We start from the raw sequence: 57,671 nt of genomic DNA, 5'->3' as shown, positions 1-57,671 counted from the left end.
ATTTCATTCGCCGGGTTGATCCCGTTGATGACGCCACCGATTGCGTGTCCGAGACTCTTCTTGTGCTGTGGCGTCAACGCGAGCGGCTACCCGCCAATGTGGACGAACAGCGGGCTTGGAGTTTCGGTGTCGCTAAGCGCGTGCTGGCCAATTATCGACGTGGCAAGTTCCGCAGGGTGGCCCTGTCCGAGAAACTGCGTGCCTGCCTGGTTCACCAACCAGCACCTGGGCACCAACTCGGTGCCGAAGTGCACTCGGCCCTCGCCGCTTTGCGCCCGAAGGACCGCGAACTGGTCATGTTGATCGTGTGGGACGGGTTCGGTGTGGCCGGTGCCGGTGCCTTGTTGGGTTTGTCGGCAACAGCTGCCAGGACCCGCTACTCACGGGCCAGGAAACACTTGAGGGCTACCATCAGCAGCTGAGTTCTTCGGATTGTCGGGGCCTCGCAGTACAGTAGAGGCATTAGAACATATGTTCGAATGCACGGCGTGTCACGCACCCAAACGCAGGCGCGCGTGCTAGTGCCGAACCCGGGAGTGGAATGTCCAAGCCAGCGCTCATGCATCGAATGCAGGAGATCGCCCACGTGGATATCAACTGCTTTTACGCGTCGGCTGAGCGTGCCTTCAATCCCGCATTGGAGGGCAAGCCGCTGATCGTCCTGTCCAACAACGACGGCTGCGCTGTAACACGGTCGCCGGAGGCCAAGAAGCTGGGGATCGGGCTGGGGGAGCCCTGGTTCAAGCTTGCTCCGCGCGCCAAGGAATGGGGCCTCATTGCGCTCTCAAGCAACTATGAACTCTACGGAGACATCAGTTCGCGGGTCATGGAACTTCTGGCGCGATACTCCGCGTGGCAGGAGGTGTACTCCATTGATGAGGCATTCCTGGGAGTAAAAGGGCAGTCGGAGGAGCTGCTGAAGTTGGGGCGCACCATCAAAGATGCCTGTCAACGGCACGTGGGGGTTCCCGTGTGCGTAGGAATAGCGCGCACCAAGACCCTCGCAAAGCTGGCCAACAAATGGGCCAAGCACAACCCGGCCTTCAATGGGGTGTGCCGTTGGGACTCCGTCCCCGAGGCCGATCGCGAAGCGCTCATGGCCCGGCTCTCCGTGATCGAGATTTGGGGTGTCGCCACGAGGCTCACAAAGCGCCTGAATGCGATGGGCATCTTCTCAATCCTTGACCTGGTGCGCGCTGACCCCGTGGCGTTGCGGGACAAATTCTCCATCGTGATGATGCGGACCGTCCTGGAGCTGCAAGGTACGCCCTGCATCCCCATGGAGGAAGAACGGATCGGACGGGACCAACTGATCTTCTCCCGGTCCTTCTCTACGCCGATCACCACGGCCGCCCAGTTGCGGCAGGTGCTGAGCGTCTACGGGCAAATGGCGAGTGCGAGGCTGGCCAAGCACGATCTCCAAGCCAAACTGCTGACCGCCTTTGCCGCAACATCGGTCTACAACCCCAATGACAAGTCATTCCCCACCGTCAACGTCAAGCTACCTATGCCCACATCCGATCCGGTGTTGCTGACCAAGGCTGCCCATGCCCTGGTCCCCAGGATCCAGGAAGGAGTGAGATACGCAAAGGCCGGGATCATGGTCACTGACCTGCGCCCCAGCGGCAACCAAAAACCCTTGGAAATCTTCGAGAACCGGCATGAGGAACGCGGCATCGGCCCCCTGCTGGAGCAAGTCAGCAAGCGGTACGGCAGAGGCTCCATCGGACTGGGCCATGCGGGAATAAAAGGCGGCCCGGACTGGTCCATGAAGCGCAACATGCTCAGTCCCCGCTACACCACCAACTGGGACGAGCTTCCCCTGGTCAAAGCGGCCTAGCGTGTCAGAAAACCTAGGCCCGAAGCCGGTAACCCCGCTTAACAACCGTTTCCACGAGCTTGCCGTCCGGGAGGGAGGACCGCAGCCGGCTCACCGTCATGTCCAAGGCATGTACAGAACCCCGCAAGTCCAGCAGGTCGGACAAAGCCTCCCGGGACAGGACGGCTCCGCCTGCACCCAGCAGCGCTCGCAGCAGCAAGAGGGGAGCAGGTGCAAGGTCCACCACCTCGCCGTTGATCCGCAAGCAACGCCCGCGGAGCTCAATGGTGGCGCTCTTGGTTTCCAAACGTCGCACGTGGTTCAGAGAGAGATGCTCGGTCACCAGCCTGATGAGGGCACCCATGCGGTAGCGATCAGGGATCAAGGGGCTCAGCCCGGCGTCCACCAGTGGTTGAGCAGTGACCGGCCCCACGGCAGCCACCGTCACCGGTCCCTTAAGGGCTTCGATCAGCTGGCGGTAAAGTCCCATCTCGTGAGCGGTGCTCCACATCGCATCCACTGCCGGGGCACTGGTAAACGTCAGGACGTCCAGGTTGCCGCCCACCACTGCTTCGATCAGGCGCGGCAGCTTGTCTTCGCCGTCGGGCTTCACCCAGCGGTACGGAGTCACCGTCAGGACCCTGGCCCCGGACATCCGGAGCCTCTCCAACTGGCGGACGTCCGTGTAACCGTGCAACTGCACGGCCACGGTCTTGCCGCGAACGCCCTCCACCAGGAGCATGTCCACCAAGGTGGCTGTGGTTTCGTCACTGCTGATTCCGACGTCGGCAAGACCGGCCGCCCGCACGGCACCGCGGGCTTTGGGCCCACGGACGAACATGCGGCAGGCGGACAGCGTTTCCAGGAGTTGCTCGCCGATGCCGAAGGAATCCGCGGCCTCACACCAGCGGCGCATCCCGTAAGCCGTAGTGGCGATGCAGATGTCCGGTTTGGCCGCGATGATGGTGCGGGTGTCCTCGATGAGGACCATGTCCTCCTGGACAGGAGCGATCTTCAGGGCGGGGGCGTGCAACACGCTCGCACCGCGGCGCTCCAGTGCCTCAATGAGGTCCCGGGAGCGGCGGTGCGAGGTGACCCCAATGCGGAATCCGTCCAGCGGCGCTTCAACGGCTTCGGATACTTCCGGCGCGGCGGTAGCGTCCTGGAGTTCAATGGCACGTGCAACAGTCATGTGTTCTTACCTTCAGGCTTCAAGGAGCGAAGCCGCGAGTCGGCTCAGTTCGGCGGATGCTTCGGCATGGTTTCGGTTGGCTTCAGCAACCCGAACCACCTCGCCTATGACCAGGACTGCGGGATTACTGCAGCCGGTGGCTGCCGTTTCGATGGTACCGAGGTCAGCGATGGTGGTGCGCTGTCCCGGGCGGTATCCGCGTTCCACCACGGCCATGGGCATCTCCGAAGTCATTCCCGCGCGGCGCAGGCCGGCTGCCAGTTGGGGGAGGGTTCCGATGCCCATGAGGACCACGATCGTGCCACCAAGGCCGGCAAGGTGAGTGTGTTCCTTCTCCGTCAGGGGGGCATGGCCGGACACTACGGTGAACATGTGGCTCACCTCGCGGTGAGTCACCGGAATGCCGGCTGCGGCCGGAACGGAGATGGCGCTGGTGACACCCGAAATGACCCTCACGGGGATGCCGGCAGCAACACATGCAGCCACTTCTTCCCCGCCGCGGCCGAACACGTAGGGATCCCCGCCCTTGAGCCGGACCACATTCTTGCCCAGCAGTGCAGCTTCGACCATCAGCTTCTCGATGTCCCTCTGCGTTACTTTGTGGAGCCCGGGCTGCTTTCCCACGTCTACCAGATCCGCAGAGGTCAGCTCTGCCAGTTCCTGGTAAGGAGCGAGCCGGTCATAGAACACCACGTCAGCGTCCCGCAAGGCATCTACGGCACCCACGGTGAGCAGGTCCAAGGCGCCCGGACCGCCACCCACCAGGGTCACATGGCCATCGGCTCCGGCTGCAGGTTCAAACGCTACGGGGATCCCGGCGTCGCGGCATCGTTCCAGCAGCGGCAACCAACCGGAGTCGCCGTCATCCACTACCGCCACCAAAAAGGGGCGCTCAGGCAGTTGTCCGTCGCCCGGTGCCCCTTCCGGGGCGCTGAGCCTGTAGACGTTGGCGCCGGCCCGCTGGTAGCGGCGGATTGCCTGGCGGGCAGACTTTTCGGATCCTGCGACCAGGACGTCGCGGCCGGTGAGATCAATGGTGAGCTGCATGGTGAACCCCTAGTTTTCTGCGCCGACGGTTTCGCTGCGGACCGGGATGGTGGAGGCGATGAGCACGCCACCCTTTTCCTCGTTGGTGGCCGGCCGGATCTGGCCGCGCTCCGGAACGAAGGAAATGGACTCGTCCTTCTGGTTGGGGGCGTTGACGAAGGAGCGGAAACGGCGGAGGCGCTCCGGGTCCTTCAGGGTCTCGGCCCACTCGTCCTCGTAGGTGTCAATGTGCTTGGCCATGGCTGCTTCAAGCTCTTCGGCAATGCCCAGGGAGTCGTTGACCACCACGTCCTCCACGTGCTTGATGCCGCCGTCGAGCTCTTCCTGCCAGCGCGCGGTGCGCTGGAGGCGGTCAGCAGTGCGGATGTAGTACATGAGGTAACGGTCGATGTACTTCAGCAGGGTTTCATCGTCCAGGTCCTTGGCCAGCAGCTGGGCATGCGCGGGCGTGGCGCCGCCGTTACCGCCAACGTAAAGGTTCCAACCGTCAGCCGTGGCAATCACGCCAACATCCTTACCGCGCGCTTCTGCACACTCGCGGGCGCAACCGGAGACGCCCATCTTCAGCTTGTGCGGGCTGCGGAGGCCGCGGTACCGCAGCTCCAAGGCGATGGCCATGGCCACGGAGTCCTGGACGCCGAACCGGCACCAGGTGGATCCAACACAGGACTTCACCGTGCGCAGGCTCTTGCCGTAGGCCTGGCCGGATTCAAAGCCGGCATCCACCAGTTCTTTCCAGATCTCAGGCAGTTGCTCCAGGCGCGCACCGAACATATCGATGCGCTGGCCACCGGTGATCTTGGTGTACAGGTTGTACTTCTCAGCAACAGCCGCGATGACACCCAGGCCCTTGGGCGTGATCTCACCGCCCGCGATGCGGGGAACCACAGAGTAAGTGCCGTCCTTCTGCATGTTCGCCAAAGCGCGGTCGTTGGTGTCCTGCAGCGAACCGCGGCCGGCGTCCAGGACGTACGCGGAGTGCTGGCTTGCCAGGATGGAGGCGATGGTCGGCTTGCAGATATCGCAACCCGCGCCGGTACCGTACTTGGCCATGATGTCTTCAAAGGACGTGAGTTCCAGGACGCGGATGGCGTCGAAGAGTTCCTGCCGGGAAAGGCTGATGTGCTCACAGAGTGCCTTGGAGACTTCAATGCCGGACTTCTGCAATTCGCCTTCCAGAAGCTTCTTGAGCATGGGGACGCAGGACCCACATTGAGTGCCCGCGCGGGTGCAGCCCTTCAGCTCGCCAAGTTCCTGCACAGGGGAATTGCCCTCGCAGGCACCGCAACCGTTGATGGTGTCGCGGATGGTGCCGGCAGCTACGTTATTGCAGGAACACAGGATCGCATCGTCCGGAAGCTCGGTCTCAGGAGCCTCCCCGCCACCGGCAGCGCTCAAATAGGCGCCAGGTTCGGCAGGGAGTTCGCGGCCCAGGAGCGGGCGGAGACTCATGTACGGGGAAGCGTCGCCCACGAAGATGCCGCCCAAAAGGGTCTTGGCATCATCGGTGGTGACAATCTTCTGGTAGACGCCACGAGCGGGGTCGGCGTAGACAATCTCCAAGGAGTGCTCGGTCCGGGCAAACGCGTCACCGAAGCTGGCCACGTCAACGCCGGACAACTTCAGCTTGGTAGCCGTGTCAAAACCCGGGAATGTTGCTTCGCCACCGTGCAGGCGATCAGCCACGATCTCGGCCATGGTGTTGGCCGGAGCCACCAGGCCCAGGCACATGCCTTCGAAGTTGGCCACTTCGCCGATGGCCCAAATGCCATCCACTTCCGTGGCACAGAAATCATTGATGACCACGCCGCCGCGCTGGCCCAGCCTAAACAGCTGCTCTTCACCTTCTGCAGCACGGAAAAGGTCGTCCCTGGGCCTGACGCCGATAGCCACAATCACGAGGTCCGCCTCGATGGTGCGGCCATCAGCCATCAGCACACCGGTGACGTTGCCGTCGTCGTCAGTGATGACTTCGGAGGGGAAAACCCCACCGTGGACTTCGAATCCCTTGGCCTCAATCAGACGGCCAAGTGCCTGGCCTGCACCCTCGTCCAGCTGGGTGTTCATCAGCCACGGAGCACCGTTGATAACAATCGGCGTGGCACCCAACTGCTCGGTGCCGGCAGCGGACTCAAGTCCAAGCAAACCCCCGCCAATGGTGACCGCGTTGACCTTACGGCCCAACTTTTCCCGCAGCTCGGCAATGGCCTTATTGATGGCCCAGACGTCCTCGAGCGTGCGGTAAACGTGGGTGTGCTCGGAACCCGGGATGGGGAGGCGGGCAGCGTCCGAACCGGAAGCCACCACCAAGTGGTCGTATTCGTACTTGTTGCCGGCAGCGGTGAGGACACTCTTGGCAGCGGGGTCGATCTTGACGGCGCGCTCGCCGGTCATCAACGTCAGGGCCTCGTGGTCCCACATGGAGGCATCGCCCAACGTGAGATCCACTCCGGTCTCGGTGAGGGCCTTGCTCAGCGCTACGCGATCATAGGGGAGGTGTGCCTCTTCGGTCAGCACCGTAACCTGCCAACCTTCAAGTCCGCGATTGACCATGGCATCGGCGAAACGGTGGGCAGCGGGGCCGCCGCCGACGACGACGACGCGGCGCGGGTTCTCTGTACTTGAAGTGTGTCCGGTCACTGGTGGGCCTTTCGCAGATGTTGCAGACGGATCTGTCGCAACTTGTGGTTCCAGCCTAGGGACGGGCAGTTTCGCTTCAGTTTCCCCTTTGTTTCGTGATCTTAACTTCTGCATCACGAACGCATTTCAGGTGGCGTGAGGTCTCTTTTACGCGTTCGTCACAAACACGGACAACCGATGAAACACCCCGGTCCTAGCTTGGAGTAGTGGCCGCAAGCGTGGCCCGGTCCGGGGGAGTGACGGTGAAAATGCCAGCACCCGGACACTGCGAGAGGGGCTGAAATGACCGTTATTCTGGACCGTGCCGACCACCTGACCACCACCGCCACGTGGCACCGTGTTTGCCCGGTGGACGAACTCGAACTGGCTTGGGGTGAGGCCGCATTGATCGCCGGACGTCAGGTTGCGCTGTTCCGCACTGCGCCCACCGAAGTCTTCGCTGTGGCACAGCAGGATCCGGCGACGCTCGCCAACGTCATGGCCCGCGGAATCATTGGATCACGCGGAAGCCGGCCAACCATCGCCTCGCCGCTGCACAAAGAGGTCTACGACCTCCAAACCGGTGAGTGCTTCACCAATCCCGAGCTGAAGCTCGACGCGTTTGCCACCCGTTTGGTGGATGGCTTCATTGAGGTTGAACTCTAAGAGCTTTACAAGCCCAATGCTTCGCGGACGTCCCTGAGAACATCATCCAGGGACGTTCGCGCTGCTTGGCGTGCAGCGGCCAGTTCCGCCGCGGACTCCACGGGCTGAATGACCTCCAGATAGCACTTGAGCTTGGGTTCCGTGCCGCTGGGACGAATGATGACGCGGCTCTGGTCCCGTGTAAGGTACAGCAAACCGTCCGTGGGAGGCAGGGCGTCGCTTCCTTCGGCAAGGTCAGTGAAGACCTCGACGGCGGAGCCTCCGAACACTTCGGGCGGGTTGACCCGCAACCGGTTCATCATGGCGTCGAGCAGTCCCAGATCGGCTACGCGGATACTGAGCTGGTCGCTCGCATGCAGCCCGTGTACCAGATACAGGTCATCGAGGGTGTCAAAGATGGTCTTGCCGTCTGCTTTGGCTGTTGCAGCAAGTTCCGCGATCAGCACTGCTGCTGAAATTCCGTCCTTGTCGCGCACCAAGTCCGGCGCCACGCAGTATCCCAAGGCTTCCTCATACCCGTAGCTGAGGTTGGGTACTCGTGAAATCCATTTGAAGCCGGTGAGGGTTTCCTCATGGGCGTACCCTGCTGCCGCCGCGATGCGGGAGAGCAACCGGGAGGACACGATCGAGTTGGCGAAGACGCCCGTTTGCGGCTCATCGCCAGAAGCAGCAGCCATGCGCGCTACTACGTGGGCGCCCAGGAGGGCTCCTACTTCGTCGCCGCGGAGCATCCGCCAAGCTCCCGTGGCGGGATGCAGCGCAGCAACGGCGGCCCGATCGGCGTCGGGGTCGTTGGCCAAAACGATGTCCGCATCTGAGTCGGCAGCAGCCGCTAGAGCCAGGTCCAGGGCGCCGGGCTCCTCCGGATTGGGGAACGCGACGGTGGGGAAGTCCGGATCCGGTTCTGCTTGTTCGGCAACCAGCGTGACATCGCTGAAGCCGGCAGCGTTCAGGACAGAGACGGCCGTTTCGCCGCCAACACCGTGCATGGGTGTCAGGACGATCTTGAGGTCCCGGGCAGGGAAATGTGCCCGATCCACCAGCCCTGCCATAGCACTTTCATACTCGCCGGCAATGGATGCGGGCAGCACGGTCCAGCCGTTCTCTGCCAGTTCAATCGAATCCAGGGCGCCAACGGCCTCGATCTTCGCTGCGATCCCGGCGTCGTAGGGTGCCACAATCTGCGAACCGCGTCCGTTTTCGGACACAGCGTGCCGTCCGAGGTAAACCTTGTAACCGTTGTCTTGCGGCGGGTTGTGGCTGGCTGTGACCATTACGCCGCCGTCGCAATCCAGTGAGCGGACCGCGTAGGCGAGCAACGGCGTCGGAAGCGCTGCCGGCATCAGGAAGGTTTCGATGCCTGCTGCTGTGAAGATCGCTGCGGTTTCCTGCGCGAAGATGTCCGAGTTATGGCGGGCATCGAAGCCGACGACGGCGCGAGGCCGGGTTCCGGGCGCAACTGAGGCTACCGTCTCGGCGAGGAAAGCGGCGAGGCCTGCCGCTGCCCGGCGGACAACAACGCGGTTCATCCGGTTGGGGCCGGGGCCGAGCGCTGCCCTGAGGCCGGCTGTGCCGAATTGCAGGGTGCCGTTGAAGCTGTCGCCCAGTTCCTGTGTTGCTCCCGCGTCACCGCTCTCAGCGAGCCGGGCGAGCTCCACCAGAGCCACCGCCGTCGCCGGATCCGGGTCTTGGGAAGCCCATTTGCGGGCGTCGGTGATGAGCTGGTCAAATGCGGCATCGCTGGATGTCATAGGGACCAAACTATCCTCATTGCGCACGGCAAGGGCAACGCGGGGTCAGATATGGCCCCTAAACAGGGTCGTAATGGGCCATATCTGACCTCGCGTTGCTTTAGAGGGAGCGGGATTGCACGGAAATGATGGTGTCGCCCTCCACGCTGAACGCGGAGGTTCCAGTGTTGCCCCAGTCAGGGAAGAACGTGTCCGAAACCACCGCCTCTCCAGCTCCGGCGAACACCTCAACCGAGGATGAGTCCAGCAGGATGGTGAGGTGTACTTTGCTGCCTGGGGAAGGCAACGCCACCTCGTGGTATGGGCTGAACTTCTCCGAGAAGTTGCTGGTCCCCGCCTTGGAACGGTCCACCCTGAGGGTGCCCGTTTCCTTGAAATAGGAGATGCGGAGGCCGGACCCGGAGCCTGATGATTGGCGAATGAGAATGCCTGCTTCGCGCGCGGAGGTCAGGTCCATGTCCAGCTCGATCAGCTGGGTGCGCCCTTGGAAGTCCTGGCCCAGGTCCGTCGCTGAGGAGCCGATGGTGAGGTTTTTGCTCTTCACATCACCGGAGCGTTCCAGCGTTTCCCGGGCCACGCTGGCTACTGCCGACCGTAATTCAAGCCGTTTTTTGCCTTTAACCAAGGTGAGTTCGCGGGGGATTGCCATGGAGCCGCGCCACGGAGTGGTGGGCACATCCTGGGCATAGTCCCAATTGCCCATCCACCCCAGAAGGACGGGTTTGTCCCCGGGCGCGCCGGAGATGGAGTTGGCCGCATAGTAGTCGGCGCCGTGGTCCAGCCACTGGGACTCGTTGAGGGGTGAGTCCGGAGTTGCAGCGTTTTCGGCCGTAAAGTGCGTGCCGTCGAATTCGCCCACAAAGTACTGCATGCCCGAGCCACCGGCGATCCCGCCGGGGTTGATGCTCAGCAGCATGACCCACTTCCTGGCGGTGGAGTCCGCCACGTCCATGTGGATGAGCTCCGGCACTTCCCAGAGCCCTCCCTGGGTGCCCACCCCGGAGAAATCACTGAGGAAGTCCCAGCGGAGCAGATCCGTGGACTTGAACATCTTGACTACCCGGGCGTCAGCCACCACGGTGGTCATCACCCAGTAGCGGCCGGGCTCGTACCAGGTGATTTTGGGGTCGCGGAAGTTGTTGTTGGCGGGCGCGAGGTTCAGTACGGGGTTGCCGTGATACTTCTGCCAGGTGGTCCCGTGGTCCAGGCTGAACGCCACCGACTGGGCTTGAACACCTTTGGGGAGGGCGCCATTCTTGCCGTAGGCGCTGGTATAGAGGGCCACCATGGGTGGGTTCTCCGCAGAGCCGAGACCGGAAGCGTTGTTCTTGTCCATCACCATGCAGCCGGAGAATATTTCTTCCTCGGGGCTCGCTTCCATGGCCACCGGCTGTTGTTCCCAGTGGATCAGGTCCTGGCTGGTGGAGTGGCCCCAGGACATGTTGCCCCAGGAGTTTCCGCGGGGGTTGTACTGGTAGAAGGTGTGGTAGGTGCCGTCGTGATAGATGAGCCCGTTGGGATCATTGAGCCAGTTCTTCTCAGCTGTCAGGTGGGCCACGGGCCGCCACGGATCGGACGGGGACGGCCGGTGGCCGCCTGGGGTGGGGACCGGCGTCGGGCTTTTCTTCTGTGCGCAGGACGCAGCAGAAAAGGCGACCACGACGGCGGCACTTGCGGCCAGCATCCGGCGGCGCGAAAGGTGGGGGTTAGGCAAAGTCATGGGGAAGATCCTGGGGGTTGGGGGTTGGCAAGGGTGCCGATCCTCGTGGGACCGGTCACCCCTGCCTTGGCCTGACGGCCGGGTGTTGCTGCCTACTTGTAGAGGCCTTCGCCGCCAACGCGGACGTTGGTGGGAAGGTAACCGAACGGGCCAAGGCCGTTTTGGCCGAAGCTGCGGTCCACCTGTGTCACGCCGCCTTGGAAGTTCATCTTCACCGTGGGTGACAGTGATCCGCCGCGGACGCCGTCCACGTTGTCAATGAAGGACTGGACGAGGCCGCCCGGCTGGACGTAGTGCGAGTAGGCCTGGAACTGGCGGCCGTTCTGACGCGGGTCCGGACCCTCCGGAGCGTTGGCCGGCATGTTCAGGTCCGTGGGGGATCCCAGGGCCAGGCCGCTGTTGTTGACCGGTTGGTAGTCGGAGCGGACGCCGTCGCCGACGAAACCGTACACACCATCCGGGCCGCGCATTCCATCTGCGTACGTGAACTGGTGGCTGATGGTGAACAGGTAGTACTTGTTCTTGCCGTTCTCGTTTTGGATGAAGATCTGCGGACGCTCGGTCTGGTCGTTCACGCAGTTGGCGGAGAGGACCGGAGGCAGGAAGCTCCACTTGGTGAGGTCCTTGTTGTCCGCGACAGCGAGGCCTACGTTGGCGGTCTGGTACCAGGCGCCCGTGCTGTTGACCTGGGCTACGGTCTCTGCGTTGGGGTCGCCCGGGGCGTAGCCGAGGTCTTCCTGCTTGCATTTGTAGGAGCCGCGGGTGCCGCCGGTGTTGCCTTCGAAGACCATGAAGGTTTTGCCAGGGTGGGCGGGATCAGCAAAGGTGTAGGGATCACGGAATGCAAAGCCGGGATTCTGGGCCTTGTTCTGGTACAGCTTTCCGTCCGGTTCCAGCAGTTTGGTGTGTTGGAAGCCGTCGAAGGTCACGCCGTCCTTGGTGGCATGGATGTTTCCCAGTGCCTTGGCGATTGCGGCGTCCGGAGCGATCCCGCCGCCTCCCGCATTCCGCTCGGCCACATCGTAGAACGTGGTGGCCGTGTAGAAGACGTTGATCTTGTTGCCCTGCATGAGGCGCGTGGAACCGGACCATTCCGTGTTGCCGATGGACGTGTTGTCCAGGAACAGGTGTCCGCCGTAGTTCCATTTGTCCTTGGCGGGATCGGCGTTGGTTTTGCGGAAGAAGTAGCCGATCCTGGCGTTCCAGTGGCGCTGGTCGAAACCGTAGCCGGCGTGCCGGTCAGCCACCAGGGAGAAGACTACGTCCCAGCCCTTGTAGCTGATCTGGTTGGCGTTCTCGTCCGTCAGGGACCAGGTGTCCCATACCCAGACGTCCTCGTTCATGGCAGGGAAGTCCTTGGGGATTTCCGGCATGGTGACGTCGGGGCTCATGGAGTTCTGGCCAGGGGCAACGTTGGGGTTGCTCTGGGCCATGATCTGTTTGGCGTCGGCCCGCGTCCATTTGGACGTGAAGTCTGCCGCGGGATCATAGGCCTGCTGCGTGTGGGTGGTTGGCAGCGGGAAGCCGGGCGTGGGTGCCGGCATGGTGCTCGACGGCGGGTCGGCCGGCAGGTTGGCCTGCGCGGCGGGCGTCACCAGCAGGATGCTGCCGGCCACGCCGGCCGCTGCTGCCACGGCCACTGCCTGTCGCAGCCGGCGGCGCGGCCGTTGAGGGGTTAAGTGCGTGTTCATGCTTGCTCTTCTCGCGGAGTTGTACTTCGTGGAGTGGGGCGCATGCCCTGACCCCCTGATGGGGGGTTCTCTACTACTCAGGCGTCCGTCGATCCGCCGAGGCGCCATCGATGGACGCCATTGTTTCCATGTGCGGGGAAGCTTTTCAGCCATCCGCCGCGGTGGTTACGGTACGTCGACTTACCGGAACACTCTCCACGCTAGACACGTGTTAGGTGGTAGATCAAAGGGCGTTGCGGGGACCTTTTCCGGTTACTGCCGAGTACATGCGCAAGCGCTTACATTGCCAACGTGCGCGCGTGACATTTTTGGGCAGAGAGGGGCAAATGTTTCGCCATAAAGCATATTTATTCTGAGAATTCGCTGTGTATCTGGATCGGCCGCCAAATTGTTAGCGCGCACCTTTTTAGCGATGAAACTCCTGGGCATCCCTGCGGGTTAAAGCGCAGCGGGGCCACCAATGATTCAGTGACCCCGCGGTGCTCATGAGAGCGATGCCTAGAGTTTTGCGATGATTTCCGCCAGAAGTTTGGAGATCCGGTTGCCTGCTGCGTGTCCGGCTTCGAGCACTTCGGCGTGGCTCAACGGAACCGGGCTGATACCCGCTGCCAGATTGGTAACCAGGGAGATGCCGAAAACTTCCATGCCTGCATGGCGGCCGGCGATTGCTTCGAGCGCCGTGGACATGCCCACCAGATCGGCCCCTATCCGCTTGGCGTACTGGACCTCTGCCGGCGTCTCATAGTGGGGGCCCGTGAACTGTGCGTACACGCCTTCTTGGAGGGACGGATCTACTTCCCGCGCGAGATCTCGGATTCGTGAGGAGTAGAGGTCCGTGAGGTCAACGAATGTTGCGCCTTCAAGCGGTGAGGTGGCCGTGAGGTTGATGTGGTCACTGATCAGTACCGGGGTCCCCGGGGTCCAATCCTCGTTGAGGCCACCGCAACCATTGGTGAGCACCAGCGTGGTGCAACCGGCCGCTGCTGCCGTCCGAACGCCGTGCACTACGGACCGCACGCCGCGGCCTTCGTAATAGTGGGTCCTGGCGCCGAGCACCAAGGCTCGCTTGCCCTCCTTGGTGAGGACGGAGCGGATGGTGCCAACATGGCCCACCACCGCTGGTTTATGGAAACCGGGAACCTCGGAAGCGTTCAGGGTCGCGGTGGTTTCGCCGATCAGGTCGGCGGCTTCCGCCCATCCGGATCCGAGCACCAGGGCTACGTCATGGGACTCGACGCCGGTCTCCGCGGCGATGAAGTCCGCAGCGGCCTTCGCGGCCTCGAAAGGGTCAGTGTTCATCAGCTCAGTGTTACTCACTGGTACAAGCTACCTTGCGGCCGCAGGACTTTGGTAGGGACAGAGCGCGGGTGAGGTTCGGCTGGGTGGCGACCAGCGTGGCAATGAGCGAGAATTGAGGATTGTGACCACCCAAGTTGACTTCAGTGCCCCCCGTATCGCGATCCTGGGAGGTGGTCCCGGCGGATATGAAGCTGCCATGGTGGCCGCCTCGCTCGGCGCGCACGTCACCATCATCGAGCGGGCAGGCCTCGGCGGCTCCGCGGTGCTGACCGACGTCGTGCCTTCCAAAACCCTTATTGCCACCGCCGACCTCATGACACGCGTCGGTGAGGCGGACGAACTTGGAGTGAAGTTCGACGGCGACGGCACCGCTTCCAAGCCCCGCGCCGACCTCAAGCACATCAATGATCGCGTCCTCACTCTGGCCCATGGCCAGTCTGATGACATCCGTGCCGGACTCGAGCGCCTGGGCGTGGAGATCGTCATCGGTTCCGGGAAGCTGCTGGACAACAACACCATCGAAGTCCTCACCATTGATGGCACCCGCACCATCGACGCCGACGCCATCCTTCTGGCTGTTGGCGCACACCCGCGTGAACTCCCCACGGCAAAGCCGGACGGCGAACGCATCCTCAACTGGGCCCAGATCTACAACCTGGACGAGCTTCCCGAGGAACTCATTGTTGTGGGTTCGGGCGTTACCGGTGCCGAGTTCGCCTCCGCCTACAACGGCCTCGGCTCCAAGGTCACCTTGATCTCCAGCCGCGACCAGGTCCTTCCGGGCGAAGACACCGACGCCGCCAAGCTGCTGGAAGGCGTCTTTGAACGCCGCGGCGTCAACGTTTTGTCCAAGTCCCGCGCCAACGCAGTAGAGCGAACGGACGACGGCGTGAAGGTCACCTTGGGTGACGGCTCGATCGTGACAGGTACTCACTGCCTGGTGTGTGTCGGCTCCATCCCCAACACCGCAGGCATCGGCCTTGAAGAAGCCGGCGTGACCCTCACGGAGTCCGGGCACATCAAGGTGGACGGCGTTTCCCGCACCACTGCCCCCAACATCTACGCTGCAGGGGACTGCACGGGTGTCTTCGCCTTGGCATCCGTTGCTGCCATGCAGGGACGCATCGCGATCGCGCACTTCATGGGTGATGGCGTCAAGCCGCTCAAGCTCAACCAAGTGGCCTCCAACATCTTCACGTCCCCGGAAATTGCCTCCGTGGGCGTCTCCGAGGCAGACCTCGCGTCAGGCAAGTATCAGGGTGACGTTGTGATGTTGTCCCTGCTGAGCAACGCCCGCGCCAAGATGCGCAACACCAAAGACGGCTTCGTGAAGATCATCGCCCGCAAGGGATCCGGCACCGTGATTGGTGGCGTGGTGGTTGGACCCAACGCCTCTGAACTCATCTTCCCGATCTCTGTGGCAGTGACACAGAAGCTCCACGTTGATGACGTAGCCAGTGCCTTCACGGTGTACCCGTCGCTGACCGGTTCCATCTCGGAGGCCGCGCGGCGCCTGCACGTGCACATGTAGCTCAACCTTTAGCGAGTACGGACGCCCGTTTCGGGGGTTCCCTGCCAATCATGCCGTGCGCACGGCACTCCCGGCAGGGAACCATCGAGGCGGGCTCTGTGCGTGCCTAGGTTTGGAGTGCCGCGAGGGCTTCGGCCAACGGCATGTGCAGGGCAGGTCCGTGGCCCGGCAGGATCACGGTGGCTTGGGCGGTGGCCTTTTCAGCGGCTTGGAGGGTGGCTTGGGCGGTGGCTTGCTCCGCACCCAGCGATAGTGCCGAATCGAGGGCCCCGGCGGCGTCTGTGTGGTACATCTTGTGCAGCATTTGCGGGCCGGATCTCCGGCTGATCGGATGGCCGCTCACAAAGGTGTCACCTACGGCAATGGCCCCGGCCGTCGGCATCAGCAAGGCCACGTTACCGGGGGTATGTCCCGGCAGGAGGATGGCTTCCGGCTTTCCCGGCAGGTTCCGGAGTGCTCCAACTGTCCAAGCCCCGGCACTCGTGGCCGGTTCCGCCTGCAGGGCCTTGGCCTTGATGACATGCAGCATCCAACGGAAAACGCGGGGACGCCAAGCACGAACCAGGACCTGGCCCAACGTGACCTGATGTTTCTCCTTGCCCTGGACATGGGCCAGTTCCTCTGGGGAACACAGGATGGGCGTGCCGAAGGTCCGTGAAAAGTAGGCTGCAGATCCTGTATGGTCCACGTGCCCATGCGTGATGAGCATGGCCTTCGCGTCAGCAGGCTCCAAGCCCAGCCCACGGATGGACTCGAGGACCAGCCCGCGGTCTGCAGGGTAACCGCCGTCGATCAGCATGAATCCCGAATCATCCCGCACGATCAGCCAGTTGGACGCCGGTCCTTCCACAAGAAAGACGCCTGGCGCCTGCTCGGTTACGTTCACCCGAGCAGTCTAAGCGCCCGATTCGATGGTTCCCTGCTGATCATGCCGTGCGCACGGCACTCCGAGCAGGGAACCCCCGAATCGGAGCAGGGAACCCCCGAACCACGGGCTACGCGGCAGCAGCTTGGAAGTGCTTCTCAATGATTCCCTTGATGTCCTCGTGGCATCCTCCGCAGCCTGTTCCGGCGCGGGTGGCCTTGGAAACCTCACCCACAGTGCCGCAGCCCTCCACCACGGAGTCCTCAATGCCGGCCGCACTGACTCCGGCGCAACGGCAAATAGTCCGTTGGGGATCGTTGCTGGTGGCCCCGGCATCGAGTTGGTCCGGCCCGTCGAGGCGGAGCAACAAGGAGCGGTCCGCGGGCAGTTCCGAGGCACGTTCGAACAAGACCACCAGCTCGGCGGCAGTGCGGGGCATGCCTACCGCAACCAAACCCTCCAACACTCCGCCGCGGGTGGTCATTTTGACGTACCGGCCATGCTCGGGATCGGCCCACTGGGAGATCTGCCGGCGCGCCCGCCCGGGCACAGCTCCGGCTTCCAGCAACTCCTCATCCCACGGGTCAGCCTGGTTGTCGCCGGCCACGGCGAGGTTGATGCCGCGTGCCTTCAAGACAACCACTCCGGGCTGCTCAGTGGGCAGTGCTTCCAAGGCATCCGCAGCTGCCTGGCCATCACGGGCAAGGACCACGAGGTACTCGGCCAACCACTCGGCCTGCCGCCAGCCCGGACCAACCAGGCCCGAGGGGCCAAGGGCATGACGGCAATCAACACAGGCAGCGTCCGGGCAGCGGACTTCAGCGCAGTCGCCGATCGCGAACATGTGGGGCTCGTGATAGGTGCGGAGATGGTGATCAACCAGAATGCCGGAGGCAACGGGAAGGCCACAGCCCTCCGCCAACTCGATGCGGGGGCGCACACCACAGGACAACACCAGCAGGTCGCCGTCGATCGCCGAGCCGTCGTCCAGCAGTAAAGCCGAGAAGCTCCCACCTGGTCCGGCTGTCTCCACGCCGGTGGACCGTGCGTTACCTGCCATGCGGACGCCACCGGTCCGCAGGCTGTTGGTGAGGACCGATCCACTGCCGCGGTCAATGCTACGGCCCAGCGGGAAGGGACCGTTGTGAACCACAGTGGTCCGGGCGCCTTCTTCGGAGGCAGCCAGGGCAGTCTCCAAACCGAGCACACCACCACCCAACACCACCACGTGCTTGCCCTCGGCAACGGCTGCGCGAAGCACGGCGGCATCCTGGAGATCCCGCAAAGTAGTCACACCGGGAGGAAGCACCGGCCCGGAGGGATCAGGGTTGAGGCCGGTGAGGTTCGGAATCACTGGACGGGATCCGGTAGCGAATACCAGCCGGTCATAATGCTCCGTGGTCCCATCGGACAAGGCTACGTTCTGGCGGGCACGGTCGATCCGCTTGACCTTTATGCCCAACCTCACGTCCACGCCGTCGGCCTCCAACTCGGCGGCATCCGCCATGGCCAGAGCCTCGGCGGTGGTCCGGCCGACGCCCAACTCGGCAACCATCACACGGTTATACGCGGCTTCCGCTTCTTGACCAATCACCAGCAACTGCACCAAACCGGTGCGCACGGTGGGCAGCAATTCGTCCACGAGCCGGGCAGCCACCGGGCCGAATCCAACAACAACAATGCGCTCGCTCATGAGGCCTCCTTGACGTGCACCGGGAGCCCGGCCATGGCCGGAATACTCGAAGAACCCGAGGCCGGTGCCTGTGCGGCAACTGCCTTCCGGACCCACACCCGGCTGGTCTTGAATTCCGGCATGCCGGAAATGGGATCTGTGGCCGCCTCCGTAAGGCGGTTGGCGTTTTCCTGGCCAGGGAAGTGGAACGGCAGGAAGACAGTGTCAGGCCGGACCGAGGTGCTGAGCTCAGCCCGGCACAGGACCTCGCCGCGCTGGTTGGTCACGGTGGCGTAGTCGCCGTCGGCAATCCCGCGCGTAGCTGCCGTGCCCGGGTGAATGAGGAGCCGGGCCTGCGGCTGCGATGCCAGGAGTTCGCTCACGCGCCGGGTCTGCGCACCGGATTGGTAGTGCTCAAGAAGCCTGCCGGTTGCCAGGGCCAGGGAATCGTCGGCGAACGACCGGACGGCCCGTTTGGATGGTGTCACCGGCACCATGACGGCCCGGCCATCAGCGTGGGCAAATCCGTTGGTGAATAGACGTGGCGTCCCGGTGCTTCCCACAGGGTAGGGCCAGTAAGCGGCTTCGCCACGGTCCAGCATGGCGTAATCGATGCCCGAGTAGTCCGCCAAACCACCTGCAGATGCCAGGCGCAGCTCTTCAAAAACGGTCTCGGGATCATCGCTGAACGTTGAAGGAGCCTCAAGCAACTCTGCAAGCCTGGACATGAGCCACAGCTCGCTGCGGACACCGGGAGGAGGAGTCAGCGCCCGACGACGCCGGATCACGCGGCCCTCAAGGTTGGTCAGGGTGCCTTCTTCCTCTGCCCACTGGGTGACGGGCAAAACCAAGTCCGCTTCGGCAGCGGTCTCGGACATGAAGAAGTCGCAGACCACCAGGAAGTCCAGGCTCCGGAGTCCTTGGATCACTGCATTGGTATCGGGCGCTGACACCACCACATTGGCGCCGTGCACGAAGAGGCACCGGACGCCGTCGGGCTTTCCAAGGGAGGTGAGAAGTTCGACGGCGGGCAGGCCGGGTCCCGGGATCAGTGACTCGTCGATGCCCCACACTCGGGCCATATGGGCGCGGGCTGCGGGGTCGGTGATCTTGCGATAGCCCGGGAGCTGATCTGCTTTCTGCCCGTGTTCGCGGCCGCCCTGACCGTTGCCTTGGCCGGTGAGCGTGCCGTAGCCGCTGCGGGCGGAGCCGGGCAGGCCCAGGAGGAGGCTGAGGTTGATGGCCGCGGTGGCGGTGTCCGTGCCGTCCACGTGCTGTTCCACGCCCCGGCCACTGAGGATGTAGCTGCCACCGTTGCTGGCGCCTTGGGCCAGGCGGCGGGCTGTTTCACGGATGAGGTTGGCCGGGACGCCTGTGATGGTTTGGACGCGCTCGGGCCAGAACGAGGACAGGCTGCGCACCACCGCCGCGTAACCGTGGGTGTTGGCGGCGATGTACTCGGAATCAGCGAGTCCTTCGTGGACCACCACATGGCTGATCCCCAAAAGAAGCGCCAGATCGGTGCCGGGGGTCGGCTGCAGGTGGAGGCCGCCGCCGTCGGACGTGAACGCAGCAGTAGCCGAGCGGCGGGGATCCACCACAATCAGCCCGCCGGCGTCGCGCGCGCCCTGTAAATGTTGGACGAACGGTGGCATGGTCTCGGCAACGTTGGATCCGAGCATGAGGATCACCGACGCGGTGTCCAGGTCCGTGACGGGGAAGGGGAGCCCCCGGTCCACGCCGAACGCCCGGTTGCCGGCGGCTGCAGCCGATGACATGCAGAACCGGCCGTTGTAATCGATCCGCGAGGTGCGCAGGGCCAGCCGGGCGAACTTTCCCAGCAGGTAAGCCTTCTCGTTGGTGAGGCCGCCACCGCCGAACACCCCCACGGCGTCGTTCCCGTACTGCGCCTGTGTGTCCTTCACCGCCGAGGTGATCAGCGTGAGCGCCATGTCCCAGGAGATCGGCTGGTGCACACCGTCCGAGCCCTTGAGCATGGGTTCAGTGACTCGTCCATTGTGACGCAACAACGACGCCGATGTCCAGCCCTTGCGGCACAGCCCGCCCCGGTTGGTGGGGAAGTCGCGCCCGGATACTTCCAGGGGCACGGCAGGCTGGACCGGTTCTGCGGCCGGTGCCGGCGCTGCCGCGGTCCCCCCGGCTGCGGGTGCAGCCGGGGTCAGCGTCATGGCGCACTGGAGGGCGCAGTAGGGGCAGTGGGTATCGGCGCCGTTGGGCATCTAGATGTGTCCGATCGTGTTGCGCTTCTGAGCGGGACGGATGTAGCAGACCCAGCAGACAAGGAGCATCAAGACATAGGCTCCAACGAATCCGTAGAACGCCGGGGTGTAGGAGCCGCTGGATGAGTTCGAAGCGTTGAGTACCTGCGGGATGACAAAGCCGCCGTAAGCGCCGATTGCGGAGATCAGGCCCAGCGAGGAAGAAGCCAGCCGTGCAGTGGTGGCCGTTGGGGCACCTGAGCGGGCTGCCCGGCTGGAGGTGGCGAAGATGACCGGGATCATGCGGTACGTTGCGCCGTTTCCGAAGCCGCTGGCCAGGAAGAGCAGGAGGAACAAGGTGAGGAAGAGCCAGAAGTTCTTCAAGGGCAGCGTCCAGATCATGGTCAGGGTGATCACGGCCATGGAGGCGAATGAGGTGATGGTCATGCGGGCGCCACCCATGCGGTCGGCCATGCGGCCACCGTAGGGGCGGGCCAGGGAACCCACCAGCGGGCCCAGGAAGGCCAGCGAGAGGGCCGCAGCGCCGACGTGGATGGAGGAGAAGTCCGGGAAATAGTCCTTGATCAGCTTGGGGAAGACGCCAGCGAAGCCGATGAACGAGCCGAACGTTCCAATGTAGAGGAACGCCATGATCCACAGGTGCGGTTCCTTGAGGGCAGCCAGGGAACCGGCCACATCACCTTTGGCGCTGGTGAGGTTGTTCATGTACTTGTAGGCACCGAAGGCGGCAATGATGATCAGCGGAATCCAGATGATGCCCGCCATGGGCAGGTTCACGGTTCCGGCGGCCAGCAGCGTGATGGCGATCGGGACAACAAGCTGCGCGACGGCGGCACCCAGGTTTCCGCCGGCAGCGTTCAGGCCCAGCGCCCAACCCTTTTCGCGGGCGGGGTAGAAGAAGGTGATGTTGGCCATGGAGCTGGCGAAGTTGCCGCCACCGAAGCCGGCGAGTGCGGCCATGAGGAGCATGACGCCGAAGGGTGTCTCCGGGTTGGAGACACAAAGTGCCAGCCCCGTGGTGGGGATCAGCAGGAGCAGTGCCGAGACAATGGTCCAGTTCCGGCCACCGAACTTGGGAACCATGAAGGTGTAGGGAATGCGGAGTGTTGCACCTACAAGGCTGGGGATGGAGATGAGCCAGAAGATCTGGTTGGTATCGAAGGTGAAGCCGGCTGCCGGGAGCTGGACCACCACGATGGACCACAACTGCCAGACGACGAAGCCGAGGAATTCGGCAAAAATGGACCAGTAGAGATTGCGCTTGGCGATGGACCGGCCTTCGGACTCCCATTGGCCCTTGTCTTCGGCATCCCAATTGGCGATCCAACGGCCAGGGCGGTGCTCAAGGGTGGAAGTGGCGGTGGCAGTGGACTGGGCGGGAGCCAGTGCATCTGCGGTGCGGTCAACAGTCACGGAAGTGCCTCCTTGGTGGGGGACGTTGTTCTTCCAAGGTAGGTTTGGCGCATTTCACGGACGGTCGCCGTTTGTAAACGCCCTGTGACATTTCCCTATCGGCGGGGTCACCGGCGCGTGAGGCGGTGGTGAGGTAATGTGGCGCGGACCACAGAGTGGGATTTTTCCGTGTGTCCGCATATTGGACTTCGTTGTCCAGCTAATGGACAGCGGGAACTATTATTGAACTCTCGAATAATCCTTCGCCGGGTAGGCTCTCGGGGCTTCGGCCGGCGTGAAAGAAAGCTGCAAAAACATGTCTTCCACCGCACCATCCAAGGAAGGCGAGTCCACTAAGCCAGTGAACTCGCGGGGCAAGGTGATCTTCGCGAGCCTGATCGGCACGACGATCGAGTTCTACGACTTCTACGCCTATGCCACCGCGTCGGTACTCGTCTTCCCGAAGCTCTTCTTCCCTGACGCCACTGACATCAATGCGCTGCTCAGTGCGTTCGCCATCTTCGGTGTCGCCTTCTTCGCCCGGCCCATCGGCGCCGTAGTCTTCGGCCACTTCGGTGACAAGATCGGCCGCAAGGGAACCCTGGTAGCATCGCTGCTGACCATGGGTATTGCTACCTTCCTCATTGGTCTCCTGCCTACCGCCTCCATGGCCGGGTGGGCCGTTCTGGCCCCCATCATGCTGGTGGTCCTGCGCTTCTTCCAGGGCCTGGCCTTGGGTGGAGAGTGGTCCGGCGCGGCATTGCTCGCCACGGAGAACGCCCCCGAGGGCAAGCGCGCCATCTACGGAACGTTCCCGCAGTTGGGTGCTCCCATCGGCTTCATCATTGCCAATGTCATCTTTATCTGGATGAACGTGGCCTTGAGTGCCGAAGAATTCCTCGCTTGGGGCTGGAGGGTACCGTTCATCCTCAGCGCGGTACTGGTGATCGTGGGTCTTTATGTTCGTTTGAAGCTGGTGGAGAGCGTTTCCTTCACCAAGGTGATCGAGCAGGAGAAGGTCCAGAAGCTGCCCCTCGCGGCCACCCTCAAGAGCCACTGGCGCCCCGTTGTGGCCGGCACCTTCATCATGTTCGCCACCTACGTGCTCTTCTACATCATGACCACGTTCACCTTGTCCTACGGCACCAAGCCCACGCTGGCCGGCGCCCAGGCAGCCGCGGAAAAGGCCGGAAAGCCCATGACCGCCGATCAGATCGCAGCCTTCGTTCCCGGCCTGGGGATCACCCGCTCGGACTTCCTCTGGATGCTGATCATCGGCGTCGTCTTCTTCGGCATCTTCACCGTGGTCTCCGGGCCGCTGGCTGAGAAGTGGGGACGACGCAAGTTCCTGCTGGGCGTCACCGCCGGCATCTTCGTCTTCGGTGCGCTCTGGTTCACCATGTTCGGACCCGGCCAGGCGGCAGCTATGGTCGGCCTCATTGTGGGCTTCACGCTGATGGGACTCACCTTTGGCCCCATGGCGGCCATCCTTCCCGAACTGTTCCCGGCCAACGTCCGCTACACCGGGTCAGCGGTTGCGTACAACCTGTCCTCCATGATCGGTGCAGCACCTGCGTCGTTCGTGGCAATCGCGCTCTGGTCGGTAGCCAATGGCAGCACCTGGCTGGTGGGCGCCTACATGGCCGCCGCGGCTGTGGTCACTTTCATTGCGCTCTGGCTGACACGCGAAACCAAGGACACAGACTACGAGAACAACGTGGCCTAAGTACCCCTTAACGACGGCGGCTCCGCACCATGGGTGCGGAGCCGCCGTCGTGTTCGGGGTGCTTTGCGTTAGTCCTCGATGGTGGCGATGACCGCGCCGGCGGCGACGGTCTCACCGGCAGTGGCGGAGAGGCCACGAACGGTACCGGCCTTGTGGGCGGTGAGCGGCTGCTCCATCTTCATGGCTTCCAGGACCACAATCAGATCGCCCTCGGCTACAACGTCACCTTCAGAAGCTGCCACCTTGACGATGGTGCCCTGCATGGGGGAAGTGAGTGCGTTGCCGCCCGCGGCTGCAGCCGTGGCGCCTGCCGAACGGGAGCGCTTCTTGGACTTGCCGGACTTGGTACCTGAACCGCTGGAAACTGCTGCAGCGCCGCCACCCAGGCCGGACGGCAGGACCACCTCAAGGCGTTTGCCACCAACCTCAACGACGACGCGCTGGCGTTCACCGGCGTCGGGCGTCTCAACACCGGCTACGCCGGCCGACCACGCCGGGATGCTGTTGACGAACTCGGTCTCGATCCAGCGCGTGTGGACCTGGAACGGGCCCTCGGCGGGGGCGAAAGCGGGATCGGTGACCACTGCGAGGTCGAAGGGGATAACGGTGGGAATACCCTCAACCACCATCTCCTCCAATGCCCGGCGTGAACGCTGGAGCGCTTGTTCGCGGGTGGCTCCGGTGATGATCAGCTTGGAGAGCATGGAATCGAAGTTGCCGCTGATGACGTCCCCCTGCTCCACGCCGGAATCGATCCGGACGCCGGGTCCGGTGGGGTTTTTCAGCGTGGTGATGGTTCCCGGGGCGGGCATGAAGTTGCGGCCCGGGTCCTCGCCGGTGATGCGGAACTCGAAGGAGTGGCCTCGGACCTCGGGATCCTCATAGCCAAGTGCTTCACCGCGGGCGATGCGGAACTGCTCGCGGACGAGGTCGATTCCCGTGACTTCCTCGGACACGCAGTGCTCCACCTGGAGGCGAGTGTTGACCTCGAGGAAGGAGATGGTGCCGTCCTGGCCTACCAGGAACTCACAGGTGCCGGCGCCGAGGTAGTTGGCTTCCTTCAAGATGGCCTTGGAGGACTCATAGAGGCGCTTGTTCTGCTCTTCGCTGAGGTACGGAGCGGGTGCTTCTTCAACAAGCTTCTGGTTGCGGCGCTGGAGTGAGCAGTCGCGCGTGGAGACCACAACGACGTTGCCGAAAGCATCGGCCAGGCACTGTGTTTCAACGTGGCGCGGGGCGTCAAGGAACCGCTCAATGAAGCACTCGCCTCGGCCGAAAGCTGCGATTGCCTCGCGGACCGCTGACTCGTAGAGCTCGGGGATTTCTTCCATGGTGCGGGCCACTTTGATGCCGCGCCCACCACCGCCGAAGGCAGCCTTGATCGCTACCGGCAGGCCGAATTCTTCGGCGAACTTCAGGATTTCGTCCGCAGATTCCACGGGATCGGCCGTGCCGGGGACCAGGGGAGCGCCAACCTTTTCTGCGATGTGGCGGGCCTGCACCTTGTCACCGAGGGCCGAAATGGCTTCGGGGGAGGGGCCGATCCACGTGATGCCGGCGTCGATGACCTTGGCGGCGAACTCGGCATTCTCTGCAAGGAAACCGTAACCCGGGTGGATGGCGTCGGCGCCGGACTGCTTGGCGACGTCGATGATCTTATCCATCACCAGGTACGACTCGGCGGCGGTGTTGCCGCCCAGAGCATAGGCTTCGTCGGCAAGGCGGACGTGGAGGGCATCACGGTCAGGGTCGGCGTAAACCGCTACGGAGGCAATGCCTTCGTCCCGGGCGGCTCGGATGATGCGGACCGCGATTTCGCCGCGGTTGGCAATCAAGACCTTGGTAAGAGGGCTGGAAATGGGCTGCGCCGGGTTAGCTGACAAGTTGTTGACTCCTTCTGTCCTTGAGGAGCCTAGCGCGATTGTGAGGGTTCCGCCCATATTGATGGGGGATTCCGTGTGTGAGGCGATGTTCCTTTGTAGGGTTGCTACAAAACGCGTTTACTGCTCGTTCACTGCCCACAACTCGGTGATACCCACATTTGCGTGGATCAGTAGATCCCTGAGAGTGGAGATTGAAAGCCCGACGACGGCGTGCGGGTCGCCGTCAACCTTGCGGATGAAAGCCCCGCCCAAGCCGTCGATGGTGAAGGAGCCGGCGCAGTGAAGGGGTTCTCCCGTGGCAATGTAGGCGTCGATGTCTTGTGGGCTCATGTGAGCGAAATGGACCTCGGCGCTGGATACCGCACCAACGGTGGCGCCAGTGCCTTCCGGAGCGTCGTCGTTCGCGTCAGCGGCGTCCGCGTCAGCGGCGGTGTCCCGGCAGTCAACCAACCAGTGCCCTGTGTGGAGCACACCCTGCGAGCCGCTCATCCGCAGCATCCGTTCACGCGCAACCTCAGCGGTATAGGGCTTGCCGTGGGACTCGCCGTCGAACTCGAAGACCGAATCGCAGCCGATCACCAAAGCACCTTCAGCTTCCGGAAGAGCGGCAACAGCCTCGGCCTTGGCACGGGCCAACAGGAGCGCGGTGTCGTGGGCGTCGGTCACACCGTACTTGGCCTGGACTGCGTCCTCGTCCACGTCCGAAACCAGGACGTCGTGCTGGATCCCGGCCTCGGTGAGCAGCTTGGTGCGGGCAGGGGACTGGGAGGCAAGAATCAATCGGGTCACGCACCCCAGCCTAATACCAACCATCTCTCACATCCCGCGTGCTAATGACCAACCATCTCTCACATCCCGCGTGCTTAAACCAAACGTTCTCTCACTTGCCCCAAGCAAGTGAGAGAACGTTCGTGAATATGGGCTGTTATGTGAGTGAGGGTTAGTGGACCAGTTCCTCCGAGCCGGCCTTCCGACGGTCGGTTCGGTTCAGCTTTGCGCCTTCAACATCCACGTCCGGGAGGATGCGTTCCAGCCACTTGGGCAGCCACCAGGCCTTCTCGCCCAAGAGGTACATGACGGCGGGAACAATGGTCATGCGTACCACGAAGGCGTCAATCAGCACTCCGAATGCCATGGCGAACCCAAGCGGACGGACCATGGTGAGGTGGCTGAAGATGAAGCCGGAGAACACGCTCACCATGATGATCGCGGCCGCGGTGACCACGGCTGCGGCGTGACTGAAACCGGAGCGGACAGCGTGCTTGGCAGATTCGCCGTGCATGAACGACTCCCGCATGCCGGAGGTGATGAACACCTGGTAGTCCATGGCAAGTCCGAACAGCACTCCAATCAGGATGATGGGCAAGAAGCTCAGGACAGCGCCCGGGTTGGCGACGTCGAAGATGCCTCCCAGCCAACCCCACTGGTACACGGCAACCACGGCGCCGAAAGCGGCGGCCAGCGAGAGCAGGAAACCGCCGGTGGCCAGCAGGGGAACCACCATGGAGCGGAAGACCAGCAGCAACAGCAGCAGGGAGAGTCCCACCACGATCGCCAAATATGGTGGCAAGGCCGCGCCGAGCTTGTTGGACACATCGATGTTGCCTGCGGTTTGGCCCGTCAGGCCAATGGTGACGCCGAGGTCGTCGTTGATGACTGAGCCCTTGGCGCGGAGATCGGACACCACCTGCACAGTGCCTGCGCTGGCCGGCCCTTCCTTCGGAATGACTTGGAAGACGGCGGTGCGGCGGTCTTCACTGAGTGCAATCGGTACGGCGGCGATCACATTCTCGACGCTGCGGAGCTGGTCCGCGACGTCGAATTTCTTGTTGTTGGCGTCATTCTCGCTGAGGCCTTCCGGAAACTCACCCACCACGATGATGGGGCCGGTCATGCCTTCACCGAAGCTGCTGCGGGTGAGGTCGTAGGCCTTGAAAGCCTGCGAATCGACGGGCTCGGAGCCGCCGTCGGGAAGGGCCAGCCGCAACTGCGAAGCCGGAAGTGCCAAGGCACCCAGCAGCACCACGCTGGCCACCAGGGCAACCCAGGGGTGCCGAGTGACCATTCCGCCCCAGCCTCCGCTGCTGCGCTTCTCCTCGCGCTCACGGTCCGCAGCTTCGTGGCCGGGTTCGGCGTTGTGCTTGGCAGCCTTGGCCCAGGCCCGCTTGGAAATGAGTCGGCGGCCTATCAGGGCCAGGACAGCGGGCGTCAGGGTCAAGGCCACGACGACGGCCACGCCGACTGTCGCTGCGGCGGCAACACCCATCACTGCGAGGAAGGGCAGGCCCGGAACAACCAGTGCCGCCAAGGCAATGATGACGGTGAGGCCTGCGAACAGCACTGCGTTGCCGGAGGTTCCGGTGGCGAGTGCTGCAGATTCTTCGGCGTCCATACCGGCCAGAAGCTGTGTCCGGTGTCTGTTGACGATGAACAGCGAGTAATCAATGCCAACCGCGAGGCCCAACATGAGGGCAAGCATGGGGGAGATGGAGCTCATGTCGATCACGCTGGTGAGCGCGAACGTTCCGCCCACACCTACCCCTACACCGACCAGCGCCATGACCAGCGGCAAGCCGGCAGCGATCAACGTTCCGAGCATCAGAATCAAGACCAGTGCTGCAACAGCCACGCCCACAATTTCGGCGATGCCGAAGATCTCCGAGACGTCCTCGGTGATTTCTTTGCTCGCGTAGGCTGTGACGCCGGCCGAGGAGACGCCATGGACGATCTCCTGGACTTCCTCGCGCACGGCGGGGTCAACGGCGTTGATGGAAGTCTTGAACTGGACCTGGGCTACTGCGGCTTTGTTGTCGCTGGAAACAAAACGGAGGCCTTCAGATGATTCAACCTGGCGCTTGCCCAGAGCCAACGCGGCGGCGCCGTCGGCGGCTTCCTTGGCTCCGGCGTCGAGCCTTTCTTTGCCCGCCGCAAGTTCGGCGCGCCGGGGAGCCATCTGCGCTTCAATTTGCGCGGGTGTAAGGCCCGAGGCGGCCAGCTGCTGTTCCGCTCCGGCCAGTTGGGCCTCGCTCGCCTCCAACTGCGCGCGGGAAGCGTCAAGCTGCGCCTTGCCCTGGGCGGCCTTGGCTTCACCGGCGGCGATGTCCGCGCCGGCCTTCTCCAGCTGCATTTGCGTGGTGAACGGGTTGACCGTTCCCTGCACGTCCGGCATGGCTTCGAGCTTGGTCAGCGCAGCCGCAACTGCGTCCTTCTTGGCTTGATCGAAACCGGCATCACCGGCGTCGAAAACTACGCTGGCTGAGCCGCCCGATGAATCCGGAAGGGCTTCCTTGAGCTTGTCCGCCATCCGCTGGGTTTCGGTGCCCGGGATGGTGAAGTTGTTGGACATGGTGCCGTGGAATGCTGCGGCCGAGCCGCCCACTGCCACCATGACGGCCAGCCATATGGAGATGACGAGCCAGCGGCGGCGATACGAAAATTTGCCGAGACGGTAGAGGAACGAGGCCATGTCAGAACCGATCTTTGGTGGTTGGAACGGAAGGTGAGGCTGCTGCGGTTTGTGAGGGAGCGTCCGACGGCGGCGCGAAGCCGGCGCCCAGTAGGCCCATCGCATCGATGAGGTGCTGGCGAAGGACTGCGAGGGACTCTGCAGAGAGGTCGGGGCCTCGTTCAATGAACCAGACAGTCATTGCTGCCTTGCCGCAGGAGATGACGGAACCGGCCAGTGCGTGGAGATATAGCTCACTGATTCCGGCTCCGAGCCTGCTGCGTGCGGCGTCGATGATCTGGGCTGTGCAGTGCTCCCAGGCTTCAAGTTCGGAGCGGGCCAGCTGGCGGTTGTCCTGTGTCAGGCTGAACAGCTCGGCCATGGGCGCAACGGACATGGGATCGGCCAACGCCATGAGCGCTGCTTGGGCGGATTCGAGGATTGACTCCTCTGCCGGACGCATCCGGAATTGCTCCAATGCATGGTCCATGAAGCCGTCGGCAACGGAGGCCAGCGCGGCTTCAAGGCTGGGGAAGTAGTTAAAAAAAGTTCGCCGCGAGACACCCGCGCTGGCCGCGATGTCCTCTACGGTGAAATTGCCGGTCCCGTTGCTGCGCAACAGGTCCAGGGCTGCGGATGCGATGGAGCTGCGGGTTGCCGCCTTGTTGAGTTCGCGCCTCGAGGGCGCTGTTTGCTCAGCAGTGTTGGGCGACTCCGCGGCGGCTTCCTGGCTACTGGTTCGGGTCACATACTTACACTAAGTGCAAGTTTGCACTCTGCGCAATTTGGGCTGGACTGCGCATACGAAAGTCCCGCCCTCGTTCGTGACGCCCACCGTTAAACGGGGAGGGGGACGAACCAGAGCGGGACTCGTGGGCGGACTAGAACTGCGTTGGGGGCACCGGCGGCGACGGGGGAGTCTGCTGGCTCTGCTGCTGTGCGGCCGTCTTGGTCAGGTAGACCGACTGACCAGTGGCTCCGGGCTCGCCCTCACCCAGCGGCAGGACGTACACGGCGGTTCCGTAGGCGCAAACTTCAGTCCAGTTGGTGCCCATTTCCGAGGTGTCGAAGCGCATGGCCACAATGGCGTTCGCACCACGCTGCTGTGCTTCATTGACCATGCGTGCCATGACTTCCTGGCGGCTTTCGTAAAGAGCCTTGGTCATTTCGGGCAGCTCGCCGCCGCCAAGTGAGCGGAAACCGGCAAGCATCTGGGAGCCGATATCGCGTGAACGGACAGTAAGGCCCATGACTTCGCCGAAGACGGCGTCGATCCGATGGCCGGGGATTTCGTTGGAGGTGACGATCAACATGGTCAGAGCCTATCCAGACTTGGCCCCTTATTTGGGGAAATCCCCCGGGGAGAACTCCCCGGGGGATTTGCGCCGTTGCAGAGAGGCTGAAGCCTAGGCCTTGGAATCCGCCAGTTCGCCCTCGCTGTTCTCAGCTGCAGCCTTGTCCGCGGCGAACTCATCGGCGAACGCTGCACCGTTGCGGGGAGCGTTGTAAAGCGACTCGTCCAGGATGCCTTGACGCTTGGCCACAATGGCCGGCACCAACGCCTGGCCCGCGACGTTGACGGCGGTGCGGCCCATGTCCAGGATGGGGTCGATCGCCAGCAGCAGGCCGACGCCGGCAAGAGGCAGTCCCAGCGTGGACAACGTCAGCGTGAGCATGACGACGGCGCCCGTGGTACCAGCCGTGGCAGCGGAACCGAGGACCGAAACCAGCACGATCAAGAGGTACTGGCTGAAATCCAGGTTGATCCCGAAGAACTGTGCCACGAAGATTGCTGCGATGGCCGGGTAGATTGCTGCGCAGCCGTCCATCTTGGTGGTAGCACCCAGCGGCACGGCGAAGGAGGCGTAGCCGGAGGGGACGCCCAGGTTCCGCTCGGTGACGCGCTGCGTGAGCGGCAGCGTGCCAATGGAGGAACGGGAGACGAAGGCCAGCTGAACGGCCGGCCACACACCGGAGAAGTACTGCTTGATGGAGAGCCCATGGATGCGTACCAAGATGGGGTAGAGCACGAACAGCACCAGCGCGAGGCCGATGTAGATGGCGGCCGTGAACTTGCCGAGCGAACCGATGGTGTCCCAACCGTAGATGGCTACAGCGTTGCCGATCAGGCCGATGGTGCCCAGCGGGGCGAGGCGGATGATCCACCAGAGGACCTTCTGGATGACGGCCAGTGCGGAAGCGTTGAACGTCAGGAAGGCTTCGGCTTGCTTGCCCACCTTGAGGGCGGCAACGCCGATGGCGATCGCGATAACAAGAATCTGCAGCACGTTGAAGTTGACGGCGGTACTGACGGTGGTGGCAGCGTCGGCGCTCTCCGTGACCGTTGAGCTGGCACCGAGTCCCAGGAAGTTCTTGGGGAACAGGCCTATAAGGAAGGCCCACCAGTCGCCGGTCTTGCCGGCATACTTGGCTTCTTCGGTGATGCCGGTTGCGGCGCCCGGCTGCAGGAGCACGCCCAGGCCGATGCCGATCAGAACCGATACCAGCGAGGTGATGGCGAACCACAGCAGGGTGTTCCAGGCCAAGCGCGCGGCATTGGAGACCTGACGCAGGTTGGCGATGGAGCTCACCACAGCGGTGAAGATCAAAGGAACGACGGCGGTCTGCAGCAATGAGACGTAGCTGGAGCCGATCGTCTGGAGAGTAGCGCCCAGGCCGTTGGGAGCGGTCTTGGTGCTGCCCGTGTACTTGGCGATGAGTCCGAGGATCAGGCCGACGACGAGGGCTGCGATGATCTGGACGCCGAAGGATCCGGCCCACTTGGGGAGCCGGAAGCCGGTCTTGCCAGCTGCTGGGGAAGTGTTGGTTGAGGTGCTCACCGGTACACGTTAGGTGCATCGCAAATAACATAGCGAACGAACGTTGAGAAATGTTACGTGTGCTCGGGATCTGCGCTGCCGGTTGGCCCGCGGCTTTCCGGCCCTGATCGGGGTTTATGTGAAGTTATTCCCGGATCTCATGTGGTGATGATCTCGGGGCGAGGAGCTGACCCCCGCGCGCCCCTTTCCGCCGGTCGCGCCCGTAACCACTGGTGCGAAAAGGGGAAAGGGGTGCGAGCCTGGCGCCGGAGGGGTGCGCAGGGCGGGAACGGGTGCGGACCCGTGGGGCAGAGATTGTTAAAGAGGCCAAAGGCCGGGCATCCGGCAGTGTGCGTCAAAGCGCCGAAGGAGCAGCACGCCGAGGACGTCCGGCCTTTGGCCGGAGGCGCAGGAGCCTCAGCCCAGCAACGCCCTGCGGAGAACGTCCAAGCCCACGGAGCCGATGTTCAGCGCCTTGCTGTGGAAGGACTTGAGGTCGAAGCCTTCGCGGGATTCAAGCTCGGCCCGGATTTGCTCCCACAAGCGCTGTCCCACCTTGTAGGACGGCGCTTGTCCGGGCCATCCCAGGTAACGCGTGAATTCGAACTGGAGCTGGCCTTCGCTGATGTCGAGGTTGGACTTGAGGAAGTCGAAGCCCTTTTCCGGTGTCCAGGTGCCGGTGCCCCAGCGTTCGGGGATGGGCAGTTCCAGGTGCACACCGATGTCGAACACCACACGCGCAGCGCGCATACGTTGGCCGTCCAGCATGCCCATGTGATCGCCGGGGTCTTTGAGGTAGCCCAGTTCCAGCATGAGCTGCTCGGCGTAGAGCGCCCAGCCTTCGCCGTGGCCGGAAACCCAGCAGACGTTCCGGCGCCAGTTGTTGAGCAGTTCACGCCGGTACGTTGCCGTGGCTACTTGGAGGTGGTGGCCGGGGACGCCTTCGTGGAACACCGTGGTGGTTTCGGACCAGGTAGTGAAGGTGTCTTCGCCTGCCGGTACGGACCACCACATGCGGCCGGGGCGGGAGAAGTCGTCGGAGGGGCCGGTGTAGTAGATCCCGCCTTCGTCGGTGGGCGCGATCATGCACTCGAGGGTCTTCATGACATCAGGGATGTCGAAGTGGACGTCTGCCAGCTCAGAGACGGCGCGGTCGGAGAGTTCCTGCATCCAGGCCTTGAGGGCGTCCGTGCCCTTGATTTGGCGGGCGGGATCATTATTGAGGATGCTCTTGGCTTCCTCGATCGAGGCTCCTGGCTGAATTTGGCCGGCAACCTTCTCTTGCTCGCTGATGAGCCGCTCGAGCTCCTGAACGCCCCAAGCATAGGTTTCTTCCAGATCGACTTCGGCGCCGATAAAGGAGCGGGAAGCCAAGGCATACCGTTCGCGGCCCACGGCGTCCTTTTCCGGGGCTGCGGGGAGGAGTTCGTCCCGAAGGAAGTCTCCCAGGATGCTGTACGCCGAACGCGCTGCCGCAGTCCCGGCGTCGAGCTTTGATTGAAGCTCCGCGGGCAGAGGCGAGTCACCAAGGGCAGCCGATGATGCCATTTTGGCGAAGAAGCCGTCCTCGGCGGCGTACCGGCCGGTCTGCTCAATGACGATCCGTACCTGGCGCGCGGCGGCTACTTTGCCGGCTGCGGCAGCCGATCGAAGTGACACAATGTAGCCCTCGATCGCGCCCGGCACGTTGGCTGCGCGGCCGGCAATATGCTCCCAGTGCTCAACTGTGTCCGTGGGCATGAGATCGAAAACTGCACGGATATCCTGAGCGGGGGAGGCGATGTTATTGAGATCTGCCGCATCCCAACCGGACTCGTGGATCTCCAGTTCCAGGCCGAGCCGCTCGCGCATGGCATCAAGGGTGACGGCATCCACGTCATCGGAAGGCTCGAGGCCTGCCAGGGCATCCAAGGCCAACCTGGTTGCCTCCGCATGGGACTTAAGACCGGCAGGGGAGTAATCCTGGTATTCGGTTTCGTGTCCCGGCAAGCCCAGCGTTGTGGCGAAGCTGGGATTGAGTTCGATCAGCTTTTCTGTGTACGCGTCAGCGACAGCATCGATCGCGGACTTCGGGCGTACGGGGGTGTTTGCAGTAGTCACCCACAGAGCCTAGCCGCGACGCCGCCTACGTGAAAGGGTTGTTGAACTTTTCTACGGACGTGAAAATCAGCCCCGGCTACGCTTCCATGCGCCAGGCCCCGGGGTGGGGTCCAAGCGCAGTTGCTGGCGACGCACCCAGTGCCGGACGCTCGGCTTGGACGAGGCTGTTTCCTGGGGAGCGCCAAGTGAAACCACGACGGCGGCAAGCGCCGCGAGCTCTTCGGCCGAAGGTTCGCCCTTGACCACTGAGAACAGTGGCTCAGCAGGAACAACGTCAGACGCCGGTTCCGCGCGATGCTTAGGCGCGCTCACAGCGGGATGTTTCCGTGCTTCTTGGTGGGCAGGCTCGCGCGCTTGTCACGAAGGGCCCGGAGGCCGCGGATGATCTGCAGGCGTGTGTCCGAGGGCGCAATGACCGCGTCAACGTAGCCCAACTGCGCTGCCTGGTAGGGGTTGAGGAGCTCTTCCTCGTAGCCTTGGATGATCTCGGCACGCTTGGCTTCGACGTCACCACCGGCTTCGGCTACGGCAGCGAGATCGCGGCGGTAAAGGATGTTGACAGCACCCTGGGCGCCCATGACACCGATCTGCGCGGTGGGCCAGGCGAGGTTGAGGTCCGCCCCCAACTTCTTGGACCCCATCACGATGTACGCGCCACCATAGGCCTTGCGGGTAATGACGGTGAGTTTGGGAACAGTTGCTTCGGCGTAGGCGTAGAGGAGCTTGGCGCCGCGGCGGATGATGCCCTGGAACTCCTGGTCCTTGCCGGGCAGGAAGCCTGGAACGTCCACCAATGTGATGATCGGAACGTTGAATGCGTCGCAGTGGCGGACGAACCGGGCTGCCTTCTCGGAGGCCGAGATGTCCAGAGTCCCCGCGAACTGCATGGGCTGGTTGGCCACGATCCCTACGGTGTGTCCCTCAACGCGACCGTAGCCGATCATGACGTTGGGGGCGTACAAGGACTGCATTTCCAGGAAGTGGGCGTCGTCCACGATCTGCTCAATGACCTTGCGCATGTCGTAAGGCTGGTTGGCGGAATCGGGAATTAACGCGTCCAAGGCGAGGTCGTCGTCGTTGAGTTCCAGTTCCTGGTCGTGCTCCACCACGGGGGCTTCGGACAGGTTGTTGGAGGGCAGGAAGTCCAGGAGTTCGCGGACGAATTCGATCGCATCTGCTTCATCGGACGCGAGGTAGGTGGAGGTGCCGGTGGTGGCATTGTGCTGCCGTGCGCCACCCAGGGTTTCCATGTCCACGTCCTCGCCGGTGACGGTCTTGATGACGTCAGGGCCGGTGATGAACATGTGGGATGTCTTATCCACCATGACCACGTAATCGGTCAGGGCGGGGGAGTAGGCGGCGCCGCCGGCGCACGGGCCCATGATGAGGGAGATCTGGGGGACCACGCCGGAGGCATGGACGTTGTTGCGGAAGATGTCAGCGAACATGGCCAGCGAGGCGACGCCTTCCTGGATACGTGCGCCGCCGCCGTCGTTGATCCCTACTACCGGGCAACCATTACGGAGGGCGAATTCCTGGACCTTGACGATTTTCTCGCCGTTGACCTGGCTCAACGAACCGCCGTAGACGCTGAAGTCCTGGCTGTAGATGGCGATGAGGCGACCGTCCACGGTTCCGTATCCGGAGACCACTCCGTCACCGAGCGGCTTCTTCTTTTCCATGCCGAAGGCCGTGGAGCGGTGCACTGCGAGGGCGTCGAACTCGACGAAAGATCCGGGATCGACCAGGAGGTCGATGCGTTCGCGGGCGGTGTTCTTGCCGCGCGCGTGCTGCTTTTCGATCGCTTCCGGGCCGGAAGGCTGTTCTGCACGGGCCTGGCGGTCGCGGAAGTCGGCAATCTTTCCCGCTGTCGTTGTCAGATCGTGGCTCATCAAGTGTCTCCGGCTCTGTAGCTGATTTTCGCTGGCGCAATCCCGGGTACGGACAAGAAGCTGATTAAGTAGCTTCCGTACAAAGAACAGGCCCCGCAGGCCAGTCTAGTGACGCCTTTGCCGCGAACCGCTGTAGAAACCCTACAATTTTCCGCGTCCAAGCCAAAGCCATCACTATGTTACCCGCCAGTAACATCCTTGGGTTAGAGTGGCTCCATGACTTCAAGCAACGGCGCTTCCTCCGCCTCAACAGAGGGTCAAACACAACGCATCAGCCCCTACGTGGCCACCGCTTCGCTCAAGGGCAAAACCATCCTCATGTCCGGCGGCAGCCGCGGCATTGGACTGGCCATCGCCACCCGCGCAGCCCGGGACGGCGCAAACGTCGTGCTGATGGCCAAGACCGGCGATCCCCACCCCAAACTCGAAGGCACAGTCTTCACCGCCGCGGAACAGCTGGTGGAAGCAGGCGGCCAGGCGCTGCCGCTGGTGGGGGACGTCCGCAATGATGACGACGTCGCCGCAGCAGTAGCCGCCGCCGTCGAGCGTTTCGGGGGGATCGACGTCGTTGTCAATAACGCCTCCGCCATTGACCTCTCCCGCACCGACGCCGTGGATATGAAGCGCTACGACCTCATGCAGGACATCAACGTCCGCGGGACGTTCCTCATGTCCAAACTGGCACTCCCGGCCTTGCGGGAATCCAGCCACGGCCACATCCTCACCCTGTCCCCGCCGCTTAACCTGGATCCCAAATGGGCCGGGATGCACCTGGCCTACACCATGGCCAAGTATGGGATGAGCCTCACCACCTTGGGGCTCGCCGAAGAACTGAAGGACGACGACGTCTCGGTCAACTCGCTCTGGCCGTGCACCCTGATAGACACTGCGGCAATCCGGAACATGCCCGGTGGCCGGCAAATCGTGCAGGCTGCGCGCGGACCGGAAATCATGGCTGATGCCGCCCACGCCGTGCTGACAGGTTCGGCCGCTACCGGGAACTTCTACACGGATGAAGAGGTACTGCGCGCCGCAGGAGTTTCTGACTTCACTCCTTACAGCCTGGGCGCGCCGGAAGACCGACTGGTTCCGGACATCTTCCTCTAGGCGTATTCACAGCTGTTTTTCCGGATAGGCATCATCCGTCGGGCGCAGCAACTGGATAGGATTCAGCTATGGATGCCGAACAACCAGAGCGCAGCGAACCCCAGGACCCTTCCGCCAGGAACGACAGGCCCGCGCTGGATCGTGATGCTCTGCTGGAGCCGGAGTTCCTGTCAGCCACGGGCATCTCCCATCTGGACATTGTTCAATCCACGGGCTCCACCAACCAGGACCTGGTGCGGGCTGTGACGGTAGAGCCAAAAAAGTGGGCCGACCTCTCCGTATTGACCGCCGAGCACCAGACTGCGGCACGCGGACGGCTTGACCGCCATTGGGAGTCACCCGAGCGCTCAGCGGTATCTGTCTCCATGGTTTTGCGTCCGGTCACAGCTCAGGGCATGCCGGTCCCGACGCAGAGCTACTCCTGGCTCTCGCTCCTTGCAGCTGTGGCGCTGCGTGAAGCCCTGCAGGAAACGGCAGGGGTCACCGCAGAAATCAAATGGCCCAATGATGTCCTGGTCAAGGGGCGCAAGGTGGCCGGTATCCTGGCGCAGATGACTCCTCTGGGCGACGGCACCGTTCCGGCGGTCGTCCTGGGTGTTGGACTCAACGTGTCACTGGCCGAGGAAGAACTTCCTGTTCCCACGGCAACCTCGCTTGCTTTGGAAGGCGCAACCACCACCGATCGCACCGCGCTGCTGAAGAGTTACCTCTCACGCTTTGCGCGGCTATACCGCAGCTTTTGCAACTCCGAAGGGGACCCGGCCGCCGGTTTGGTGGGTGGTCCCTCCCTTCATAAGCGCGTTGAGGCGGCAATGGTGACGTTGGGCCGCGAAGTTCGGGCGCACCTGCCTGGAGATCACGAACTCGTAGGGCATGCCTCGCGTTTGGACGAGCACGGCTCGTTGCTGGTGGTGGATCACGGTGGCAGGGAACACGTAGTGACAGCCGGTGATGTGGTGCACTTGCGCGCCACAGAAAGCGGTTATGCGTAAAGAGTTACTCCCGGGGGAGCAGGTCATCACCATTACGCGCCAACAGGCCCGCTCACTCTTCTTTCCGGTGCTGGCCTTCATTGTTGTTCCTGCCGCTGCAGGCTTTGCCTGTGCTTGGATTGCCAGGGAAAACCCGCAGCGCCTTGCGCCGTTCATCACGGCGGAATGGACGCCATGGCTCATCGGCACGGTGCTGGTCCTCGCAGGGTGGCTCCTTGCCGCATACAGCCTCAAGCGTGTGCTGCGGTGGCGTTCGGTCAAATACATCCTGACGAGCAGACGCGTACTTGCCAGGAACGGAATGTTTCGGCGAAATGATTGGCAGGTTTCGCTGATGGCCATTCGCAACGTGGGTGTTCAACAGAGCATGCTCCAACGGACATTGCACTCAGGGAATATATCCTTGGATACCGGGCACTCCGGAATAGCCGTCCTGTCAGACGTTCCCGAAGTGGGGAAGTTTCGGGGTTTCATTCTTGACGCCATGGACGAACTCCCGCAAGGTGAGGTTTTTGAGGGTGAAGTACTGAGGGATTTTGAAGAATTGCCGTGGGATTTGAGAGAAGGTGGAAGAGATGAGCGTTGAGGATCAGCAGTCCGGCGAGGACCTGGACCAGGAGTTCGACGCCGTACCGGAGCCTTCCGTGGACGAGGACACTGAGGCCGGGCCTGCTCCGGCGTCGGTACCAACCGGTCCGCCCACTGGTGTGATGTCCGCGGAGCGTCTCGCTATCAAGGCGCTCGAGGCAAAGCTTCTTGGCGGAGAACGCAAGCTCCGGCGTCGTGAAGTTGCTGCCGGCGCGGGCGTGTCCATCCTGTCCGCGCGGAAGATTTGGCGCGCGCTGGGATTCCCTAACTTTGGTGACGAGGATGTTGCGTTCACTGAACGCGACCAAGCTGCTTTGTCCAGCATCCTGGACTTGGTGCGGGCCGGCCTCCTGACCGAGGAGGCCGCGATCTCGGTGACCCGCTCCATCGGGCAAATGACGGACCGCATGGTGGTCTGGCAGATTGAGGCTTTGGTTGAGGACATGGTGTCCGAGCAAGGCATCCCGGACGCCGTGGCCCGCAAACAACTGGTGGGGCAATTGCCGGCTCTGGTGGACTCCCTGGAAGAAATCCTGGTGTACTCCTACCGCCGCCAGCTCAATGCAGGTGTCCAGCGCCTCGCTGTCCGTGCGGAGGCCGGGTTGCAGGCCAGCGAAGAAGGCCGCGAGGGCGATGAAGACGATTCGCCGTTGCCCCTTGCCCGGGCCGTGGGATTCGCTGACCTTGTCTCATACACCAGCCTGTCCCGGCGTATGAACGAGAAAACGCTCGCTCAATTGGTCCAGCGCTTCGAAAACAAGTGCGCCGAAATCATCTCCGTGGGTGGCGGGCGACTAGTCAAAACCGTGGGCGACGAAGTCCTGTACATTGCTGAGACCCCCGCAGCCGGAGCCGAAATTTCCCTGGCGTTGGCGCAGGCGTTCACCGAGGACGAGATCCTTCCGCAGTGCCGTGTCTCCATGGTGTGGGGGCGCATCCTGTCCCGGCTTGGCGATATCTACGGACCCACCGTCAATCTTGCTGCCCGACTCACCACGCTGGCACAGCCCGGCACGGTCCTCGTGGACGCCATGACCGCTGCTGCTCTGGGCCAGGACGACCGCTTTGTCCTTGTTCCGCAGAAGTCGGAGAACGTTCGTGGCTTCGGGGAAATCCATCCGGTGATGCTGGCCCGCGGCCGTGGCAAAGGCTTGGTGCTGGACTAGGCAACCTGCTGACCTGCTGACAGCCCCTCCGGGCCGATCGCTCGCTCACGTCCCTCGGGCTTCAGCCGATCGCTCGCTCACGTCCCTCGGGCTTCAGCCGATCGCTCGCTCACGTCCCTCGGGCTTCAGCCGATCGCTCGCTCGCTTTCTTCACGAAAGTGAGAGAGCGATCGGTTTTAAGGGCTGTTATGTGAGAGAGCGTTGGGATATCTGCTGTTGCTGAGAACTGTGTCACGCCTTAGCAAAACGTTGGATTAACCCGGTAGTCTTAGCGGTGTTTGTGTCATGAATTGCCGTGGGGTGCGGCGTCGGCTGCCTGGTGCTGCCTAAATTGTGGGGGAATGTGGATGGCTCTGCCTGACGGGTCCGGAAACCGCCGTGCCAGGAATCGCCGGCGAAAAGTCATGTCGGCAACCGCTTTTTCCGTTGCTGCCGCGGTCTTGGTGACCGGTGCCGTCCTGTATCCGGGGTTCAAAACCACCGAGGTGGACCTCAACGATGGTGGCGTCTGGGTAGTCAGCAAGTCCAAAAATGCCGCAGGACGGCTCAACTACCCGTCCAAATCCTTGGACGGTGCGGTGACTCCTGCGAGCAAGGATTTCGACGTCCTCCAGCAGGCCGGGGATGTCTTCATTGATGACCCCGAAGGTGCCACTATCAACCCGGTAAGCGCTGCGAACATGCGCTTGGGCGGAGATCAGAAGCTGCCTGGCTCGGCGGATGTGAGTTTCGGCCACAAAGTGCTGGCAGTTACGGATCCTTCCAAGGGCAAGGTCTGGGCACTGTCCGCAGGATCCGTGGGCGGATTCAGTGATGAGTCCGAACCATTGTTCGAGCAGTCGCCCGGAATTGTTTCTGTTGTAGGTGTTGACGACACCATTCACACCGTGGATCCGGAGTCCGGCAGGGTCACCGCCACGAAGGTGGACGCCAACGGAAAATCAGTGGACTCCCAGGTCCGCACGGACGGCGCTCTCAAGGGCGCGGGCGACCTTCAGCTCACGGCTGTGGGTGACAAAGCAGTGGTTCTCAACGGAGCGACCGGGAACATCATTCTCCCGGGTGGCGCCACAGTTCATTTGGACGACGCCCGCGACGCCAAGCTCCAGCAGACCGGACCGGCCGCGGATTTCGTGGCCATTGCCACCACCAAGGCGCTCCTTCTTCAGCCGTTGGACGGCGGAACGGCAAAGACCGTCCGGGCCGACGGCGAAGGCGTTCCCGCAGCGCCCGTGCACTTGGGAACATGCACGTACGGGGCATGGTCCGGTGCCAACAAGTACATCCGGGAATGCAGCAATGAGGCTGATAATCGCCGCGCCGATGTTCCCAAGGCGAGTGCGTCGCCGTCGTACGTTTTCCGGGTCAACCGCGATCTCGTGGTTCTGAACGACGTCAATTCCGGCAACGTCTGGATGGTCAACCAGAACATGCAGTTGGTCAACAACTGGGATGACGTCATCCCGCCCCAACAAACATCGGACGACGCCGACAAAGACTCGGCTGACGAAGTCCAGCAAACGGTCCTCCCGGACCGCAGCAAACCGAACACGCCCCCGGTGGCCAAACCGGACTCCTTTGGAGTGCGTGCCGGCAAGACCACCCTGTTGCCGGTTTTGGACAACGACGCCGATTCCGACGGCGATGTTTTGACGGTTGCCGCCGATCAAGCCGTGAAATCGGGCGCGTTGGCTCCCGTTTACGGCGGGACCGGGTTCCAGATCTCAGTCCCGGCGGAGCAAACGGGGTCCGAGACGTTCAAGTACTCCGTGGATGATGGCCGCGGCGGAACCGGCGCGGCCAACGTTGACCTCCGTATTGTCCCTTCCGGCGAGAACAACGCCCCGCAGCAGAAGCCCAACAGGAACAACGCCTTGGTGGTGCAAACGGGGAAGATCGCCAACCAATACATCCTCAGCGACTGGATCGATCCCGACGGAGACGACATCTTTGCCGTTGCTGCGAGCAGCAGCGATCCCGCCGACCAAGTGCGCATCAGGCCGGATGGGCTGCTGACCTTCCAGGACTCCGGATCAGGGCCCGGAAAGAAGACCATTGCAGTGTCGGTCTCCGACGGCACTCTCAGCACTGAGGGACGCATCACTGTGGACGTTCGCGCCCCCGGGGCCCTGCCGCCTATCGCGAACGCCGATCATGTGGTTGCCGTGGCAGGCCAGGACACGGTGATCGCCCCGCTCAAGAACGATACTGATCCGCAGGGCGGCACACTTCGGATGGCACAGGCCCAGCCGGATGAACAGTCCACTGCGGTGATAGGTCCGGACCAGCAGACGTTCACTTTCAACTCGACGTCCACCGGTCCCCACTACGTCACCTATATGGTCACTAACGGACCGGCCAGTGCCCAGCAACTGGTGCGCGTGGACGTAGTGTCCGGCAATAATGACGGCGCCCCTGTTGCAGTTCGTGACATTGCGCTTCTGCCAAGTGGCGGCAGCACCGTGGTGGATGTGCTCGGCAACGACTCGGATCCGGCCGGAGGAGTGCTGGTTGTCCAATCTGTCACTGTGGAGGACGGCCTCCCGGTGACAGTAGCGGTTCTGGACCATTCGGTGGTCAAGATCACGGACATTCATGCCACCGGGCAGCTTTCCCTGAAATACACCATTTCCAACGGCAAAGCCTCGGCCACGGGAGACATTTCAGTACAGGTAGTACTGGCGCCCAGCAAGCTGCAGGCCCCGCAGGCCAAGCCGGACGAAGTGTCTGTGCGCGTTGGTGACGTAGTGACCATTCCTGTCCTGGAGAACGATTCCGACCCCAACGGCGGAGAGCTGACCCTCGATCCCGAGTTGGCGCAACAGCCCGATGCCGCAGATGGCAGGATGTTCATCGCCGGTAATAGCCTGCGCTTCATCGCGGGTGAAGTACCCAAGACTGTCTATGCCATCTATAAAGTCAGCAACGCTTCGGGCCAAACGGACTCCCAGCAGGTCACTATCCGGATCCGCGCCCGGGATGACGCCACCAACACGCGCCCCGAGCCGCGGAACCTCACGGCGCGGGTGGTGGCCGGCATGACCGTCAAGATTCCGGTGCCGTTGGATGGCATTGACGCCGATGGTGACTCTGTCCAACTCATTGGCGTAGACAAAGCCCCCGCACTCGGTACCGCTGTAGTGCGGGACGGTTACATTGAGTTCACCGCTGCTGCCACCTCCGCGGGTACTGACACGTTTAGTTACCGGGTGCGGGATCGCATCGGAGCCGAGAACACCGGCACGGTCATTGTGGGCATTGCGCCGGCGGAGGCCAATAACCAAAAGCCGATCGCTGTGGACGACGCCATTGAGGTCCGTCCGGGACGCCGGATTGCAGTGGATGCCTTGAAGAACGACTCGGACCCGGACGGCGACCCCATCGGCCTGGTGAATTCGTTCGAAGCCAACCCCGAACTTCAGGTTGAAGCTGCCGCCGGCAAGATCCTCCTGACCGCGCCCGGCGTTACCGGAAACGAGAGCATCAGTTACCGGATCCAAGACGACAAAAAAGCTGAAGCCAGCGCTGTGGTCAGGGTTCAAACGAGCCCGACGGCGGCCCTCCACGTGCCGATAGCGGTGGATGACCGCATCACCTTGGCTGAGACGCTCGGCAAGACCGCCGTGGATGTTCCGGTACTGAAGAACGACTCCGACCCCGACGGCGTGGCCGAAGATTTGGCCATCACCTTGCCCGATGCGAATCCGAACGCACGCGTGGGGACCGCTGGGAACGTTGTGGTGACCCTCGCTCCGCAGGACCAGCTGATCCCGTACACCGTGACGGACATGGACGGACAGTCAGCCACTGCCGTGATGTGGATTCCCGGCCAAGGCCTGCAGTATCCCACCCTCGCCAAGACCGATCCCGTTGAGGTCATGTCCGGCAAGGAAGTAACGGTTTCGCTCCAGGAGTATGTCCGGGTGCGGGAAGGCCGGCAACCCCGGCTCACCGTGGCAGACAAAATCCGTGTCCAGGGAGCCGATCCCAACAACGTTATTTCCGGCGATGGAAATGCGCTGCGGTACGCAGCACAGACAGACTACGTTGGTCCGGGATCCATCACCTTCGAGGTCACTGACGGATCCGGTCCGGACGACTCCGAAGGCCTGAAATCCACTTTGACCATCATCACAAAAGTCATCCCGGACCCCAACGCCAACCACGTCCCCACCTTCAGCGGTGCGTCCATTGAAGCGCCCAAGGGTGAAACCACCGAGCTGGAGTTGGCAAACCTTGCCAAGGACGTGGACGAAAAGGACCAGGGAAACCTGAAGTTCGAACTGGACGGACAGCAGCCAGCGGGCTTCCAGACCAAGGTGGAAGGAACGGTCCTCAAAGTCACCCCGGATCTCTCCGTCACCCCGGGTGCTGTAGGCACGTTCCCGTTGAAGGTTACGGATGGCCGCTCTGACGCTGTTCGGGCAACGGTTACAGCCACCGTGGTCTCCTCGAACCGGCCCAAGCCTGTGGCCAACGACGACTCCGTTGAGAAAGCCAACGCCGGACGTTCCGAGACCATCAACGTCCTGGCCAACGACTTCAACCCTTTCAGTGACTCGCCGCTCACTATGGAAGGCGCCGCAGTGGAAACAGGTTCCGCTGCCGGCCAGCCCACGGTCTCGGGTGAATCCATCACGGTCACTCCTGCGGACGGCTTCAAGGGCGTCATGGTGGTTCGGTACACGGTGCTGGACAAGACCAAGGACCCCTCGCGGCAGGCGGTGGGACGCGTCCGGATCACGGTCAGGGATAAGCCCGATGCTCCCTCGGCGCCGGTAGCCACCGATGTCCGCAGCCGCACCGCCGTGCTCAAGTGGGCACCGCCGTCGGACAATGGCGCAGCCATCACCAAGTACACGGTCAAGGCGGCCGGCTTTGAGCAGGTGTGTCCCACCACCACGTGCACGTTGTCCGGGCTTACCAACAACGTGAAGTACGTGTTCACCGTGTTCGCCACCAACGAGGTAGGGGATTCACCGGCGTCCATCGCGTCCAACGAGATCCGGCCCGATGAGAAGCCTTCGCCGCCGGACGCTCCCACGGTCAAGGCAGGGGACAAGAACATGGCCATCACGTGGACCCCTGCGAAGACTGAGGGCTCTCCGGTGAAGCACTACAACCTGGAGATTTCTCCGCCCCCGGCTAACGGCATTGCCGTCAAGAACGACGTGACAGGCCTCAGCTACACGTGGCCGGGACTCAGCAACGGCGTGAAGTACAAGGTCCGTGTCCAGGCCGTCAATGAGCTCGGCCCCTCCGACTGGGGGATGTATTCCCTTGAGGACAACCCTGCCGGCCTTCCGGCAGCACCCGCTGCCCCCACCACCGCCGTAGTGCAGTCGGTGGGAACAAATAACCAAATTCGCGCGGACTGGACCGAGCCGGATATCAATGGTGACCCCATCAAGAGCTACTACGTCACCATGACCGGTGGAAACGGCGTGCCCCAAACCCAAACAATCCCGGGCAACGTCCGCTCTGCGGTGTTCACGGCCCAGAACGACGAAACCGGCTACACCTTTACGGTTCAGGCGGAGAACAAAGCCGGCAAGGGAGGCGTCAGCGCCCCCTCGGCACCGCGACGTGCCACCGGCCAGCTGATGATGGTTGAAAAAGTTACGGCCACACCCGCCAACACCGGGGGAGCAGGCCGGGCTGTCACCATCAACTTCGCGGTTCTGAACCAGGATCAGCGCAATGGCTCTTCCGAGAGCGAAGTCAGCTACCGCTACCTCGCCAGCACCGGTCAGAGTGGCCCCATCACCCCCGGGCAAACGGTGGGTGGATTCACCAACGGGCAGGCAACCTCCATCACAGTTACTGCCGTGTCCTCGGTGGCGCCCAGTTCCAATGCCAGTGCGCCGGCAACCGCAACTCCGTTTGGTTCGCCCGGAACGCCATCTGCTTCAGGCGCCAACGGCGGGCAAAACCAGACCACGTTGACGCTGAACTGGTCCTCGCCGTCCACCAACAGCAACGACGTCGCAGTCACCAAGATCAGGATCACAGGCGGCGGAACGGATACGGGCTGGATCAACGAATCGGCGTCCGGCAGCCGCGTGGTCAACACCAACGGCTATAACCAGACGCGAACCATCGAAGTGCAGACATTCAACTCCGTGGGCACAGGCGGTGGCGTTGCTTCTGCGAGTGCTCAGAGCGGGCCGCAGAAGACGTCCTGGGACGCGACCCTGCCTCCCGGCAGCTACCGGACGTGCACGGACACAGCCACCTCCGGCCAGACGTCGTGGGATCCCAACACTCCGGGGCACCTTTGCGACGGAAAGGTCAGAGGTGTGCCTTGGCAGTACGAATCCGATGGTGCGTTCACGGTCAACTGCTACGTCAACCGCAGCACCCCATACTTGAACTACGCTGCCTGGTACCGCCTGAGCAGCGGCCCCAACGCCGGCCGCTTCATCGCCCAGGGCAACACCACCCTGGGAGATCCCGGCCCCCATCAGATTCCGCAATGCTAGGCAACGGGACGCCGGGGCGCCGGGCAGTTGTCCCCATCGCGCACCGGGCAAGGGAGACAGTACGCTGTCAAAGCCAATGGATAGCCCGGTCTCGGGTTGCCTTGGTTGGCCGTAGAGCGCGTGGGATAGTCTTAGGGACTGAAAATCCCGCCGCCGTACGGGGGAACTGCGGAATGTACGGCTGCCGGCACATGCCGGTTGGCCTGGAAGCCACTGGGGAGCGGCTGGACACAAAGGGAATTCTGGGGCTGTGAGAACTTTCTTCGGCAAGCTGGGGCTGAAAAAGCGTCAAAACAAGAAATTAATAGCGGGAACTGCTGTCACCGCAGCGGGCGCTTTGCTGATCACCGGGGCCATTCTGTACCCGGGGTTCAAGACCACCGAGGTGGACTTGAACGACGGCGGCGTGTGGGTGGTGAGCAAAACCAAGAACGCCGTGGGCCGGTTGAACTACCCGTCCCGCGTCCTTGACGGTGCCGTGACCCCGGCAACCACTACCTTCGATGTGCTGCAGCATGACGGCAACGTCTTCGTGGACGATGAGTCCGGCTCCACCATCAACCAGGTGTCTGCCGCGAACCTGAAGCTGGGCGGCGACAAGCAGCTGCCGTCGTCGTCGCAAGTCAGCTATGGCTCCACCGTGCTCTCGGTGACCGATCCTGCCCGCGGCAAGGTCTGGGCGTTGTCACCGTCCACCGTGAACGGCTTCGATGAAGAAGGAACCGAGCCCGTTCTGACTGGCTCCCCGGGCATTGTCTCAGCGGTGGGATCGGACAACAGGATCTACACGGCAGACCCGGGTAAAGGCGAAATCACCGTCACCACCGTGGATGCGAACGGCGAACGGACAGATTCGCAGATCACCAAAGTGGACGAACTAAAAGGTGCCGGCGATCTCCAACTGACGGTCGTCGGCGACAAGCCGGTGGTCCTGGACGCTGCATCCGGGAACCTCTTCCTCCCCGGAGGCCGGAAGCTCCAACTGGCCGATGCCCGTGAAGCAAAGCTGCAGCAGAACAGCGAAGAGAGCAATTACGTTGCCATCGCCACGAAGAAGGCTTTGCTCAAGCAGCCCCTTGACGGGTCCACTGCAGCAACTGTCAGTGCAGACGGCGAAGGTGTCCCCGCAGCGCCCGTCCAGGTTAGCAAGTGTGTGCATTCGGCCTGGTCCGGTGCCAACAAGTACGTCCGCGACTGCGACAACGACGCCGACGACAAGAAGAACGACGTTCCCAAGGCAAGCGCCTCTCCCAGCTACGTTTTCCGGGTGAACCGGGACTTGGTAGTCCTGAACGACGTCAACTCCGGCAGCGTGTGGCTGGTCAACCAGAACATGCAGCTGGTGAACAACTGGGACGAAGTTGTACCGCCCAAGAATCAGTCCGACGACCAGGACCAGGAGTCCGCGGACAACAACACCATTAACGTCCTCCCGGACCGCACCAAGCCCAACCGTCCGCCGGAAACCAAGCCGGACGAGTTCGGCGTCCGGCCCGGCCGGACCTCCGTTTTGAGCGTGCTGGATAACGACTCAGACCCCGACGGCGATGTCCTCACCGCGTCGGTGGGTGCCAATGGTCCAAAATTGGGAGCCCTGGAAAACATCTACGGAGGCTCTGCCTTCCAGATCAAAGTCCCGGCCGATGCCAAGCCGGGAACAGAAGTCTTCGACTACAACGCCGCTGATGGCCGTGATTTGTCCGCGGGCGGCAAGGTCACCCTGCGGGTTGTAGCTCCCGAAGAGAACAAACCGCCGCTCTTCAAAAGGGGTGAGCCCACCACCATGCTGGTGGAGCAAGGCAAGTCCGTCAGCCAGAACATTCTGACCGACTGGATGGATCCGGACGGGGATGACCTCGTCCTGCTGGACGCGAAGTCGGACAACGACCAGGACCAGGTGAAGGTTCGCCGTGACGGCCTGCTCACGTACCAGGATTCCGGTGCAGCACCGGGCAAGAAGAACGTCACCATCACCGTATGGGACGGCCGGGCCACCACCACGGGCCGCATTGTGGTGAACGTGCAGCCGCCGGGCGCCCTCGCTCCTGTTGTGAACGCGGACCACGTCACTGCCGTGGTTGGGCAGGATTTGGTGATTGCGCCGCTGAAGAACGATGTTGATCCCAACGGTGGGGCCCTTCGCGTGGCACATGTTGAGGCTGCCGGTGCGGCTGAATTGGGCCCGATAACCGACGGCGGTACCTTTACGTTCCGGAGCACCACGCCCGGCCCGATCTACCTGACCTACATCGCCAGCAACGGCCCCCAAAGCAGCCAGGGGCTGATCCGCGTGGACGTCGAATCCGGCAAGGATCCCGGCGCTCCGGTGGCCGTTCACGACGTCGCCCTGCTCCCTGTGGGGGGCAGCGTCCTGGTTGATCCTCTGGCCAACGATTCCGATCCTTCCGGTGGCGTGTTGGTCCTCCAGTCCGTCACCGTACCGGATGGCTCGTCGGCCTCGGTGAGCGTGATCGACCACAGCGTTCTTCGCGTCACGGATGTCCTCGGCGCCAAAGAACCTTTCGTCTTCAGCTACACCATGTCCAACGGCCGCGCCTCGGCCACCGGGACAGTGGGCGTCGTCCCGGTGCCGGCCCCCGCCGTCGTCGAGGCTCCCCAGCCCAAACCTGACGAAGTCAACGTTCGCGTGAACGACGTCGTCACCATCCCGGTCCTGGACAATGACACGCACCCGCAGGGTGAGGAACTGTCCGTGGATCCGGTACTGGCGCAAAGCATCCCGGAAGAGGATGGCAAAGCGTTCATTTCCGAGAAGACTCTTCGATTCATCGCCGGCCCCACGCCAAAGACCGTCCGCGCCATTTACAACGCGGTTGATCCGCAGGGCCAGAAGAGCGCCGCGGCGGTCACCATCCACATCCTTCCTCTGGAAGGCACCCAGAACTCGCGTCCGCAGCCGCAAAACCTGACGGCACGCGTGGTGGCCGGCGGCAGTGTCCGCATCCCGGTCCCGTTGGACGGCATAGACCCCGACGGCGACTCGGTACAGCTCACCGGCATCGACAGCACTCCCACCATGGGTACTGCGACGGCGGGCAGCAGCTTCATCGATTTCGTCGCCGCCGGTGATGGCGCGGGGACCGATACGTTCCGGTACAAGGTTATTGACCGCCAAGGTGCGGTCAACACGGGAACTGTGACGGTGGGCGTTGCTCCACGTGGCGAGGACAACCAGAAACCTGCCCCCGTGGATGACGAGGTCAAGGTGCGTCCGGGCAGGCAGATCGCGATCGATGCCACGGCCAACGACACCGACCCCGATGGCGACATCATCCGTATCCTGACGGACAGTATCGAAGCCGATGCAGGACTTGACGCCAAGGTCAGCCAGACCAGCGGCCGAATCCTGGTGACCGCGCCCGCAGCCGAGGGCACCGTGAATGTCCGTTACTCGGTGGCTGACGACCGCGACGCGGTGGGCCAGGCCAGTATCCGCGTGGTGGTCCAGAACGATCTGCCACTGCAGGCCCCGATTGCCCGCGACGACCGCGTGACATCCGCACAAACACTGGGCAAGACTGCCGTGGATGTGCCTGTCCTGAAGAACGATGAGGATCCGGACGGCGTAGGGGAGAACCTCAAGGTCGCTACCGGTTTGGAGACCGCGCGCCCCGGCCCCGAAGGCAACGTCATTGTTGACCTGACAGAGCAACCGCAACTGGTGCCTTACACCGTGGAGGACGTGGACGGCCAGAAGTCCACGGCCATCATCTGGGTTCCCGGTATTGGCCAGCAGGTTCCCACGCTCGCAAAGGACGAGGTGGTGGAACTTGTCTCAGGGCAGTCCGTCACGGTGAACCTCCCGGAGTGGGTGAAAGTCCGTGAAGGACGTTCACCGCGGCTTACCCAGACTGACCGCATCAAGCTGATCGGTGCAGACGGCAGTGATCCCATAGCCAACGGTGGTACCGCGTTGAAGTACACCGCAGGTGCGGAGTACGTTGGGCCCGGTTCCATCAGCTTCGAAGTTACTGACGGAACAGGTCCGGATGACCCCAATGGCCTGAAGTCCACCCTGAGCATCCGCACCAAAGTGCTGCCGGACCCCAACAAGAACAACCCTCCGGTCCTTCTGGGCAGTGACGTGGAAGTTCCCAAGGGCGACTCTGCGAGCCTGGATCTGGAGAAGCTGACGTCGGATCCGGACGCCGATGACGTGCAGAACATGAGCTACGAGCTGGTGGGTAACGCCCAGGGCGGCTTCAAGGTGAATGTGGATGGCAAGACGCTCAAGGTTTCCGCAGACGATTCCGTACAGATCGGGCAGACCGGCACCGTCCAGGTGAAAGCAAAGGACCGGCGCGGACTCGAAGCCGTAGCCACCTACAAGCTTTCGTTGTCGGCCTCCAACAGGCCCAAACCTGTAGCTAATGACGATGCTGAACCGGATGCCCAATCCGGGAAGCCAGTTACCGTCAACGTGCTGGCTAATGATTCGAATCCGTTCCCGGATACTGCCCTGAAGATCGTCTCGGCCGTTACTGAAACGGGTCAGGGGACCGCCGAAGTGGGGGGAGACAGTGTCACAGTCACCCCCGGAGGCGGATTCACCGGCACCATGGTGGTTGCCTACACCGTGCAGGACAAGACCGGCGAAATCTCCCGGTACGCCACTGCCCGTATCCGTCTGACGGTTAAGGACAAGCCGGCCGCGCCCACAACGCCTTTGGCTCAAAGCGTGGGTGACCAGACAGCGCTCCTGACCTGGAACGCGCCGCCTGACCGTGGTTCACCCATCACCAAGTACACGGTGTACGGGGAAAACGGCTTCAAACAGGACTGCCCCGCGAATACGTGTACGTTGACCGGGCTGACCAACAACGTGAAGTATCACTTTGCCGTCACCGCAACCAACGCGATTGACGAGTCCGAGCGCTCTCCGGTGTCCGCCGAGGTCCGTCCGGACGTCAAGCCGGACACCCCGGTGGCCCCGACGCTGAAGTTCGGCGACAAGCAGCTCTCCGTAGCGTGGGTTCCGCCCGCGAGCAAGGGCTCGCCCATCAAGTCCTACGATCTTGAGATCTCGCCTGCTCCTGCCGGCCAGAACCCGCAGATCCAGAACCTCACGGGCAACAGCCACGTTTGGACCGGATTGACCAATGGCGTGGCCTACAAGGTGCGCGTCCTGGCCCGGAATGACGCCAAGGAACCCTCGGAATGGAGCACCTACTCTGCTGCCGAGACTCCTGCCGGCGTGCCGACAACTCCTGCCGCTCCTTCAGTGGTGGGGGCAGGATCCGTTGGTACCCAAAGCCAGTTGCAGGTCAGCTGGGCAGCACCGAACAACAACGGTGACGCCGTGTCGGCTTACACCCTGACCACCTACCGAGGTGGCGCTGTTGTCACGTCGCAACCCGTGGCCGCGACGTCACAAAATGTGACGGTGGACAACTCCGAAGCCGACTACTCGTTCACGGTGTCCGCTACCAATAAGGCCGGCGTCAGCGGTGTCAGCCAACAGTCGGCTCCCATCCGCGCTGCCGGCAAGCCCGGGATAGTGGGTACGCCCTCCGCTGCCTTGGTTGAGACCAATGCTGATGGCGGCAAGATCCAGGTGACGTTCAACCCGCTGACAGCTGCGGAGCGAAATGGAGCCAACGTCAACGAGATCAGCTACCGCTATGCCCTGACGTCCGGGGGCGGCAGTGGCGCTATTCCTTCCGGCGGAGCAGTTGTGGCGGCCGCCAATGGAACTGACACAGCAGTAGTGGTCTGGGCAGTGTCCTCACGGAACCCCACTCCCGGGGACCGAAGCCCGGCATCGAACACCGTCAACCCCTATGGGCTTGCAGCTGCGCCGGTGGTGACCGGTAGCAAGAGCAGCGGTGTGGGCGACAAGACGGTGTCGTGGACCTGGAGCGCTCCCAGCGGTAATGGTCGCCCGGTGACGGGGTACCAGTACAGCCTTGATGGTGGGGGATGGACAAACACGGATCAGAGGTCCCTCTCAAGAAGCGTTGGCTACAGCCAGACCGTCACGCTTCAGGTCCGTGCGATCAGCGGAGGCCAAGCCGGCAGGATCGGCAGTGACACATCCCGCAGTGGGGCTGAACCGCCTCCGCCGCCTCCGCCCAATCCACCTGCGCCATCGCAGATCCAGGCTCATAACAGCACCTGCCCGGGTAAGCCCGGTCAACCGGACTCCTACAACCCGAGCGGCCCCACGTGTGGCGTCGGCTGGGTGGAGCGGTCCTGGGGCTGGATTGATGTCACCTGCCGGCAGGACATCTACCGGAACGGGACGCCCTGGTACAAGCTCAGCGGCTCGCCAAAGGATGGTTGGTTCGTAAAATCCACCACCGTGGATGTCCGTAACGGCGTACCACCACCCTGCTGACTTATCCCTTGCAAACAAGCAACAACTACAACCCAACACCTCCATACCCAAGGAACAGGATCTACCGATGACCATGACAAACGAGCAGGCCGCGTGGTTTGCAGAAACGTTCGAGAAGCTCGTTGCCAACGTGGGCAAGGCCGTGTTGGGCAAAGAGCACGTCATCCGGCTGACCTTCACGGCGATGATGGCCGAAGGCCATGTCCTGTTTGAAGACGCACCGGGCACGGGCAAGACGTCCCTGGCGCGTGCCCTGGCCGCTACGGTTCAGGGTTCGCACAACCGTATTCAGTTCACGCCTGACCTCCTGCCGTCCGACGTGACAGGTGTGACCATCTACGACCAGAAGACGCAGAAGTTCGAGTTCCACAAGGGCCCGGTGTTCAACAACATCGTCCTGGCCGACGAAATCAACCGTGCTTCCCCGAAGACGCAGTCCGCGTTGCTGGAAGTCATGGAGGAGTCACGGGTGACCGTGGACGGCACCACGTACGAGGCAGGCCGCCCGTTCATGGTCCTGGCTACCCAGAACCCCATCGAGCAGGCGGGTACCTACCGTCTGCCCGAGGCCCAGCTTGACCGCTTCCTCATCAAGACCTCCATCGGCTACCCGGACCACGCATCCACTGTTCGGTTGCTGGGCGGAGCCAACCTGAAGGATCGTTCCAAAGACCTTTCAGCTTTGATCACCACCCAGGCGGTGGCTGATATGGCGGACCTGGCAGCGACAACCCACGTGGATACCGCGGTGCTGGAGTATATTTCGCGCCTTTGCGAGGAGACCCGTAACGCCGTTGAAACCCGTCTTGGTGTTTCGGTCCGTGGTGCTCTGGCGATGGTCCGTGCCGCGAAGGTCTGGGCAGCCAGCCAGGGCCGGAACTTCGTGCTGCCGGATGACATCAAGGAACTTGCTCCTGTGGTGTGGACCCACCGTTTGGTAATGGACCCGGAAGCGGAATTCTCCGGTGCTACACCCGAGGTGGTCCTCAACCGCGTCCTCACCGACGTCGCCGCCCCGCAGCAACGCGCCAGCGCGTAGGTCAGCTCCGGCGCGTAGGTCAGCGCCAGCGCGTAGGTCAGCTCCGGCGCCTACCAAGCTCCGGCTCCTGGCACCGTCTCCGCATCCCGCTCCATCGCATCCAGTTCAAGCAAAGGCCCCCATATGTCCTCCAGCACACCCCTGAACAGGGCTGCTGATTCGTTCAAGCGCGCAGCGTCATCGCTTGGCGATAAGATGCACTCCCTGCGCGGTCCTGGCAGTGAGCCGGGGAAGCGTCCCGGCCGGTCGAACAAGAGCGGCCAGCCCAACAAGCGCGGCCAGCCCGGCAAGCTCCATCCAGCCGCTGTGTGGGCCGAAGCTGCCGGAACCGCGGGCGATTTCCTCTCGCCGGCGTGGGGCAAGGTCCGGGCTGTGTGGCTGAGGTTCGTGTGGCCCGTCCTGGCGGTAGTGAGCCTGCTCGGTTGGGTAGTGTTGGCTGCTTCAATCGGGCTGTGGTGGGCAGGGCAGGCCTGGGGCTGGCAGGAGGCGAAGTCCGCTGCCATGGTGGCGTTCCTGTTGTTCCTCCTGGCCATCGGGTTCATTGTGGGCCGATCGGCGTATGGTGTGGTCCTGGACCTGGCCCGCACCCGGGTGGCGGTGGGGGACGATGCTGTGGGCAGCATTGCTGTGTCCAATGTTTCCACCAGGCCGTTGTTGCCTGCAGCGTTGGAACTCCCCGTGGGTTCCAATACTGCCGTTTTCCATCTGCCCCGCATGAAGCCGGCGCAGGTTCATGAGGATCTTTTCACCATTCCCACCGCCCGGCGTGCAGTAATTGTGGTGGGTCCGGTCCGGTCTGTTCGCGCGGACCCGCTTCACCTGCTCCGGCGCCGTGTCATGTGGACGGACCCTGTGGACTTGTTTGTGCACCCCCGCACTGTTTCCCTGGGCAGCTCGGCGGCAGGCTTTATCCGCGACCTTGAGGGTATGCCTACTACGGAACTGTCCAGCGCGGATGTTTCCTTCCACGCGTTGCGCGATTACGTTCCGGGCGACGATCGTCGCCACATCCACTGGAAGACCACTGCCCGCACCAACAAGCTCATGGTCCGCCAGTTCGAGGAAACCCGCCGCGCGCACCTTGCCATCTCCTTGTCCATCAATACCGATGAGTACGACTCCGAGGCGGAGTTCGAAATGGCGATTTCCGTGGGCGCTTCGATTGGCCGCCAGGCCATCCGGGAGCAGCGTGACCTGGACGTCCTGACCCAAAAGGGGCCGCTCCGTTGCGAAACAGGCCGTAACCTGTTGGACGACATGACCAGGATTGTCGGGGCACCCATGCGGAAAACCGCCGTCGACCTCGCCCGAACCCTGGCAGATACTGTCCCTAACGCCTCCGTGGTGTTTTTTGTTGTGGGTAGCCATGTAACCGCCACGCAGTTGCGCACGGCCGCCGCGTCCGTGCCTCCCGGGGTGCGGAGCCTGGCGGTGCGTGTCCAACCCGGCGCGGCTCCGTCGAGGGCAAACATCGCGGACCTGACGGTCCTTACGGTGGGCGACCTGGACGATCTGGCCATTGTTCTCCGAAAGGCGGCAGCATGAGCACCGCGCCCAATCTCCGTCCCCGCGCGAAGGATGCCCGCGCAAAGGATGCCCGCGCAAAGGAAACCCGCGCTGCCCAAGGGCCCAGGTCCGCGGCGCGGGGAAAGGGCGGGTCGATCTTCAGCGACGGCCGGCCTCTGTGGCATTTCGCTGTTGACTGCGCTGCACTGCTGGTGCTGTTGTTCCTCGGCGTCCTGGGGTTCACGCTGAGCTTCGGGGGAGACCCCCATTTCCTGATCGCGGGCTTTGGCGGCATGCTGCTGGGGTTGGGCATTGCTGTCCTGAACGCGCACTTCAGGCTGGGGCTGCTGATTACCACTGCGTTGGCCTTCGGTGCCTACATGGTCTTCGGATCGGCGCTTGCTGTTCCGGACTCGGCAGTTGTGGGTTTCCTTCCCAGCCTGGACTCCTTGCGCACGCTCTTGCTGGGCATTGTCTTTGCCTGGAAGGACATGCTCACTGTCGGCGTTCCCGTGGGGACCGCGAACGGCATGCTGATAGTGCCGTTCCTAAGTGCATTGGTGACGGCACTGGCCGCCGGCCTGCTGACATGGCGGCTGAAGAGCCCGTACTGGCCGTTGCTTCCTGTGCTGGTTCTCTTCGTCACGGGTATTGCCTTCAGTACCAGCGCGGGCTTCCTCAACGTGGAGCGCGGCGTGTCCCTGACCATTGTCTGCATTGTGTGGGCGACGTTCCGCCGCGACGTACTGCGAAGGAACAGCACCAAGGCGGTTTCGGCCAACAGGCCGGATTCCGACGCCGCTACGGCCCGCCGCGGGCAGCTCCGCCGTCTGGGAACTGCTGCAGCCGTGATTGCCGTGGCGGTGGGAGTCACCGCAATTGCCTCGCCGTTGGTTACCGCAAGCGATGACCGCAAGGTTCTGCGTAACACGATCGTCCCGCCTTTCGATCCCCGGGATTACATCACCCCGCTGGCCAGCTTCCGCAGCTTCGTCAAGGATGAGAAGGACAAAACGCTGTTCACGGTCAAGGGCCTGCCCAAAGACGCCCGTGTTCGGCTGGCGGCACTGGATGCCTTCAACGGCCTGAACTACACCATGGATCCCAACAGCTCCGGCAACTTCAGCAAGGTGGGCGACGCCCGTTCGCTGAACACGCTGGCGGACTCCGGGAGCCCGGCGCAGGGCACCAACTACACGTTGGACATCACCGTGGAGGACTACCAGGGCTACTTTGTCCCGGGCGGACGGCACACCACGGGCATGAGTTTTGCAGACACCTCAGGCGCAGCCTCAGGGCTCTACTTCAACGCGGGCACGGACACTGCTGTGACCACCAAGGGCCTGTCCAAGGGTGAAAGCTACACCGTGCAGGTCTCGGATCCCGGGACGCTGGAGCACGGACAGCTCACGCAGTACGACTTCGCGAAGCTCACGCTGCCCGAGGCGGAGGAAGTACCGCCGATTGTGGCCTCGCAGGCGAACCAGCTTTCGGAGGATGCCCCTACGGCCATTGACCGGGTCCGGCAGATTGAGGCGCACTTCCAAAAGAGCGGTGCGTTCAGCAACGGCCTGGTGGCCGAGGGGCAGCTGCCCAGCCTTCCGGGTCACAGCGCTGCACGCGTCCGCAACATGCTTACCGCCAAGCAGATGCTGGGCGACGACGAACAGTACGCCGTATCCATGTCCCTCATGCTCCGCCACCTTGGGATTCCGTCCCGTGTGGTGATGGGGTTCTACCCCGATCCCAAGAGCCCCGAGAACGGCGCCGGTGACATCAAGATCACGGGTAAGGACGTTCACGCTTGGGTTGAAGTGGCGTTCGACCGCGTGGGCTGGGTTTCCTTCGATCCCACACCGCCCAAGGACAACGTTCCCATCCCGCCGGACCCGGAGAACAAGTCCAAACCCAAGCCGCAGGTGCTGCAGCCGCCGCCCCCGCCGCAGGAACCCGCGGATCTGCCGCCGGACTCCACCCCGGACGCCTTGGACGCAGACGAGAAGAAGAACAACCCCTGGCTGTTCTGGGGTCCTTTGCTTGCCGCCATTGGCATGGCACTGATTCCGTTGGGGATTCTCGCCTTGCCGCTGCTGCTGATACTCCTGCTGAAATCACGACGCCGGAAGGCGCGTTTCCGTGATGGCCACCCCGCCCAGCGGGTGGGCGCTGGTTGGAACGAAGTGCTGAGCCTGGTCACAGATATGGGTGCCTCGATCGACACCAAGTCCACCAGGCGCGAGTCGGCCACGGTCATCGCAGATGCTTTCCCCACCACCGGAACCACCACCACCTTGCTTGCCCACCGAGCCGACGCCGCCGTATTCGGTGCGGGCGAGCCCACTGAGGACGAGGTCAAGGAGTACTGGGAGATCGTTGATACTTCGCTGACCGGTATCACCGGAAGCGTGGGTTTCTGGAAGCGGCAGCAGGCGCGATTCTCACCGCGTTCGTTGCTGTCCGATGGCCGCGCGGCCCTTCGACGCCGTCAACAAAGCACCACCGAGCCGAGGAAGCGCCGATTCACCTTGCCGTTCAAGAAGGACACCACTGATGAGCAATGAGACAGAACTGTGCCCGGCTTGCCGGCACGGCGTCCGCCCGGGCGCCACGTTCTGCACCCAATGCGGCTCACCGCTGAATAACCGAGGTGCCCGCAAGGAAGGCAACATCGACCATGCCCAGAAGGCGGCGTTGGAGTTCGCCAACCGGCACGGCTTCTCCGATCCCGGTAGTATCTCGGTAGTGTCGGCGCCGGCGTCGCCGATGCCGCACGGACCAAAAACCATGCCGGATGGTATGCCGGGGCCAGGGGGAGGGACCACAATGACCACCAAGCTCGAATTGGCGCCCGCCTCGGCGGGGAAACGTCTTGGGGCGGCTGTGTTGGACTGGCTGGGGCCCTTTGCCGTACTCGCAACCACCTTCGCTATTGGTATTGCCGGCATCACCCAGACCCGCAGGAACGGCTTCATCGTCTATGACACTGGTCTGCTGGTCCTCCTGGGGAGCATCGGCCTGGGCGTCACCGTGCTTTACACCTTCGTCATTCTGGGTCTCGAGGCGA

At 62.9% G+C, this 57,671-nt stretch carries 35 protein-coding genes (2 of these 35 running past the window's edge); 15 read left to right on the top strand and 20 right to left on the bottom strand.

The features are described from left to right. Both BACI9J_RS14930 and BACI9J_RS14925 read left to right on the top strand, forming a co-directional pair. Positions 1-422 carry the 3' portion of an RNA polymerase sigma factor gene (locus tag BACI9J_RS14930; RefSeq protein WP_159735069.1) on the top strand. It extends 97 nt beyond the left edge of the window, so the window shows 422 of its 519 coding nt (coding positions 98-519); the start codon falls outside the window, past its left edge; it ends in the stop codon at positions 420-422. Positions 423-541: 119 nt separating this feature from the next. Beyond that, positions 542-1,840: a Y-family DNA polymerase gene (locus BACI9J_RS14925; protein WP_159735068.1), complete on the top strand. Its 1,299-nt coding sequence runs from the start codon at positions 542-544 to the stop codon at positions 1,838-1,840. Between the two features lie 13 nt (positions 1,841-1,853). Here BACI9J_RS14925 and BACI9J_RS14920 read toward each other — a convergent pair whose 3' ends face one another. Genes BACI9J_RS14920 through nirB form a run of 3 tightly spaced genes read right to left on the bottom strand, consistent with a single transcriptional unit; the run spans position 1,854 to position 6,698 of the window. Continuing rightward, entirely contained in the window at positions 1,854-3,011 is a 1,158-nt protein-coding gene (locus BACI9J_RS14920; RefSeq protein WP_159735067.1) for a uroporphyrinogen-III synthase, read from the bottom strand. Positions 3,012-3,023: 12 nt separating this feature from the next. Then, positions 3,024-4,058, bottom strand: coding sequence for a uroporphyrinogen-III C-methyltransferase (cobA, locus tag BACI9J_RS14915; protein WP_159735066.1), 1,035 nt, complete (start codon positions 4,056-4,058; stop codon positions 3,024-3,026). Positions 4,059-4,067: 9 nt separating this feature from the next. Next, positions 4,068-6,698 (bottom strand): nitrite reductase large subunit NirB, encoded by a 2,631-nt coding sequence (gene nirB, locus BACI9J_RS14910; protein ID WP_159735065.1) that lies wholly within the window; start codon positions 6,696-6,698, stop codon positions 4,068-4,070. Between the two features lie 282 nt (positions 6,699-6,980). Here nirB and nirD point away from each other — a divergent pair, with 282 nt between their 5' ends. Then, positions 6,981-7,343: a nitrite reductase small subunit NirD gene (nirD, locus tag BACI9J_RS14905; protein WP_159735064.1), complete on the top strand. Its 363-nt coding sequence runs from the start codon at positions 6,981-6,983 to the stop codon at positions 7,341-7,343. 5 nt (positions 7,344-7,348) lie between these two features. Here the strand turns inward: nirD and BACI9J_RS14900 are convergent, their stop codons facing one another. The 4 genes from BACI9J_RS14900 to BACI9J_RS14885 form a co-directional block, all read right to left on the bottom strand. Continuing rightward, positions 7,349-9,094: a phospho-sugar mutase gene (locus tag BACI9J_RS14900; protein WP_159735063.1), complete on the bottom strand. Its 1,746-nt coding sequence runs from the start codon at positions 9,092-9,094 to the stop codon at positions 7,349-7,351. A 100-nt stretch (positions 9,095-9,194) separates the two neighbouring features. Then, the gene (locus tag BACI9J_RS14895; protein WP_159735062.1) at positions 9,195-10,814 is read right to left on the bottom strand and encodes a glycoside hydrolase family 32 protein; all 1,620 of its coding nucleotides are present in this window, start codon (positions 10,812-10,814) and stop codon (positions 9,195-9,197) included. Positions 10,815-10,906: 92 nt separating this feature from the next. Then, positions 10,907-12,505 carry a glycoside hydrolase family 68 protein gene (locus BACI9J_RS14890; RefSeq protein ID WP_159735061.1) on the bottom strand — a complete coding sequence of 533 codons (1,599 nt, stop codon included), beginning with the start codon at positions 12,503-12,505 and terminating at the stop codon, positions 10,907-10,909. Between the two features lie 498 nt (positions 12,506-13,003). Continuing rightward, positions 13,004-13,804, bottom strand: a complete 801-nt coding sequence (locus tag BACI9J_RS14885; RefSeq protein ID WP_201296588.1) for a purine-nucleoside phosphorylase — start codon at positions 13,802-13,804, stop codon at positions 13,004-13,006. Positions 13,805-13,925: 121 nt separating this feature from the next. Between BACI9J_RS14885 and BACI9J_RS14880 the strand changes: the two genes are divergently transcribed. Further along, positions 13,926-15,335 (top strand): NAD(P)H-quinone dehydrogenase, encoded by a 1,410-nt coding sequence (locus BACI9J_RS14880; RefSeq protein ID WP_159735059.1) that lies wholly within the window; start codon positions 13,926-13,928, stop codon positions 15,333-15,335. Between the two features lie 106 nt (positions 15,336-15,441). Here BACI9J_RS14880 and BACI9J_RS14875 read toward each other — a convergent pair whose 3' ends face one another. The 4 genes from BACI9J_RS14875 to BACI9J_RS14860 all read right to left on the bottom strand — a co-directional run bounded on the left by BACI9J_RS14875 (position 15,442) and on the right by BACI9J_RS14860 (position 21,525). Further along, entirely contained in the window at positions 15,442-16,221 is a 780-nt protein-coding gene (locus BACI9J_RS14875; RefSeq protein ID WP_159735058.1) for an MBL fold metallo-hydrolase, read from the bottom strand. 109 nt (positions 16,222-16,330) lie between these two features. After that, on the bottom strand, positions 16,331-17,893 hold the full coding sequence (locus BACI9J_RS14870) for an FAD-dependent oxidoreductase (RefSeq protein WP_159735057.1): 1,563 nt from the start codon (positions 17,891-17,893) through the stop codon (positions 16,331-16,333). Continuing rightward, positions 17,890-20,112, bottom strand: a complete 2,223-nt coding sequence (locus tag BACI9J_RS14865; protein WP_159735056.1) for a molybdopterin oxidoreductase family protein — start codon at positions 20,110-20,112, stop codon at positions 17,890-17,892. Before BACI9J_RS14865 ends, BACI9J_RS14870 begins: the two co-directional genes overlap by 4 nt. Next, a complete protein-coding gene (locus BACI9J_RS14860) occupies positions 20,113-21,525 on the bottom strand; it encodes an MFS transporter (protein ID WP_159735055.1) in 1,413 nt (470 codons plus the stop codon). Positions 21,526-21,820: 295 nt separating this feature from the next. On the opposite strand from BACI9J_RS14860, the gene BACI9J_RS14855 reads away from it, so the two are divergent. Then, positions 21,821-23,230, top strand: coding sequence for an MFS transporter (locus BACI9J_RS14855; RefSeq protein ID WP_159735054.1), 1,410 nt, complete (start codon positions 21,821-21,823; stop codon positions 23,228-23,230). Positions 23,231-23,298: 68 nt separating this feature from the next. Here BACI9J_RS14855 and BACI9J_RS14850 read toward each other — a convergent pair whose 3' ends face one another. From BACI9J_RS14850 to BACI9J_RS14810, 9 genes are all read right to left on the bottom strand, one after another. Further along, positions 23,299-25,170 carry an acetyl/propionyl/methylcrotonyl-CoA carboxylase subunit alpha gene (locus BACI9J_RS14850; RefSeq protein WP_159735053.1) on the bottom strand — a complete coding sequence of 624 codons (1,872 nt, stop codon included), beginning with the start codon at positions 25,168-25,170 and terminating at the stop codon, positions 23,299-23,301. A 60-nt stretch (positions 25,171-25,230) separates the two neighbouring features. After that, complete coding sequence (locus BACI9J_RS14845; protein WP_159735052.1) at positions 25,231-25,902, bottom strand: Maf family protein; 672 nt, start codon at positions 25,900-25,902, stop codon at positions 25,231-25,233. A 151-nt stretch (positions 25,903-26,053) separates the two neighbouring features. Next, positions 26,054-28,579, bottom strand: a complete 2,526-nt coding sequence (locus tag BACI9J_RS14840; RefSeq protein ID WP_159735051.1) for an MMPL family transporter — start codon at positions 28,577-28,579, stop codon at positions 26,054-26,056. Between the two features lies 1 nt (position 28,580). Further along, positions 28,581-29,306, bottom strand: a complete 726-nt coding sequence (locus BACI9J_RS14835) for a TetR family transcriptional regulator (protein WP_159735050.1) — start codon at positions 29,304-29,306, stop codon at positions 28,581-28,583. A gap of 133 nt (positions 29,307-29,439) precedes the next feature. Further along, a complete protein-coding gene (locus BACI9J_RS14830; RefSeq protein WP_159735049.1) occupies positions 29,440-29,871 on the bottom strand; it encodes a YbjQ family protein in 432 nt (143 codons plus the stop codon). Positions 29,872-29,964: 93 nt separating this feature from the next. Next, positions 29,965-31,398, bottom strand: a complete 1,434-nt coding sequence (locus BACI9J_RS14825; RefSeq protein ID WP_159735048.1) for a dicarboxylate/amino acid:cation symporter — start codon at positions 31,396-31,398, stop codon at positions 29,965-29,967. Between the two features lie 396 nt (positions 31,399-31,794). Further along, positions 31,795-33,477 carry a DUF885 domain-containing protein gene (locus BACI9J_RS14820; RefSeq protein WP_159735047.1) on the bottom strand — a complete coding sequence of 561 codons (1,683 nt, stop codon included), beginning with the start codon at positions 33,475-33,477 and terminating at the stop codon, positions 31,795-31,797. A gap of 66 nt (positions 33,478-33,543) precedes the next feature. Beyond that, the gene (locus tag BACI9J_RS14815; protein ID WP_159735046.1) at positions 33,544-33,789 is read right to left on the bottom strand and encodes an acyl-CoA carboxylase epsilon subunit; all 246 of its coding nucleotides are present in this window, start codon (positions 33,787-33,789) and stop codon (positions 33,544-33,546) included. Then, the gene (locus BACI9J_RS14810; RefSeq protein ID WP_159735045.1) at positions 33,786-35,369 is read right to left on the bottom strand and encodes an acyl-CoA carboxylase subunit beta; all 1,584 of its coding nucleotides are present in this window, start codon (positions 35,367-35,369) and stop codon (positions 33,786-33,788) included. The genes BACI9J_RS14815 and BACI9J_RS14810 overlap by 4 nt, the downstream gene beginning before the upstream one ends. A 216-nt stretch (positions 35,370-35,585) precedes the next feature. On the opposite strand from BACI9J_RS14810, the gene BACI9J_RS14805 reads away from it, so the two are divergent. From BACI9J_RS14805 to BACI9J_RS14760, 10 genes are all read left to right on the top strand, one after another. Then, entirely contained in the window at positions 35,586-36,476 is an 891-nt protein-coding gene (locus BACI9J_RS14805; protein WP_159735044.1) for an SDR family oxidoreductase, read from the top strand. 68 nt (positions 36,477-36,544) lie between these two features. After that, entirely contained in the window at positions 36,545-37,468 is a 924-nt protein-coding gene (locus BACI9J_RS14800; protein WP_159735043.1) for a biotin--[acetyl-CoA-carboxylase] ligase, read from the top strand. After that, positions 37,461-38,054: a PH domain-containing protein gene (locus BACI9J_RS14795; protein ID WP_159735042.1), complete on the top strand. Its 594-nt coding sequence runs from the start codon at positions 37,461-37,463 to the stop codon at positions 38,052-38,054. The genes BACI9J_RS14800 and BACI9J_RS14795 overlap by 8 nt, the downstream gene beginning before the upstream one ends. Then, complete coding sequence (locus BACI9J_RS14790) at positions 38,044-39,222, top strand: adenylate/guanylate cyclase domain-containing protein (protein WP_062067238.1); 1,179 nt, start codon at positions 38,044-38,046, stop codon at positions 39,220-39,222. Before BACI9J_RS14795 ends, BACI9J_RS14790 begins: the two co-directional genes overlap by 11 nt. 347 nt (positions 39,223-39,569) lie before the next feature. After that, positions 39,570-45,704, top strand: a complete 6,135-nt coding sequence (locus tag BACI9J_RS14785; RefSeq protein ID WP_159735041.1) for an Ig-like domain-containing protein — start codon at positions 39,570-39,572, stop codon at positions 45,702-45,704. A gap of 250 nt (positions 45,705-45,954) precedes the next feature. Next, positions 45,955-52,062 carry an Ig-like domain-containing protein gene (locus BACI9J_RS14780; RefSeq protein ID WP_159735040.1) on the top strand — a complete coding sequence of 2,036 codons (6,108 nt, stop codon included), beginning with the start codon at positions 45,955-45,957 and terminating at the stop codon, positions 52,060-52,062. A gap of 67 nt (positions 52,063-52,129) precedes the next feature. Then, a complete protein-coding gene (locus tag BACI9J_RS14775) occupies positions 52,130-53,101 on the top strand; it encodes an AAA family ATPase (protein ID WP_159735039.1) in 972 nt (323 codons plus the stop codon). A 123-nt stretch (positions 53,102-53,224) separates the two neighbouring features. After that, positions 53,225-54,646, top strand: coding sequence for a DUF58 domain-containing protein (locus tag BACI9J_RS14770; protein ID WP_159735038.1), 1,422 nt, complete (start codon positions 53,225-53,227; stop codon positions 54,644-54,646). Continuing rightward, the gene (locus BACI9J_RS14765; RefSeq protein ID WP_159735037.1) at positions 54,643-57,168 is read left to right on the top strand and encodes a transglutaminase family protein; all 2,526 of its coding nucleotides are present in this window, start codon (positions 54,643-54,645) and stop codon (positions 57,166-57,168) included. Before BACI9J_RS14770 ends, BACI9J_RS14765 begins: the two co-directional genes overlap by 4 nt. Then, positions 57,158-57,671 carry the start of an RDD family protein gene (locus tag BACI9J_RS14760; RefSeq protein ID WP_159735036.1) on the top strand. The gene runs 1,106 nt beyond the window's last position, so only the first 514 of its 1,620 coding nucleotides appear in the window; it begins with the start codon at positions 57,158-57,160; its stop codon lies beyond the right edge, outside the window. Before BACI9J_RS14765 ends, BACI9J_RS14760 begins: the two co-directional genes overlap by 11 nt.

The sequence above is a fragment of the Arthrobacter sp. 9V genome, from assembly GCF_902506065.1.
Taxonomy (GTDB): Bacteria; Actinomycetota; Actinomycetes; order Actinomycetales; family Micrococcaceae; genus Arthrobacter.
This window is presented reverse-complemented; position numbering and strand designations above follow the sequence as displayed.

Excerpts from the sequence above, each read along its gene's own strand:
- BACI9J_RS14925 (WP_159735068.1), top strand. The coding sequence starts at position 542 with ATGTCCAAGCCAGCGCTCATGCATCGAATGCAGGAGATCGCCCACGTG.
- BACI9J_RS14920 (WP_159735067.1), bottom strand. The coding sequence starts at position 3,011 with ATGACTGTTGCACGTGCCATTGAACTCCAGGACGCTACCGCCGCGCCG.
- cobA (WP_159735066.1), bottom strand. The coding sequence starts at position 4,058 with ATGCAGCTCACCATTGATCTCACCGGCCGCGACGTCCTGGTCGCAGGA.
- nirD (WP_159735064.1), top strand. The coding sequence starts at position 6,981 with ATGACCGTTATTCTGGACCGTGCCGACCACCTGACCACCACCGCCACG.
- BACI9J_RS14900 (WP_159735063.1), bottom strand. The coding sequence starts at position 9,094 with ATGACATCCAGCGATGCCGCATTTGACCAGCTCATCACCGACGCCCGC.
- BACI9J_RS14895 (WP_159735062.1), bottom strand. The coding sequence starts at position 10,814 with ATGACTTTGCCTAACCCCCACCTTTCGCGCCGCCGGATGCTGGCCGCA.
- BACI9J_RS14890 (WP_159735061.1), bottom strand. The coding sequence starts at position 12,505 with ATGAACACGCACTTAACCCCTCAACGGCCGCGCCGCCGGCTGCGACAG.
- BACI9J_RS14885 (WP_201296588.1), bottom strand. The coding sequence starts at position 13,804 with ATGAACACTGACCCTTTCGAGGCCGCGAAGGCCGCTGCGGACTTCATC.
- BACI9J_RS14870 (WP_159735057.1), bottom strand. The coding sequence starts at position 17,893 with ATGAGCGAGCGCATTGTTGTTGTTGGATTCGGCCCGGTGGCTGCCCGG.
- BACI9J_RS14865 (WP_159735056.1), bottom strand. The coding sequence starts at position 20,112 with ATGCCCAACGGCGCCGATACCCACTGCCCCTACTGCGCCCTCCAGTGC.
- BACI9J_RS14855 (WP_159735054.1), top strand. The coding sequence starts at position 21,821 with ATGTCTTCCACCGCACCATCCAAGGAAGGCGAGTCCACTAAGCCAGTG.
- BACI9J_RS14850 (WP_159735053.1), bottom strand. The coding sequence starts at position 25,170 with ATGGGCGGAACCCTCACAATCGCGCTAGGCTCCTCAAGGACAGAAGGA.
- BACI9J_RS14840 (WP_159735051.1), bottom strand. The coding sequence starts at position 28,579 with ATGGCCTCGTTCCTCTACCGTCTCGGCAAATTTTCGTATCGCCGCCGC.
- BACI9J_RS14830 (WP_159735049.1), bottom strand. The coding sequence starts at position 29,871 with ATGTTGATCGTCACCTCCAACGAAATCCCCGGCCATCGGATCGACGCC.
- BACI9J_RS14810 (WP_159735045.1), bottom strand. The coding sequence starts at position 35,369 with ATGAGCCACGATCTGACAACGACAGCGGGAAAGATTGCCGACTTCCGC.
- BACI9J_RS14805 (WP_159735044.1), top strand. The coding sequence starts at position 35,586 with ATGACTTCAAGCAACGGCGCTTCCTCCGCCTCAACAGAGGGTCAAACA.
- BACI9J_RS14800 (WP_159735043.1), top strand. The coding sequence starts at position 36,545 with ATGGATGCCGAACAACCAGAGCGCAGCGAACCCCAGGACCCTTCCGCC.
- BACI9J_RS14795 (WP_159735042.1), top strand. The coding sequence starts at position 37,461 with ATGCGTAAAGAGTTACTCCCGGGGGAGCAGGTCATCACCATTACGCGC.
- BACI9J_RS14790 (WP_062067238.1), top strand. The coding sequence starts at position 38,044 with ATGAGCGTTGAGGATCAGCAGTCCGGCGAGGACCTGGACCAGGAGTTC.
- BACI9J_RS14785 (WP_159735041.1), top strand. The coding sequence starts at position 39,570 with ATGGCTCTGCCTGACGGGTCCGGAAACCGCCGTGCCAGGAATCGCCGG.
- BACI9J_RS14775 (WP_159735039.1), top strand. The coding sequence starts at position 52,130 with ATGACCATGACAAACGAGCAGGCCGCGTGGTTTGCAGAAACGTTCGAG.
- BACI9J_RS14770 (WP_159735038.1), top strand. The coding sequence starts at position 53,225 with ATGTCCTCCAGCACACCCCTGAACAGGGCTGCTGATTCGTTCAAGCGC.
- BACI9J_RS14765 (WP_159735037.1), top strand. The coding sequence starts at position 54,643 with ATGAGCACCGCGCCCAATCTCCGTCCCCGCGCGAAGGATGCCCGCGCA.